The 52,658-nt window shown below is 70.4% G+C and carries 41 protein-coding genes (1 of these 41 cut by a window edge); 27 read left to right on the top strand and 14 right to left on the bottom strand.

The annotated features are described in order from the left end of the window. Positions 1-36: 36 nt before the first annotated feature. Positions 37-294 (bottom strand): hypothetical protein, encoded by a 258-nt coding sequence (locus ACFV0T_RS24805; RefSeq protein ID WP_385783045.1) that lies wholly within the window; start codon positions 292-294, stop codon positions 37-39. A 168-nt stretch (positions 295-462) separates the two neighbouring features. On the opposite strand from ACFV0T_RS24805, the gene ACFV0T_RS24800 reads away from it, so the two are divergent. The 3 genes from ACFV0T_RS24800 (at position 463) to secY (ending at position 3,857) form a co-directional block, all read left to right on the top strand. Further along, positions 463-1,635 carry a sensor histidine kinase gene (locus tag ACFV0T_RS24800; protein WP_385783042.1) on the top strand — a complete coding sequence of 391 codons (1,173 nt, stop codon included), beginning with the start codon at positions 463-465 and terminating at the stop codon, positions 1,633-1,635. After that, on the top strand, positions 1,623-2,300 hold the full coding sequence (locus ACFV0T_RS24795) for a response regulator (RefSeq protein ID WP_385783039.1): 678 nt from the start codon (positions 1,623-1,625) through the stop codon (positions 2,298-2,300). The genes ACFV0T_RS24800 and ACFV0T_RS24795 overlap by 13 nt, the downstream gene beginning before the upstream one ends. 246 nt (positions 2,301-2,546) lie before the next feature. Further along, positions 2,547-3,857 (top strand): preprotein translocase subunit SecY, encoded by a 1,311-nt coding sequence (secY, locus tag ACFV0T_RS24790; protein ID WP_385783036.1) that lies wholly within the window; start codon positions 2,547-2,549, stop codon positions 3,855-3,857. Positions 3,858-3,955: 98 nt separating this feature from the next. On the opposite strand, the gene ACFV0T_RS24785 is transcribed toward secY, so the two are convergent. Beyond that, positions 3,956-5,038 (bottom strand): MerR family transcriptional regulator, encoded by a 1,083-nt coding sequence (locus ACFV0T_RS24785; RefSeq protein WP_385783033.1) that lies wholly within the window; start codon positions 5,036-5,038, stop codon positions 3,956-3,958. Positions 5,039-5,712: 674 nt separating this feature from the next. Here ACFV0T_RS24785 and ACFV0T_RS24780 point away from each other — a divergent pair. Both ACFV0T_RS24780 and ACFV0T_RS24775 read left to right on the top strand, forming a co-directional pair. Further along, a complete protein-coding gene (locus ACFV0T_RS24780) occupies positions 5,713-6,459 on the top strand; it encodes an SDR family NAD(P)-dependent oxidoreductase (protein ID WP_385783030.1) in 747 nt (248 codons plus the stop codon). Positions 6,460-6,702: 243 nt separating this feature from the next. Beyond that, entirely contained in the window at positions 6,703-7,857 is a 1,155-nt protein-coding gene (locus ACFV0T_RS24775) for an alpha/beta hydrolase (RefSeq protein WP_385783027.1), read from the top strand. A gap of 302 nt (positions 7,858-8,159) precedes the next feature. On the opposite strand, the gene ACFV0T_RS24770 is transcribed toward ACFV0T_RS24775, so the two are convergent. Beyond that, positions 8,160-9,845 carry an FAD-dependent oxidoreductase gene (locus ACFV0T_RS24770; protein WP_385783024.1) on the bottom strand — a complete coding sequence of 562 codons (1,686 nt, stop codon included), beginning with the start codon at positions 9,843-9,845 and terminating at the stop codon, positions 8,160-8,162. 383 nt (positions 9,846-10,228) lie between these two features. Between ACFV0T_RS24770 and ACFV0T_RS24765 the strand changes: the two genes are divergently transcribed. Beyond that, positions 10,229-10,531 carry a hypothetical protein gene (locus ACFV0T_RS24765; protein WP_385783022.1) on the top strand — a complete coding sequence of 101 codons (303 nt, stop codon included), beginning with the start codon at positions 10,229-10,231 and terminating at the stop codon, positions 10,529-10,531. A gap of 228 nt (positions 10,532-10,759) precedes the next feature. Here the strand turns inward: ACFV0T_RS24765 and ACFV0T_RS24760 are convergent, their stop codons facing one another. After that, on the bottom strand, positions 10,760-12,205 hold the full coding sequence (locus ACFV0T_RS24760) for a hypothetical protein (protein WP_385783019.1): 1,446 nt from the start codon (positions 12,203-12,205) through the stop codon (positions 10,760-10,762). A 527-nt stretch (positions 12,206-12,732) separates the two neighbouring features. Here ACFV0T_RS24760 and ACFV0T_RS24755 point away from each other — a divergent pair. The 3 genes from ACFV0T_RS24755 (at position 12,733) to ACFV0T_RS24745 (ending at position 15,071) form a co-directional block, all read left to right on the top strand. Further along, positions 12,733-13,452 (top strand): DinB family protein, encoded by a 720-nt coding sequence (locus tag ACFV0T_RS24755; protein ID WP_385783017.1) that lies wholly within the window; start codon positions 12,733-12,735, stop codon positions 13,450-13,452. A 322-nt stretch (positions 13,453-13,774) separates the two neighbouring features. Next, on the top strand, positions 13,775-14,446 hold the full coding sequence (locus tag ACFV0T_RS24750) for a beta-glucanase (RefSeq protein WP_385783014.1): 672 nt from the start codon (positions 13,775-13,777) through the stop codon (positions 14,444-14,446). A gap of 22 nt (positions 14,447-14,468) precedes the next feature. Then, positions 14,469-15,071 (top strand): DinB family protein, encoded by a 603-nt coding sequence (locus ACFV0T_RS24745; RefSeq protein ID WP_385783011.1) that lies wholly within the window; start codon positions 14,469-14,471, stop codon positions 15,069-15,071. A 95-nt stretch (positions 15,072-15,166) separates the two neighbouring features. Here ACFV0T_RS24745 and ACFV0T_RS24740 read toward each other — a convergent pair whose 3' ends face one another. The 4 genes from ACFV0T_RS24740 to ACFV0T_RS24725 all read right to left on the bottom strand — a co-directional run bounded on the left by ACFV0T_RS24740 (position 15,167) and on the right by ACFV0T_RS24725 (position 23,700). Then, positions 15,167-18,325 carry a tetratricopeptide repeat protein gene (locus tag ACFV0T_RS24740; RefSeq protein WP_385783008.1) on the bottom strand — a complete coding sequence of 1,053 codons (3,159 nt, stop codon included), beginning with the start codon at positions 18,323-18,325 and terminating at the stop codon, positions 15,167-15,169. A gap of 15 nt (positions 18,326-18,340) precedes the next feature. Next, the gene (locus tag ACFV0T_RS24735) at positions 18,341-18,679 is read right to left on the bottom strand and encodes a trypco2 family protein (protein ID WP_385783005.1); all 339 of its coding nucleotides are present in this window, start codon (positions 18,677-18,679) and stop codon (positions 18,341-18,343) included. A gap of 244 nt (positions 18,680-18,923) precedes the next feature. After that, entirely contained in the window at positions 18,924-19,928 is a 1,005-nt protein-coding gene (locus tag ACFV0T_RS24730; protein WP_385783002.1) for a helix-turn-helix domain-containing protein, read from the bottom strand. Positions 19,929-20,103: 175 nt separating this feature from the next. Continuing rightward, positions 20,104-23,700, bottom strand: a complete 3,597-nt coding sequence (locus ACFV0T_RS24725; RefSeq protein ID WP_385783000.1) for a S8 family serine peptidase — start codon at positions 23,698-23,700, stop codon at positions 20,104-20,106. Positions 23,701-23,843: 143 nt separating this feature from the next. Between ACFV0T_RS24725 and ACFV0T_RS24720 the strand changes: the two genes are divergently transcribed. Then, positions 23,844-24,029, top strand: coding sequence for a hypothetical protein (locus ACFV0T_RS24720; protein WP_385782998.1), 186 nt, complete (start codon positions 23,844-23,846; stop codon positions 24,027-24,029). A 265-nt stretch (positions 24,030-24,294) separates the two neighbouring features. Here the strand turns inward: ACFV0T_RS24720 and ACFV0T_RS24715 are convergent, their stop codons facing one another. Beyond that, positions 24,295-25,050: an esterase/lipase family protein gene (locus tag ACFV0T_RS24715; protein WP_385782995.1), complete on the bottom strand. Its 756-nt coding sequence runs from the start codon at positions 25,048-25,050 to the stop codon at positions 24,295-24,297. Between the two features lie 215 nt (positions 25,051-25,265). Here ACFV0T_RS24715 and ACFV0T_RS24710 point away from each other — a divergent pair, with 215 nt between their 5' ends. Next, entirely contained in the window at positions 25,266-26,336 is a 1,071-nt protein-coding gene (locus ACFV0T_RS24710; protein ID WP_385783060.1) for an ABC transporter permease, read from the top strand. A gap of 283 nt (positions 26,337-26,619) precedes the next feature. Here the strand turns inward: ACFV0T_RS24710 and ACFV0T_RS24705 are convergent, their stop codons facing one another. The 3 genes from ACFV0T_RS24705 to ACFV0T_RS24695 all read right to left on the bottom strand — a co-directional run bounded on the left by ACFV0T_RS24705 (position 26,620) and on the right by ACFV0T_RS24695 (position 29,021). After that, positions 26,620-27,516: an RNA polymerase sigma-70 factor gene (locus ACFV0T_RS24705; RefSeq protein WP_385782992.1), complete on the bottom strand. Its 897-nt coding sequence runs from the start codon at positions 27,514-27,516 to the stop codon at positions 26,620-26,622. Between the two features lie 199 nt (positions 27,517-27,715). Further along, positions 27,716-28,480 carry an SDR family NAD(P)-dependent oxidoreductase gene (locus tag ACFV0T_RS24700; protein ID WP_385782989.1) on the bottom strand — a complete coding sequence of 255 codons (765 nt, stop codon included), beginning with the start codon at positions 28,478-28,480 and terminating at the stop codon, positions 27,716-27,718. Positions 28,481-28,547: 67 nt separating this feature from the next. Then, positions 28,548-29,021, bottom strand: coding sequence for a carboxymuconolactone decarboxylase family protein (locus ACFV0T_RS24695; RefSeq protein ID WP_385782987.1), 474 nt, complete (start codon positions 29,019-29,021; stop codon positions 28,548-28,550). A gap of 322 nt (positions 29,022-29,343) precedes the next feature. Between ACFV0T_RS24695 and ACFV0T_RS24690 the strand changes: the two genes are divergently transcribed. The 5 genes from ACFV0T_RS24690 to ACFV0T_RS24670 all read left to right on the top strand — a co-directional run bounded on the left by ACFV0T_RS24690 (position 29,344) and on the right by ACFV0T_RS24670 (position 35,983). Then, the gene (locus ACFV0T_RS24690) at positions 29,344-31,884 is read left to right on the top strand and encodes a SpoIIE family protein phosphatase (RefSeq protein ID WP_385782984.1); all 2,541 of its coding nucleotides are present in this window, start codon (positions 29,344-29,346) and stop codon (positions 31,882-31,884) included. Positions 31,885-32,730: 846 nt separating this feature from the next. Continuing rightward, complete coding sequence (locus ACFV0T_RS24685) at positions 32,731-33,288, top strand: hypothetical protein (protein ID WP_385782981.1); 558 nt, start codon at positions 32,731-32,733, stop codon at positions 33,286-33,288. A gap of 33 nt (positions 33,289-33,321) precedes the next feature. Further along, on the top strand, positions 33,322-33,954 hold the full coding sequence (locus tag ACFV0T_RS24680; RefSeq protein WP_385782978.1) for a hypothetical protein: 633 nt from the start codon (positions 33,322-33,324) through the stop codon (positions 33,952-33,954). A 467-nt stretch (positions 33,955-34,421) separates the two neighbouring features. Then, positions 34,422-34,829, top strand: coding sequence for a YciI family protein (locus ACFV0T_RS24675; RefSeq protein WP_385782975.1), 408 nt, complete (start codon positions 34,422-34,424; stop codon positions 34,827-34,829). 8 nt (positions 34,830-34,837) lie between these two features. Further along, entirely contained in the window at positions 34,838-35,983 is a 1,146-nt protein-coding gene (locus ACFV0T_RS24670) for an RNA polymerase sigma factor (protein WP_385783057.1), read from the top strand. Between the two features lie 197 nt (positions 35,984-36,180). On the opposite strand, the gene ACFV0T_RS24665 is transcribed toward ACFV0T_RS24670, so the two are convergent. Further along, positions 36,181-36,882, bottom strand: coding sequence for a TetR/AcrR family transcriptional regulator (locus ACFV0T_RS24665; protein WP_385782972.1), 702 nt, complete (start codon positions 36,880-36,882; stop codon positions 36,181-36,183). A 338-nt stretch (positions 36,883-37,220) separates the two neighbouring features. On the opposite strand from ACFV0T_RS24665, the gene ACFV0T_RS24660 reads away from it, so the two are divergent. Further along, the gene (locus ACFV0T_RS24660; protein ID WP_385782970.1) at positions 37,221-38,657 is read left to right on the top strand and encodes an aldehyde dehydrogenase; all 1,437 of its coding nucleotides are present in this window, start codon (positions 37,221-37,223) and stop codon (positions 38,655-38,657) included. Between the two features lie 123 nt (positions 38,658-38,780). Here ACFV0T_RS24660 and ACFV0T_RS24655 read toward each other — a convergent pair whose 3' ends face one another. After that, entirely contained in the window at positions 38,781-42,863 is a 4,083-nt protein-coding gene (locus tag ACFV0T_RS24655; protein ID WP_385782968.1) for a discoidin domain-containing protein, read from the bottom strand. 546 nt (positions 42,864-43,409) lie between these two features. On the opposite strand from ACFV0T_RS24655, the gene ACFV0T_RS24650 reads away from it, so the two are divergent. The 10 genes from ACFV0T_RS24650 to ACFV0T_RS24605 all read left to right on the top strand — a co-directional run. Further along, positions 43,410-43,613 (top strand): hypothetical protein, encoded by a 204-nt coding sequence (locus ACFV0T_RS24650; RefSeq protein WP_385782966.1) that lies wholly within the window; start codon positions 43,410-43,412, stop codon positions 43,611-43,613. A 37-nt stretch (positions 43,614-43,650) separates the two neighbouring features. Beyond that, positions 43,651-44,937, top strand: a complete 1,287-nt coding sequence (locus ACFV0T_RS24645; RefSeq protein WP_385782963.1) for an ABC transporter substrate-binding protein — start codon at positions 43,651-43,653, stop codon at positions 44,935-44,937. 1 nt (position 44,938) lies between these two features. Further along, entirely contained in the window at positions 44,939-45,877 is a 939-nt protein-coding gene (locus tag ACFV0T_RS24640) for a carbohydrate ABC transporter permease (RefSeq protein ID WP_385782961.1), read from the top strand. Further along, positions 45,877-46,815 (top strand): carbohydrate ABC transporter permease, encoded by a 939-nt coding sequence (locus ACFV0T_RS24635; RefSeq protein ID WP_385782959.1) that lies wholly within the window; start codon positions 45,877-45,879, stop codon positions 46,813-46,815. Before ACFV0T_RS24640 ends, ACFV0T_RS24635 begins: the two co-directional genes overlap by 1 nt. Then, positions 46,812-48,917, top strand: a complete 2,106-nt coding sequence (locus tag ACFV0T_RS24630; RefSeq protein WP_385782956.1) for an alpha-galactosidase — start codon at positions 46,812-46,814, stop codon at positions 48,915-48,917. Before ACFV0T_RS24635 ends, ACFV0T_RS24630 begins: the two co-directional genes overlap by 4 nt. A gap of 65 nt (positions 48,918-48,982) precedes the next feature. Then, the gene (locus tag ACFV0T_RS24625; protein WP_385782954.1) at positions 48,983-49,756 is read left to right on the top strand and encodes an SDR family NAD(P)-dependent oxidoreductase; all 774 of its coding nucleotides are present in this window, start codon (positions 48,983-48,985) and stop codon (positions 49,754-49,756) included. Positions 49,757-49,787: 31 nt separating this feature from the next. Then, the gene (locus tag ACFV0T_RS24620; protein ID WP_385782951.1) at positions 49,788-50,525 is read left to right on the top strand and encodes a FadR/GntR family transcriptional regulator; all 738 of its coding nucleotides are present in this window, start codon (positions 49,788-49,790) and stop codon (positions 50,523-50,525) included. Further along, complete coding sequence (gene dgoD, locus ACFV0T_RS24615) at positions 50,522-51,667, top strand: galactonate dehydratase (RefSeq protein WP_385782948.1); 1,146 nt, start codon at positions 50,522-50,524, stop codon at positions 51,665-51,667. Before ACFV0T_RS24620 ends, dgoD begins: the two co-directional genes overlap by 4 nt. Positions 51,668-51,669: 2 nt before the next feature. After that, positions 51,670-52,482 carry a hypothetical protein gene (locus ACFV0T_RS24610; protein ID WP_385782946.1) on the top strand — a complete coding sequence of 271 codons (813 nt, stop codon included), beginning with the start codon at positions 51,670-51,672 and terminating at the stop codon, positions 52,480-52,482. Positions 52,483-52,548: 66 nt separating this feature from the next. Then, positions 52,549-52,658, top strand: partial view of a bifunctional 4-hydroxy-2-oxoglutarate aldolase/2-dehydro-3-deoxy-phosphogluconate aldolase gene (locus ACFV0T_RS24605; RefSeq protein WP_385782944.1) — the 5' portion only. It continues 523 nt past the right edge of the window; the window shows 110 of its 633 coding nt (coding positions 1-110); it begins with the start codon at positions 52,549-52,551; its stop codon lies off the right edge, out of view.

Below are 52,658 nucleotides of genomic sequence, written 5' to 3'. Positions count from 1 at the left end.
GGGCGACACCCGCCCGGGCCCGCGGCCGTCGCCGCCCTACCGGCTCTCGTCGGGGCGCGAGGCCGAGGTGTGCCGCTGGACGACCGCGTAGATCCCGAGCAGGGCGACGCCCGCGACCAGCGCCCACACCGGGCCGAGTCCGGGACCGTGCAGCACCCCCGCTTCCACATGTGCCCACACGCGATCGAGAATCCGTACCGCCGCGAATATCGTGACGAGTGCCCCCGCGACGGCGCACAGTGCCGCCGGAATTCCGGCCCGCAGGAAATCGTGAGAAATCTTCTTGAGGTTCATGACGGCAACGCTATGCACCGTCGAAGCCCGTCGATTCGGTTACAGGTAGGCGAGATTCTCCTACCGAGGAACGATGCGTCCCGCGCCTCCCTATACCTTGGTATAGAAGTCTGCGAGGGTTCTTCGGACGCTTTGAGGCGACCTTGTGCATCGCTTACGGTTGCGCCCGTGATCGATGTGAGACGGGCCCTGCACGAGCATCCGCGCATCGCGGACGCGGCCCTGGTGTTCGTGGCCGTCGGCCTGACGGTGCTCGTCCTGCGGGCCCAACTGTCGGATCTCTCCGTCTACCCGCAGCTGACCAGCGGCACCGGCCTCATCCGGATGCTGCCGGCCCACTGGCTGATCGGCGGCGACGCGGTTCCGCTGCTGGCCTGCCTGTCGCTCTTCTGGCGCAGGCGTCACCCTGTCGCGCTGGCACTGGCCCTCGTGGCCGCGGCAGTCGTCTGGCCGGTGGTCGTACCGCTGCTGATCGCACTGTTCACCGTGGCCGCCACCTGCCCGGGCCGGACCACGCTGCGGGTCACCGGGGTGGCCCTGCTGCCCGTGCCGGCGCATCTCGTCCTCGCCCCGTACACCGGGCCCCTGAGCGCGGCGACGGCCGTGTCCGCCGTGGCCCTCGTCGGGGCAGCGGTCGGGTGGGGGCTGAACGTCGCGGGGATACGGGAAAGGGCGCTGCGGGCGGAAGCGGACGCGGACCTGCGCGCCGCGCGAGCCCGACAACACGCCCGTGAGGAGATCGCCCGGGAGATGCACGACGTGCTCGCCCACCGCCTGACCCTGCTCAGCGTGCACGCCGGGGCCCTGGAATTCCACCGCACCGCCTCGCCTGCGGAGGTCGCCGAGGCCGTCGGCGTGATCCGGCAGAGCGCCGGGCAGGCACTGGAGGATCTCCAGGACGTGCTGCGCGTGCTGCGCACCCCGCAAGTCGACGCGCACGCCGAGCCCCCACAGCCCACCTTGGCCGACCTGGATCGGCTGATCGAGGAGGCGCGTGCCGCCGGTGCCGCCCTGGAGGTGCGCCGGGACGTGGAGGACCCGGCCACCATGGACCCGGCCACGAGCCGCGCCGCGTACCGCATCCTCCAGGAAGCCCTCACCAACCACCGCAAGCACGCGCCCCGCGGCCCCATGCGTCTGTCCCTGACCGGCGGGGCACAGGAAGGACTCACCATCACGGCCCGCAACCCGGTGCGGTCGCGGCCCACCACGCGGCCGACCGGGGCCGGCCAGGGCCTCATCGGGATGAACGAGCGAGCGGCCCTGGCCGGCGGCAGCATGCGCCGCGTGCTGACCGCCACCGACTTCTCCCTCGAGATCTGGCTACCGTGGACCAGGTGACCCGCGTTCTCCTCGTGGACGACGACCCGCTGGTGCGCTCCGGCCTGCGCCTGATGCTCTCCGGCGCACCGGACATCGAGGTGGTCGCCGAAGCCGCGGACGGAACGGACGTCCTGCCGCTCGTCGACGAGCACCACCCGGACCTGGTCCTCATGGACATCCGGATGCCACAGATGGACGGTCTGGCGGCCACCGCCGCACTGCGCCACAGGCCGCACGCGCCCGAGGTGCTGATCCTGACCACGTTCACCACCGACGGCTACGTCCTGGAGGCGTTGCGAGCCGGTGCGGCGGGATACGTCCTCAAGCACACACCGCCCGCCCAGATCGTCGCGGCGGTGCGGAATGTCGCGGCCGGTGAACCGGTCCTCTCACCGACAGCCGTCAAGCAACTGGTCGACGCCGTCACCTCCGCCGAGCACGAGGCCGCCGCCACGCAGCGCGACAGGCAGTCCGAGGCCGTACGACTCCTCGGACAGCTGGGGGAGAGGGAGCGGGAGGTGGCGCTCGCCGTGGGGCACGGCAGGACCAACGCCGAGATCGCCGCGTCGCTCTACATGAGCGTCCCCACGGTCAAGGCCCATGTGTCCCACATCCTCACCAAGCTCGATCTGAACAACCGGGTCCAGATCGCCTTGGTGGTGTATCGGGCGGGCCTCGTCTGACGTCGCCCGGCGCACCGCGCGGCGACCGCCACGGCCCGCTCCGGTTGCTGGACCGGCGAGCCCATTCGAAGATGGTGCCTGTCGCAGGCCGTTGAGTGATATCGCCTGTTCAGAGCACGCGTGCCGCGCGTGCCGGCCGGTGTCCGCCGGTGTCTGTGGCGCCGTGAACGATCTGCGTTGACTTCTCGCGCTCTGGTCGACGGACTGTCACCTTTGCGTACCGGCGCAGGGGCGAAGGAGGAACCCTTGCACAGCGCGTTCGCCCGGGTGTTCAAGACCCCTGACCTGCGTAAGAAGCTCTTGTTCACGCTCAGCATCATCGTGCTGTACCGGATCGGGGCGCACGTCCCCATCCCAGGCGTCAACTACAGAAGTGTCCAGGCCTGCGTGGATGCGGCGGCCTCGGGCAACAGCGGCCTGCTGGGCCTGGTGAACGCGTTCAGCGGCGGGGCCCTGCTGCAGATCACCGTCTTCGCGCTGGGCATCCTGCCCTACATCACGGCGAGCATCATTCTTCAGCTGCTGACCGTGGTCATTCCGAGGCTGGAGTCCCTGAAGAAGGAGGGCGCGGCCGGGCAGGGGAAGATCACCCAGTACACCCGCTATCTGACGGTCGCGCTGGCGGTCCTGCAAGGCACGGGCCTGGTCGCCACCGCTCGTACCGGTGCGCTGTTCCCCGGTTGTCCGTCGGCGGCGGGCATCGTGCCGGACACCTCGGTCCTCATCGCCGTGGTGATGGTGCTCTCGATCACCGCGGGAACGGCCTGCGTGATGTGGTTCGGCGAGCTGATCACCGACCGGGGCATCGGCAACGGAATGTCGCTCCTCATTTTCATCTCCATCGCCTCCACCCTCCCGGCCGCGCTGTGGGCCGTGAAGCTGCAGGGCAAGATCGCCGACGGGTGGCTCAGCTTCGGCATCGTCCTTCTCGTCGGATTCGCCATGGTCGGCCTGGTCGTATTCGTGGAACAGGCCCAGCGTCGTATCCCGGTCCAGTACGCGAAACGGATGGTCGGCCGCAAGTCGTACGGCGGAACGGCAACCTATATTCCGCTGAAGGTCAACCAGGCCGGTGTGGTGCCCGTGATCTTCGCGTCCTCCATCCTCTATCTCCCCGCGCTGATCGCACAGTTCTCGCACTCGAAGTCCGGCTGGGCGACCTGGATCACGAACAACCTGGTCCGGGGAGACCATCCGTTCTATGTGGCGGCGTACTTCCTGCTGATCGTGTTCTTCGCCTTCTTCTATGTGTCGATCACCTTCAACCCGGAGGAAGTGGCGGGGAACGTCAGACAGGCCGGCGGTTTCATCCCGGGTATCCGTGCGGGCCGCCCCACGGCCGAGTACCTGGCCTACGTCCTCAACAGACTGACCTGGCCGGGGTCGCTCTATCTGGGGTTGATCGCGCTGGTGCCCACCGTGGCGTTCGCCAGCTTCGGCGGCGCCAACCAGCTCACCGGAACGAGCATCCTGATCATCGTGAGTGTCGGCCTGGAGACGGTCAAACAGATCAACAGCCAGATCGAGCAGCACAACTATGAGGGCTTCCTGCGCTGAGCGGGGCAGGCAGGACAGCGGCTGTGCCCCAGTGGTCAGCCCGGCAGCGGTGTCCACGTGGTGGCGCCCGGCGTCCGGCCCGCCCGGGGGCAGTCGCTCTACTGCTGCCGCAGCTCCACCACGTCGGCGATCACGCAGCTCACGTTGTCGGGGCCGCCGGACCCGTTGGCGAGGGCGACAAGGTCGCGTACGGCCTGCTCGGGCTCGCCGACCTCTGAGAGCACCCGGCGGACTTCGGCGGTCGGGACGACGGTCGACAGGCCGTCGGAGCAGAGCAGGTACCGATCTCCCTGCCGGGCGTCGTGCAGGCGCATGTCGGCGGTGGAGTCGGCTCCTTGTCCCAGCGCACGCACCAACAGCGACCGCTGCGGATGGGAGGCGGCCTCCTCCGGACTGAGGCGTCCCTCGTCGACCATCGACTGCACCATGGTGTGGTCGTGCGTGATCTGGAACAGCTCTCCGTCGCGCAGGAGGTGGACGCGGGAGTCGCCGATGTGGACGAGGGCGAGCTGCGACCCGGTCCAGAGCATCGCGGTCAGCGTCGTGCCGGCCTCCTCGGGTGCGGCGCTGCTCCGGGCGACCCCGCGCACGGCCCGCTCGGCCTGTTCGACGGCGTCTGCGAGGACGTCGAGGAGGCTGCCGGCCGGGATGGCGTCGGTTTCGAGGTGCTTGAGCGCGTCGACGGCGGCGGCGCTCGCGGGAGCTCCCGCGGTGCCGTAGCCGTCGGCGACGGCGAGCAGCCGGGACCCGGCGTAGGCGGTGTCCTGGTTGCCGGCGCGGACATGCCCCGGGTCGGAGAGCGCGGCGTAGCGGATGCCGAGGGGCTTGGCTGTTGCGGACATGGCAGGGTCCTTCCAGGACAGGTGGTCGATGAGGAAGGTGGCCAGGTCCCGCCGTGCGGCGGTGTCGGCCTCGACCTGGGACCAGAACGCGCGGATCTCCTGAGCCGCCGGACCCGCCTCCAGCGTGCAGACGTGCTGGATGCGGGCCAGGGGCATCCCCAGGCGCCGGAGCCAGGCCACCAGTCGTGCCTGCTCCAGTTGGTCCGGTGCGTAGAGGCGGTAGCCGGTCACCGGGTCGACGCGGGCGGGGGGCAGCAGACCGAGTTCGTCGTAGAGACGCAGTGCCTTCGGCGACAGCCGGGACGCCTTCGCGAACGTCCCGATGGTCAGCAACCCCATGCTCGTTCCTCCTCATGCCGGGCACGTCGCCCGGCCCCACCGATGCTGTGGGCTTCCCCAAGGTGAAGGTCAACCGAGGTGTCGGTCGACGGATCGCGCCTCCGCCGCCGGGAGCCCGACGACAAGGATGCCCACCAGGCTCCCGGGAGTTGGATCACGCCAGCTCATGCCGGGTCGGCCGCCGTGCGTAGCTCACGCGCGGCGGCCCGGCCCACCTACGGCTCCGCCGATCACCGCGTGCGGAACGAGCCGTTCTCACGCATGATCACTCCAAGGCGCTGTCAGCGGTCGCGGCCTAGGTGTGCCGGCGGCGCGGCGGCACACCTACGAACGCCCGGATTCACCCTCCCACCCCGGCGGACGCCGAGCCCGCCCGCGCCCTGCAACCCGGGCCGGGCCGGCGCACCGCCGCGTGACATGGCCGGCGCCCGCCACACAGACTGCTCCGCCGGACCTCGTACGACGTCACGTTCATGCAGCTCAGAGGCGTGCGAGGGGTTCTTGTGGCGGCCAGGACCACTCCGAAACGGGAGGGCTGCCACGACCCCTCCGCACCGGGAAGGGGAAAACGCACGGCAGGTCTGCGGCTCGCACCACCTGACCGGCCGGTCCGTGCGGACCGCCGACAGTCCATCCGAAAGACGAAAGACGAACCAGTGGAACGGTGATCAACAGTGAGTGCAGAACTGTCGGGTACCACGGCCCTCGTGACGGGTGCCACCAGTGGCATCGGCCGCGCCGCGGCGATCGAGCTGGCCCGGCGCGGCGCCAAGGTCGTTGTCTCCGGACGCGACGAGGCCCGCGGACAGCAGGTCGTGGACGGCATCCGCGAGGCGGGCGGCGAGGCCCTGTTCCTGGCCGGCGACCTGAGCGACGCCGCCTCGGCGCGTTCCCTGGCCAACCGGGCCAAGGAGCAGGCCGGTCAGGTGGACGTGCTGGTGAACAACGCCGGCATCTTCCCCGTCGGTCCCACGCACGAGACCAGTGAGCAGGACTTCGAGTCGGTCTACGCCATCAACGTCAAGGCGCCGTTCTTCCTGGTGGCCGAGCTCGCTCCCGACATGGCGAGCCGCGGTCACGGCGCGATCGTCAACGTCACCACGATGGCTGCCGAGCTCGGTGCGTCCGGCGCGAGCCTGTACGGCTCCAGCAAGGCCGCTCTGACCCTGCTGACCAAGGCCTGGGCCGCCGAGTACGGCCCGTTCGGCGTCCGTGTCAACGCCGTCAGCCCCGGCCCGACGCGCACCGAGGGCACCTCCGGGATGGAGGAGAAGCTCAAGGCCATCGCCTCGGCGAGTCCGGCCGGTCGGGTGGGTACCGCGGAGGAGATCGCTTCGGCCATCGCCTATCTCGCCACGGACGCCGCCGGCTTCATCCATGGCGCGATCCTCGCCGTCGACGGCGGCCGCACGGCCGTCTGACCTTCCCCCCCCGGACCCGGCTGCGCATCGTGTCCCCGGCCGGGGGCGAACACTCCGGGCAACCGTTCCCGCCCATCACGAAGGCGGTCCGCCCGGCTCCCGCCCCTTCCCCGATCCACGGAGCACCGGCCCACTCCCGCCGCGGTGCCGCCCGGGTGGCCTAATCCGGCTGGTCGACTCATGGCGGCCCCGACAGGCTGACAGCGAGGAGGGGGCCGTTCTACGTTCAGGTTGGGAATCCGCATGAATTCGTCCCGAGCCGTGCCCAAGTACCGCCGCCTGCGCCGCGCCGCGGTGGCAGCACTCCTGGTGGCCGCCGCCACGACGCTCAGCGCCTGCGGTACCGAGCGGTCCGGCAGCGAAGCCGGCCAGGACCTGACCGGCGCGGCCAAGACCGAGGCCAAGTACGTGCCGTGCGGCGATCCGGCGCAGAAGCTGGAGACGATCGACCAGGACTTCCTCGACGGGCTCGCCGCCGCGGGAGGTCCGCCGCTGTACGACCTGTCGTACCCGGCCGCACGTGAGGTGCTGAACAAGCTTCAGGCCGGCCCCGTCGCGATGCTGCCCGCGCAGATCAGCGAGCGCAGTGTGCCCGGCGGTCCGACCGGCCCGGTGTCCGTGCACGTCGTCCGCCCCGACGGAGCCAAGGGTGACCTGCCCGGCATCGTCTACATCCACGGCGGTGGCTGGGTCCTGGGCAACTTCAAGACCCACGAGCGCCTGGTCAGGGAGATCGCCAACGGGGCCAAGGCCGCGGTCGTGTTCGTCGACTACACCCCGTCGCCCGAGGCCCAGTTCCCGGTCCCGATCGAGCAGGCGTACACCGTTGCCAAGTGGGTCGCCGACCATGGTGGCGAGATCGGTGTCGACTCCGACCGGCTGGCCGTGGCCGGTGACTCCGTCGGCGGTGACATGACCGCCGCCGTCACGATGATGGCCAAGCAGCGCGGAGGCCCGAACTTCCGGCAGCAGGTCCTGCTCTACCCCGTCACGGACGCGAACTTCGACACGCCGTCCTACCAGCGCTACGCCGAGAACTGCTGGCTCACCCGGCCTGCCATGAAGTGGTTCTGGGACGCCTACGCGCCCCGGGTCTCCGACCGCGCCAACCCGCTGGCGTCACCGTTGAAGGCAGACGTCTCCCAACTGCGCGACCTGCCGCCCGCCCTGGTGATCACTGACTCCGACGTGTTGGAGGACGCGGCCAAGGCCTACGCGGCCAAGTTGGGTCAAGCGGGGGTTCAGGTGACCTCGTCCCACTACAGCGGTGTCACCCACGACTTCATGATGCTCAACGCGCTCCGGGACACCCAGGCCAACAAGGACGCCGTCGCCGAGACCGCGGAAACCCTGCACGAGGCCCTCTACGCCCCGACCGCTCCGGCCGGCGGCAAGTAGCGGGGGCGCGCGGGCACGAACTCCACGCCCGTCGGGCACGCTTCCCGGTCGGCGCGGGGCGGTCGTCGCACCGCATGTCAGCGCAGGGCCGGTTCCCAGGACCAGCACTCAGGTCCTGGGAACCGGCGTCTGGCCGGGCACCCCGCCCCGAGACCCGTGGGCGTCACTGCCACTGCGACATGGCAGGCCGAGGGAACGGTGAGCAGGTACGGCACACGAACTCGGCGTCACTGTCGAACCTCCGCTGATCCGCCCCAGGACAACGTCCGGCAGGCGTGCACGGCGCCGCTCTGCCGCTCGGCTCACCGTCGGCCCTGCATGGCGGCGATGGCCTGGTGCACGGAAGAGATCACGACGGATCCTTCTCCCACGGCGGAGGCGACACGCTTCACCGAACCCGAACGCACGTCACCCACGGCGAAAACACCCGGGACGGACGACTCCATCCCCATGGGCCGGCGCCCACGGGAAAACGCGGACGTGTCGGTGACGTCGCTGCCGACGTGCACGAAGCCCTTGCCGTCGGTTTCCAGGAATCCGTCGAGCCATGTCGTGTTCGGTACGGCGCCGAGCATCAAGAAGGCACTGGACGCAGGGTGCACCGTTGATTCGCCGGTGACAGCGCTCCTCCACCGAACCGCCTCCAAGTGCTCCGCCCCTCGGAACTCGGCCACCTCGCTGCGTGTGTGTACGGAGATCTTGGGTGATGCCTCGATACGGGAGAGGAGGTACTGGGACATGGTGGTGGACAGGCCGGGGCGGCGCACCACCATGTGGACATGCGCGGCACTCTGCGACAGGAACACCGCTGCCTGCCCGGCGGAGTTGGCTCCGCCGACCACGAAGACATCCTCGTCCACACAGAAGGATCCCTCCAGGGCGGTTGCGGCGTAGTGCACGCCATTGCCCTCGAACCGGGGGAGTTCGGGCAGGTCGAGCCGCCTGTAGTGGGCGCCTGTGGCGACGACCACGGTCCGGGCCGAGAGCTGTTCGCCGTCGCTCAGGTGAAGGACGAAAGGTGCCTGGTCGCAGTCGAGCCTCACCACGGTGCGTGGAACCGCGATGCGTGCGCCGAACTTGCGTGCCTGGACCTGTGCGCGTGCGGCGAGCTCGTGACCGCTGATACCGAGCGGGAACCCGAGGTAGTTCTCGATCATCGAGGACGTGCCGGCCTGGCCTCCCGGCGCCGTGGCTTCGCACACGACGGTACTGAGTCCTTCGGAGGCCGCGTACACCGCCGCGGCCAGGCCTGCCGGTCCGGCGCCGACCACCACGACATCGACGGTACCGGTGTCGTCGATCGTCTCCCTGATGCCGAGGCACGCGGCAACCTGTGAGGTCGACGGGTTCTCCATATACACGCCTGGCCGGCATACGACCACCGGCCATTGAGTGACATTTTCCAGTGCGTAGTCACAGAGGGCGTCCTCGGCATCGGCGTTCTCGGTATCGATCTGGCGCACCGGATAATCGTTGCGTTCCAGGAAGCTGCGAATCCTCAGCATGTCGCCGGAGGTGCGAGGGCCCGCGAGCAAAACGGTTCCAAGCCCCAGGTGAATGTACCTGAGGCGCCTCAGGATGAAGGCTTGCAGGACGATGCGAGCAATATTGGGCTCGTTCGCGATCAAACGCCTCAATTGAGATGGCCGTAGCCGGACGACTGTGGACGCCTCGCGTGCCACCGCCTGTACGAGCGATTTCTGTCTGTTCAGCAGCGAGAGTTCTCCCGTGAACTCCCGGGCGCCATACACCGTGATAGTCCTTTGCTCGAGTGACTCGCCGGGCCTGCCTTGGTGATATATGTCGATTGTGCCGTCGAGGATCAAGTAGAAGTCGAAGTCCCGGGAGCCTCGATCGTAGAGAACCTGGCCAGGCTCCAGACGCTCTTCTGCTCCGTATGCCCGTACGCAGTCGATATGTCCATCCGTCAACTTCGGGAAGGCGGTTTCCGCATCCGCTCGGCTGAATACATCCTCGTCGTTCGTCATATGGCTCACCGCTTGCCTGTCCGTGATACCTCCAGATAGGCGGCCGGATCGGATCCATATCGCGCCTTGAAATGAGGTGTCCGACCGGCCGTGTGCGGGTCCGTGCGCCGTCAGCCGGAGGATGCGCCGCACCTCGCAGCCCACCAGTCTAGTTGCTGCTCAGGCGACCCGCATTACCTATAAGCGGCCTCACCGAGATGCGACGGGTCGGAAGACCCCATTCTATTTGTGCGACCGACGGAAGGGGTGTGCAATTTTCGAATAGCAGCGACAGAGCGCGCAGCGAGAAAGGTCATATTCTCTTCCCCACCGGCCATACTGGGACGCAGACTCGTCATGTCCACGACGGGCACAACACCTCCCGGGGTGGCGACGGTGGTCTGATGAACGGCCTTCGTGATCGTCTGTCACGCTCGGCCGCTCTCCTCGCCACTCGGGACGAGACAGGAGTTACCCCCTTCGCCGGCTATCGCGTCACTGGCTTCACGAATGACGAGGAAGCCGGCGTGGGCTTCGCCGACAAGGCGAAGTGGCTCCTTGAAGACGAACCCGAGAAGCTACCCACAGAATATTCGCCCGGTCCCGTATGGGAGCCCTGCACGGTAGTGGACCGCAATCTGTACACGGGTCAGAACCCGGCGTCGTCCGGTCCGTTGGCGGAGAAGTTCCTGCCGTTGCTCTCCTGAGGCTCCACCGGACCCCGGGGCCTGCAGAGCGAGGAAGCCGCACGCGACGGAGTGGGAGAAGGGCCGCGCGCCGTGGTGGCGCAGCACGGTCCGCAGAACCCGGCCGGGCGGTCCTCACCCGGCCGGGCTTTCGGCCACCGCCCTCCTCCGAAGGCGCTGACCTCGTTCAGCCTCCGCATGGCGTCCGGCGACAGTTCGGTGCGGGCCGCCGCCTCACCCGGCCGGTCCTCACCGACGCCGTTCGTACACCGTCACCCGCCGGCCGCGGATCCGCTCGTCCGCCACCACGGTGAAGAGCCGCTCCAACCCGGCGGACTTCGCCTTGTCCCGCTCCGTCAACACCGACCGTGCCGCCCCTGCCGTATCGGTGACCACGAGAATGCGTCGCTCTGCCGCCATGGCGGTCCGTATCCGGTTCGGGCCGGCCTCCTTGCCCTTCAAGGTGCCGGACTCCAGGGGGCTTTCGGCCAGTGCGATGTCCCGCAGTCCGGCGAAGTCGCCGGGGGAGACCAGCGCGGTGTCGCGCCGGTCCGCCGGTATGAAGAGCACCGCGTCCCCGGGTCTCTTCAACTGCCGCACTTCTTCGGCCACCGCCAGGACGTCGTCCACGCGACTGGCCGGAGACCGCTTGGCGAGCGACTGGGGCAGCAACGCCGCCACCGCCACCACGAGCACGGTCGGTACGAGCCACACAGTCGCTCTCGGGAACCGCGGCGCGGCCGAGCGAACTGCCGCATTCAGCGCCGCGCCGACCAGCAGGGCCAGACCCAGCATGCTGAACAGTACGTACCGGTCCAGGAACAGGGGCTGGACCAAGGCGATTCCGATGAGGCCGAGTTGCGGTACCGCGAGCAGCGGCAGCCCGACAGCGGCCGGTGACAGCCGGCCTGCCCGCGGCCGGTCCAGCAGCGCGCACAGACCGCCGATCGCCAGCAGGACCGCCGGGCCGATCAGCATCTGCCATGTCAGCGGCGGGATCCAGGCCACCTGACGGGCCTGCCCCCGGCTGAACAGAATCAGCGGCAGCGCGGCGACGACCGCGGCCGTCGCGCACATCGCCCATCGCGTCCACACGCCGCGCCGGGCCCTTGTCCAGAGCAGAGTCGCCATGTGCGCCGGCAGGATCAGCAGTGACAGCCAGTTCAGCAGGGCGCAGACGAGGACCGTGCCGCCGTACGCGGCCCAACGCGGCGCTCGGTGGCGCTTTTCGAGCAGCGTCACCAGCAGCAGTGTCGAGATCCCCGCTCCTGCCGCGATCAGCGCGTACGAGCGGCCTTCCTGGAGATGGAACTGCACGGCCGGAATCAGCCCGAACGTCAGTCCTCCCCCCACGCCCGCCCAGACCCCGGCCAGCCGATGGCCGACGGCGGCCACACAGCACGCCGCGACCGACATGGCCAGTACCGAGGGCAGCCGCAGAGTGGTGGTGCTCGGGCCGAAGCAGGCGAAGAGCCCGTGCATCAGCAGGTAGTAGAGGCCGTGTACGGCGTCGATGTGCCCCAACAGCCGCCAGGTGTCGGGGAGAGACCGTGAGGCGACGACCCAGGTCGCGGCTTCGTCCCGCCACAGACTGTGCTGCCGCGAGAGCCCCCACAGGCCGAGGGCGACGGTCCATGGCAGCGGGATCAGCCACACGTGAACGTGGCGCCGGAAGGCGGATAAGGCGAACTTCATGAAGAGGCTTTGTTCCTTGCAGGAGATGTACGCGCGCAAGCCGGCCGCGGACTTTCCCCAGGGACTCTCGCTCGGCGAGTGATCGGGTACGGGAAATTCACCGAGGCGGCGGGTCAGCGCAATGGCCGTGCCGCGGAGGACTGGCCGTCAACGCCGCGCTCGGGCACTTCTCGCGCCCTGCCCGCAACGCCGGGCGTCGTCTCGACCGCACAAGGCCGCGACGACACCTGGATGTTGGACAACTACCCCCGTGGCGCCACCCGTTGTCGGAGGTCAGCCGAGGGGGTGGACGTGCCGAGAAGTTATCGGACGAGAACCGTCGCCGACCAGTGATCGACTCCGTGATCACCATCACCGCTCAGGTGAGGAACCTCGACGCCGATCGGGTGGTCCCTGGAGGGATGCGGTGATGTGGGCGCTGCCGCACCGCGTCGCGGGCGAGGAATTCGGTCGCGTGCCGCGAAGTGATCCGTTAACTTGCGCCTGAGCGCAGTCAGGACGAGACGCGACCGTCAGGGGAGTCAGGCATGGGGACCGAAAGCATGCGAACCGACCGTCTGGGCCTACTGCTCGACCAGTTCGACAAGGCCAGGGAGATGGCCCAGGTGCGGCTGACGGGGCTCGGTGACGAGGAGTATCTGTGGGAGCCGGTGCCCGACTGCTGGTCGATCCGGCGCCGGGGTGAGGCGGCGACCCCCAGGGCGTTCGGGCCGGGCGAGTGGGTGCTGGATCTGGGCGCCGCGGACATCCCTGCGAGCGAATACGCCGAGGTCTCCCGGCAGGCCGCCGGCGGCATGACCGTTGCCAAGATCGCCGATGACTGGAGCGTGAGTGTCGAGCGGGTCGAGGAGATCCTCGCCCACACCGGTACGCCGGAGCCTGACCGGACGCAGGTCTCGACCATCGCGTGGCGGCTGGGGCACCTGCACTTCTGTTTCGCGGGCGGATGGGAGTGGGCCTTCGGGGAACGGCGGCATGAGCCGAAGACGCTGGTCGACTTCACCCCCTCCGCCGCCCTGGCGCTCGATCGGTTCTGGGCGCTGATCGACCGCTGGCGCGACAGCGTCGCCGCCGTCACCGACGAGCAGCTCGACACCGTCGGCTTCTCCCAGTACCCGTACGGTTCCGACCCCGACGACCCCTACGTCTCCGTGCTGGCGGGTTCCAACCTCGAATTCATCCACCACATGGCCGAGATCGCGTTGCTCCGCGACCTGTGGCAGTCCAGCGTCACCACTCAGGGGTAGGCCAGGGTGCGCCGCGAGGGTGGGCCACGGCGTTCCCGATCCACACGCCACGCGCGTGCACGCGGCCGCCCACTGCGGTGAAGGGCGTTGTGATCGCCACGGGCGGGAGCGACCCTCGGGCCACCGGCGAACCGGAGACCACGAGCCGGCGCAACACGGTGTGACGGCGCGTTCCTTCACTCACCCGGGTGAAACACGGACTGCACAGTGGGGTAAGGGGCATGGCCGGTGTGCCTCGGGGGAGAACTCCGGCGTGTGATGCCGTCGTCGGCATGTCGCGGACATGTCGCCGGTATGCCGCCGGTACAGAGGGGGTCTGCGCGTGAGCGTCGTCGTATTCACAGCGGACTTCGCCTCCGAGCACCAATGGGTGGCGGGGCGCTCCTGGGCCTATCCCGACGGTGGCCCCACCAACCCGGGAGACAACAAGCTGGACCACCTCACCGCTGATCCAGGACATTCTCGTACGGGCACGTTCCGCGCCACGCGCAGAGCCGACGGTCTGTGGGACACCGGCCTGCTGACCACCGAGGGCAGCGCGGACGGATTCATGGTGCGTACCGGGGACAGCCTGGACGCCAGGGTGCACTTGCCGATCGGGTCGGGTGCCTGGCCCGCGATCTGGACCTGGAGGGACGGGGGCAACGAGGTGGACGTGTTCGAGTACCACCCGGACAACCCCGACCTGCTGGAACTCAGCAACCACGTACGTGAGGGCCACCGATACGTGCGTGACGATGCCGTACGCCCGGGTGGTGTCGTCTCTCTGAGCGTGACGTTCGGCAGGCGCAGCGTCGTCTGGTCGCTCAACGGCAAGCGGGTCTTCGCCGACGGGGTGGGCGTCGGCCCCGACTGGCATGCCTATCTCATCGTCAACCTCTCGGTCTGCGCGGGCCGTTATCACCCGCCGCCCGACCCCGCGGTCACTGAGCTGTCCTACCAGGTGGAGAGCCTGGTCGTGCACCGCGCCGCGGTCCGGCCGTCGGTCGGCTGACGCGCACGGCAGACTGGCCCCCATGACCGCATCGGACCTCCCGGATTTCAAGGCTGACCTTCACCGCTACCTCCAGTCCGCCCGCGATGCCTTGCTGTGGAAGCTCGAAGGGCTCTCGGAGTACGACGTCCGCCGACCGCTCACGCAGACCGGCACCAACCTGCTGGGTCTGGTGAAACACGCGGGCGGCGTGGAACTGGGTTACCTCGGCGACACCTTCGGGCGGCCCTCCGGCGAACCGCTGCCCTGGCTCGAGAACGGTGCCGAGCCCAACGCGGACATGTGGGCCACCGCCGACGAGTCGCGCGAGCGGATCGTGGAGCTCTACCACCGGGCATGGGCGCACGCGGACGCGACGATCGACGCGCTGCCGCTCGACACGATCGGCAGGGTGCCTTGGTGGCCCAGCGGCAGGGACGAGGTGACGTTGCATCATGCCGTGGTACGCGTGGTCGCCGATACGCACCGGCACGCCGGGCACGCCGACATCGTCCGGGAACTCATCGACGGGGCCGTGGGGATGAACGAGGGCGACGACAGCGTGGCGCCTGGCGATGCGGCCTGGTGGGAGAGCTATCGCGACCGCCTGGAGAGTGCCGCGAAGCAAGCTGACCGACGCGCGTAGCCGGTGCACTACGAGAATGTCGTAGCGGCCGTCGCCACTCAGCGGACCAGGGCCGCCACAGGACCGACCTCCCACGAGGATGGCGGCTGACACTGTCACTCGTCGTCTGGTGGCTGCTGTGCGGCCTGGTCATGTGGCTGGTGGGCCAGGTCGCCCACCAGCCCGCCTCCCTCACCGCCTGCGCCGCCTCCGCGGCGGCCCTGGTCGACACGGGCAGCTTCCGCCGTCGCCGCCCGTGCTTCTTCGTCCCGCCCGAGTCCGTTCAGGCACAGCGCGTACTTGCGCAGGCTGTGGGCGAGCGCGTGGTTGTAGGCGTCCGGCCGTGCGGCGGCGAGTCCGCGTCGGACGGTCACGGCCTCGGCGATGGCCGTGAGTGCCTCGTCGTGGCGGTCCAGTGCGGCCAGCCGGGTGGAGCGGTTGCTCAGGCAGGTGGCGAGGTGGGGTTCGTGGACGGCCGGGCGAGCGGTGGCGAGGCGACGACGGATCGTGACCGCCTCACCGATGGCCGTGAGCGCCTCTTCACGACGGTTCAACGCTCCGAGGCGGACGGCGAGGTTGTTGAGGCTGAGCGCCAGCGGGGGAAGGAAGGCGTCCGGCAGGGTGTCTGCGAGTCGGCGGCGTAGCGCCACGGCTTCCTCCACCGCGGTGAGGGCCTCTTCGTGCCGGCCCACTGCCGCTAGGCGTGCCGAGAGATTGTGTACGTTGTTGGCGAGGTCGGGCAGGTATGCCTCCGGCCGATCGGCAGCCAGTTCGCGGCGGATCGCGACCGCCTCGGCGATGGCGTCGAGGGCCTCTTGTCCGTGCTGCAACTTCCCCAGCCTGACGGAGAGGTTGTTGAGACTCTTCGCCAGGTTGTCGAGGTGGACTTCCGCGCGTTCGGCGGCCAGTTCGCGGCGGATCGCCACGGCCTCCTCGATCGTGGCCAGGGCTTCCTGCTGCTGTCCCAGCGCCGCCAGCCGCAGCGCCAGGCCGTTGACGCCTTCGGCGAGGTGGGCACGGTGAACTGAGGGCTGCTCCTGGCACAGTCGCCTCCAGATGGCCACCGCCTCCGTGCTGGCGGCCAGCCCCTCCTCGTACCGGCGCAGCACCCCGAGCCGGTAGGAGAAGCGGTCCAGTCCGTGAGCCAGATCGGGTAGTCGGGCAGGGTCGGCGGCGCGGTCGCGGTACAGCTGTACAAGGCGCTGGAGGAGGTGCGCGGCGAGGTCGGCGAGGTTGTGGCTGGTGCGCGGCAACTGGTCGGCCAGGTGTTCCAGGAGCGCGGTGGGGGTGGAGGGGTCGTCGGTGATGCGGTGGAGGCCGTCGATGAGCGGTCGCGGATCCTCCGTCCGGGTGGCGACCTCGATGGCCGGTGCGGCGAGGGGGCCTGGATGTTCGGCGCACAGCGTGGTGAGAGCGGTGCTGAGGTGATCGCTCAGGGAGGGCTGGGTGGCCGCACGGGCGTAGACGGTGAGCAGCCGGGTGGCCTGGCCGGTGGTGGCGCCGGGCAGGAGGCGGCCGGGCAGGTGCGGATGGCGGTGCAGATGACGGCCGAGGAAGCGTTCGGCGAGCCGGTCGGGTTGCAGGCCGTCCCACGGGCGGGCGTCACCGGGTGGGTACAGGGCGCGGATCCAGGTACGCACGGCACTGCGACGGTCCCGGGGCTGGTCGGACAGATCCGGTACCCGGGCCAGCAGCGCGTCAGCCTGGTCCCTGTCGTCGGCGCCGAGCAGGAAGGCGGCGGCCAGGGCGTCGGTGAGTGTGTCCATGGTGAGGTCGGGGTGCAGGTGGCGGGCAGTCGCGGTGGCCCGCCAGTACCGGTGTTCGTGCAGCAGCAGCCGGTCTTCGACGGTTTCGGGGCGTGGGACCTGCGGGCCGGTGACCGCACCGGTCCCGGTGGCCGCGTCGAGGAGGTCGGCCAGGACGGTCATGTGCAGGGTCAGGGCCGTGGCCAGGCCGACGTCCTCCAGCGTCGGTAAGGCGAGGTCCGCGGCCAGCGCGGGCCAGGGGTGGTGCTGCCATCCGCGCACCTGCCGTAGCACGGCGGCGAAACTGTCCGCGGCCTGCCGGTAGGCCCCGGCCCGGTCCCCGCTGTCGGGCTCCAGGGGGTCGAGAGCGCTCACCGGGGCGCCGTCGAGGAGCTGTTCGGCCACGGATGTACCGGTCTGAAGGTTCTCCCACCAGTCCTCGGCGGTACGCGCCAGCAAGAGCACCTTCATCGGCGCACCGCCGTCGTGACGGGCCAGGGCCCGCAGCAGGTCGGCGAGTTGGGCGAGGCGTGTCTCGGCGTAATCGACCACCACCAGTGCGGGGACAGCGGCCTCCGCCAGCACCGTCAGCTCCGCGGCCGGGGCGTCGGCGCGCAGCCAGAGGGTGGCCCATCGGTCAGTGGCCCGTTCGGCGGTGAGGTGATGGGCCAGGCGGGTCTTGCCCTGCCCGGCGGGGCCGTGCACGAGCCAGGCACCGAAGCCGGGTTCCGCGCACCAGGCGCGTAGCTGCCCCAGAAGGTCGGCGCGGCCCCGGAACGGGACTACGGCCCGCCGGGCCCGCAACAGCACCGCGGGTGAGGACAGCAGTCCCGGGGCGGGACGTGTGTCGACGGTGTCTGCCAGTTGCTGCCACTCCACCGGCTCCGGCGTACCGCCGTCGTCCGGGCCGGCGCCGTGCGCCGCCAGGGTGGACCGGAAGGCCGGATCGTGGTGCAGGACATAGGCGGGTACGACATCGAGGCCGGAGTGCGCGAGTCCGGCGAGGTCGGAGGCGACCACCCCGGTGAGCAGACCGTCGCAGAACACCGCCGCCCCCGACAGGCCGCCCCAGGGCGAGGTACCCGCACCGGTCGGTTCGGGCGCCGTCCCGTTCAGGCTGAGCACATGGCGGTTGCCTGCACGCCCGGTGAGGGGGTTGATGGTGCCGGTGGCGTGCCACAGTTCGGCTGGGCGGTCCGGGCGCTGGATCAGGTCCGGCCCTCCTGCGACGTCGCACGGCGTACCGGGCCGGTCGGTGACCAGCCGCCCCCAGCCGGGTCCGGCACCGTCCGGTGGAACCCACGCCGGGTCGTCCACGGACAGCAGGGCGGCATCGTCGCGGCCTCCCGGAGTGCCGCGCCAGACCACTCGTGCCTGCCACCGCGACTGCTCTCCGGGACGGAACAGGCGCACGGTGGCCGCCTCGGGCGGGACCACATGGGCGGAGGTCAGTACCAGCTCGGGCGCGATCACATACCCGGAGCCCGGGCCGTGCGGCCCTTCCACGGTCACCACCCGTCGGCGCTGCACCGGATCGCCCGCCTGTCAGTCGGGGAGGCGATCCGAGACGTCGCCTGGGCCCGCCTTCCGGTGCGGGCTCCCGTGCACGAGCAGGTCGCCGCCGCCAGGTTGTTTCGGCGTCAGCGTGAGCTTGACCCGGTGAGTGCGGCCTTGGCTCACTCCCGCCTCCCCGTCGGCGGTCACCACCCATGCCTTGAAGCCGGCCCTCACTTTGGCATCCCGCCGCAGCTCGACGGTGAACTCCAGCTCGATGGGGCCCACTTCGAACGACAGGCCCGATCCCGCACCCCGGGCCGCGGCATCCAGCAGTTCGTCACGCAGCACGGCCACCGCCTCGGCCAGCTCAAGGTCCTTGTTCCGCATGCCTCCACCGCCCCCCTACAGCTCCGCGCGTCTCCGGAACACCTTCCAGAACGGGTCATCACCGTAAACCAACCGCCGGCGAAGCATGAGCCCTTTGCCCGCTTTCAGTGCTCGAACCCCGCGTCCTCCTAGCAGTTGAGGGAGCGTCACTCAGCGACAGCGACAGCGACAGCGACAGCGGCAGCGGCAGCGGCAGTGACGACGGATCGTGGATCGTGTCGGCTGCCGTGGTGGCGACGTCGGCTCACAGCCATCCTCGGCGGGCCGCCTGCCAGGCGAGTTGCATGCGGGTGGAGGCGTCGGCGCGTTCCATCATGCTCTGGATGCGGCGCTGGACGGTCCGTCGGCTCAGTCCCATCTGGGAAGCGATGGCCTTGTCGGTCACTCCCGCGACCAGCAGGGACAGCAGCTTACGGTCGGCCGAGGCGAGTGAGTCGGGCGAGCCGGCCGCGTCGGTGCCCGAGATGGCGCCGGTGTCGTCGACCTCCAGGGGGACGGCGGTCTCCCAGTAGCGTTCGAACAGGGCGACCAGGGCGGCGAGCAGGTTGCTGTCCCGGACGAGCGCTGTGGTGGGCTCTTCGGGGCTGCCGTCAGGTCCGCCGGCGACCAAGGGGAAGATGGCGACGGAACGGTCGACGATGGCCAGGCGCAGCGGGAGTTGCGGTACGGCTCTGGCCATCTCGCCGGCGCGTACGCCGGTCACCACGTTGTCGACCGCGCCCTCGTCGTCGAAGAAGGCCTTCTCGTACAGCACCCGGTAGCGGACGCCCCGGGCGAGCGCTTCGTACTCCTCGGCGTTGCTGCCCGAGGGCATCGCGACGTACTGGGCCCGGCAGAACCACAGGACCTCCTCCCGGGCGCTGCTCTGGATCTGCCGAAGGTGCTGGCGCAGGGCCTCCGCGCCGGTGATCACCTCTACCAGCTGGCCCGCGTCGTGTCTGCGCATCGTGTCCCGGTGGGCCTCGATCAGCGCGGCGGCCTCGTGCCGGGCCAGGTCGAGGACGTCGGCGCTGTGCCTCAGCCGGGGCAGCAGCGCCACCTCCGGGGGCGTGGCCTGGTACACCGGGGGAGTTCTGGCGGTATGGCTGACCATCGCCTTGGCTGCCAGCGAATCGAGGATGTGCTGGGCCCGCGTCGGCGTCAGGCCGGAGCGCAGGGCGACGCCTGCGGCCGTGGACGGGCCGGACGTCACGAGCGACCGGTAGACGGACTCCTCCTCGGGGCTGACCCCGGCGACTTCCAGTGCCACGGATGCCCCTCCCTGAGCCCTGGCCCACAGCGGTTGGACATCGTATTACAAGGGAGGGAGGGGTGGGGACGCACGGGTGACCGTACGCCCCCGGTCGCGAAGGTGCCCTCGGTGATACGCGAGTGGGCGGGGCCGCCGGCTGCGGTCCCGCCCACCTGGTGTTTCATCGGTGACGTCAGCGCAGGCCGAAGGCCCGGGTGATCGTCTGGGACACGGTGTTGCCGGCCTCGTCGCGGGCCGTGACCCGCAGGGTGGCGAAGCGCGCCGACTTCGGGGCGTTCAGCGACGACCGCCATCCGTCACGGGTCAGGGTCAGACCGCCGGTGTGCCAGACCTTGCCGTCGTCGTAGGAGACCTCCAAGGTGGGCTTCTTGATGGCGGCGGTGGTTCCGGGCAGGTGGGATGCGCTCACCGTCAGCGTGGCGTGCCGGCCGGCCCGTCCGGCGGTGTCGGTGTCCACGCCGTAGTCGAGCTGGATCAGCGGCAGGGAGGCGGCCGCCTCGGCCCCGGTCGCCGCGGAGGTGAAGTCCCACTCGGTCAGGGTGTGGGTCGAGTACGGGGCGGCCCAGGTTCCCCGGTCGTTGTCGATCACCAGCCGGTAGGGAAGCGTCTCGGGCGCCAGCGCGGGGACCTGGAGCCATTCGGCGTTGCCCCAGTCGAGCTGCTGGTCGCCCTGGTAGAGCGCCATCCAGTCCTTGACGGCGAAGTTGGCTCCCGCCTCGCCCACGTGGCCGGCACCGGAGTCACCCCAGCCGGGCGCGGTGATGTACATCGCGTCCAGGTACCGCAGCGGCTGGTAGCCCATCGGGCCCATCCGGGGGCGTTGGATCGGCCCGAACCAGCTGACCTTGCCCGTGTGCCGGGCCGGGTAGCGCAGCACACCGATCGCGTGCTGCCCGGTCTCGCCCTGGATGAAGGCGTCGTCGAGCCAGGTGGCGCCGGAGGTGACCCAGTCGGTCCGCTCGCCCTGAGCGGGCGCGGTCAGCTGATTGCCGACGGCCCAGCCCCGCCAGACGTCGGGCCGGAACTCCATCGCCTTGCCCTGCCGGTAGTTGCGGAACGACACGTCCACCTTGCCCAGGTCCTTCGCCTGCTCCCGCCAGGTGGGGTCCGCCGGGACCGCGCCGGACCAGTGGTGCACCACGTCGTACAGGTAGTCGGTGGTGGGGTGGGAGGTGACCTCGAGCTTGACCGGTCCGTGGCGCAACGCGTCCGTCAGGTCGGCGCCCTGGTCGGCGTTGAGGGTCGCCACGGTCAGGGGCGCCGGGCTCTGCGGGCTCCAGGGCGTCTCGTCCCACGGTTGCAGGCGGCCGGTGCCCTCGTTGACGACCACGAGCAGCGACGCGCCCGCGGCCGCGGCGGCCTGTGCCTGTGCCGTGATGCCGGCCGGGTTGCTGCCGCGGACCACCACGGCCTTGCCCCGCACCGTCTGCCGGCCCAGCTCGTTCGCCGTGCCCGTGCCGGCGTCCACCGCCGTGAGCGTCCGCGTGCCGGCCGGCAGCGGCTCGGCCGCCCGCTTGACCAGCGGATCGACGTAGTCCGTCGACCTCGTGCCCATGGTCAGCGCCGGCTGCTCCATGCGGAAGCGTGCACCGAACTCGAACTCACCGGTGGTCACCTTCCGGCCCGTGGGCAGTGCCCAGATGCTGTCGTAGGCGGCGTTGGGCAGCATGGACGACTCGACCAGGCTGTCGGTGAACGACCGGTGGATGTCCAGGCGCGGTGCGACGGGCGTGGTCTGCTGGGGCACGCGGACCCGGATCTGGCGGGCCTTGCGGGCGTCCAGGGTGACGGTGCGGTCCTGGTCCAGCCGCACGTCGTTGAAGGGGAGCATCGCCATGCCCAGCGAGTGCGGGCCGTTGGCGCCCCGGACGTCGGCGGTGAGCCATCCGCTGTAGGTGCCGACCGGCAGCCGGGTCGTGCCCGTGCCGGACTCGTCGAGGTCCAGCACCGTGAACAGGTGCTCCGCGGTGAGGACGACCCGGCCCGCCAGCGGCTTGCCCGAGCGGTCCTTGGCGGTGACCGTCAGCTGCTGCCGCTGCCCCTCCCGGGCCGCGCCGACCAGGGTCCGGGCCCGCACCTCACCGGCGCTGTCCGTACCGGTGAGCTGCGCGCTGACCGACTGGTCGGGCGTGACCCGGTCCAGGTGCGCGGTCAGTTCCACCGAAGCGGTGCCCTGCGCGGGAACGGTGATCTGGTCCTGCGAGAGGGTGAGCATTCCCGCCGGCACGGTGCCGTCGATCGCCAGGTCGAGCTTGACCGGGGCGCCACCGGTATTCGTGTACGTCACGTGCCGCACGTCGGTCGCGTTCGGCGGCAACGGCCAGCTGTGGGAGCCGGAGTAGGCGCTGGAGGTGGCGAAGACGGAGGTGTGCACCGCCGCCAGCGCGTCGAGCCGGCCGGCGCCCGCCTGGTAGGGCGTGTACGACGGGGTCGCGTGGACGCTGCTGACCAGCGCCTCCTTGAGCCGGGAGCCACTCCAGTCGGGGTGCTCGGCGGCCAGCAGCGCGGCAGCTCCGGCGACGTGCGGGGTCGCCATCGACGTCCCGCTCATCGACGTGTAGTAGCCCGAACCCCGCTTGTAGTGCGAGCGCGCCGCCACGATGTCGACGCCGGGCGCGGTGAGTTCGGGCTTCAGCCCGCTGTCACCGTCACGCGGGCCCTGGCTGGAGAAGTCGGCCAGATGGTCCGCCGAGTCCACGGCTCCGACCGTCAGCGCGGCGTCCGCGGCACCGGGGCTGCTGATCGCGTGAGGGCCCCCGTTGCCCGCCGCGATGACGAACAGCGCGCCCGTCTCGCTGCTGAGCCGGTCGACCGTCTGGCTCATGGGGTCGGTGGCGTCACCGCCACCGCCCAGGCTCATGCTGATGACCTTCGCCTTCTGGTCGCGGGCGGCCCACTCCATACCCGCGATGATCCAGGACTCCTGGCCCCTGCCCTCGCTGTCCAGCACCTTGCCGACGGCCAGCCGGACACCGGGCGCGACACCCTGCTCCTTGCCGTCGGAGGCCTTGCCGGTGCCGGCGATGGTCGAGGCGACATGGGTGCCGTGACCGTTGTAGTCGGCGACGTCCTCCTCGTACGGGACGAAGCTGGCACTGGTGTCGACCTGCCCGGTCAGGTCCGGGTGCTCACCGTCCACGCCGCTGTCGAGCACCGCCACCTTCACACCCGTGCCGGTGTTCCCCTCCGCCCAGACCTGCTGCGCGCCGATCTGCGCGGTCGAGTCGGCCAGGTCGGACTTCACCTTGCCGTCGAGCCAGATCTTGGCGATGCCACCCGCGAAGGCGGGCTTCGCGGAGCGGGCCTTCGCATCGTCACCGCCGGTGAGCGCGGACCAGAACACGTCGGCCTGCTTGCGGTTCTCGGCGAGGGACGCGCCCTGGATGCTCTCCAGCCGGCGCACGACGGCCGATCCGGCCACCTTCGGCTGGACGCGGGACCTGGCGGCGGCGTCGGTGTAGCTCACGATCAGCGGCAGCCGGGAGGTGCGCGCGTCGTCGTAACCGTCGGCGATCAGCCGGGTCACGTTGAACAGCTGCTTGTCCAGCTTTCCGGCGCTCACATACGGCAGGACGGCGTCGGGATAGACGTACGTCGCCCCGTCGATCACGGCACGGTGGAAGCCCGCGGTGGCACCGCCCGCGGCTTCGAAGGACCGCACCTCGCTGCCGTCGGCGGCGGTGCCGATCGTGACCCGGTCACCGGTGATCAGGGTGACGGTGTGGCTGCCGCCGCTCCCGGGGGACGGCTGTGCGGTGTGGGAGGACACGGAAGCGAGTGGGTCCGTGGGTACAGCGGCGGTGGCCGGTATGACCCCGAGCGCCAGGGAGGCGACCACGCCGAGCGCGGTCAACCCTGGTCCTGCAACAGGCAATCTGAGCACGGACAACCCCTAGTCGGAAGGGAACGCGATTGGTCTGGATCATCGGGGCGTCCCTGTTCCCCAGCAAGGAATTCCACTGGCGCAGCTGCGCCATGGCACAACTGCGCTACGGCCCTCACCGGCTCATGACACGGCGGGAACTCGTCTGCCGGATCGGCCGATTCACCACCGGCGGCTGTCCGAGGAGTCTCGACCGCCGTTCCGACTACCCCTAGGAGAAGTCGACTTGGGGGGCGGTCGTCCGGCGGGGGCGACCGGTCGGCCTCGGCGCCAACGCCTCGTCCCCGACATCGCGGATGCCGGGGACGGAGCGTGCTCGGTCGGAGTGGCCCCGCTCATGCGCGGCCACGCTCACGGTCGGCCGTCGTGTGCCGGCCGCTGGTGCCGTACGGATGGTGTCGTACGTGTGGTGCCGTACGGATGGAGTCGCACAGCCCCGGTGGCACTCGGCGGCGGGGCGAGGCCGCCGGGTGTCCGTTCTCAGGAAGCGACGAAGCGGGCGATCTGACCCAGTACGACCGTGTCCGTCAGGTAACCGATGTGGGTCTGACAGGCCACGTTGTTGTTCGTCGCGCCGTCCAGTCGGGTACTGGTGTAGGGCAGGATGATGCCGTCGCACGCCGAGTACCAGGTGGCGTACCTGGTACTGCCCGGCGTCTCGTCGCCCGCGGAGATCTGGGCGATGAACGAGGAGCCCGGGTACATCTGCTGGCAGGTCGTGTAGATCAGGCAGGCGCCGGCGTACGTGGTTCCGTGGTTCGCGCCGGCGATCGAGGCGAGGTGGCTGACGCTGGTGTTGCCGCCCAGCACCTTCAGGTAGTACTGGCTGACGAGGCCGCCCATCGAGTGGTTGACGATCGCGACCTTGCTCGCGCCGGTCCGCGCCTTCACGTTGTTGACGAAGGTGGCCAGGCCCTGAGCGTTGGTGATGTTGTTGCCGTAGGAGTTGTACTCGTAGGCGAAGAGGTTCGAGCTCGACCAGCCGTTGGTCCGGAACACGCTCATGGCGGTGACCCAGTTGGACGCGTTGCCGGTGTAGCCGTGGACGAAGACGACCGGCGTGCTGGTCGCCAGCGGCTGAGCGGCCGCGTCGGCCGCCCGTACGGCGGAGGCGGTCGAGGCGGCCGTGGCCGAGGAGTCGGCCGCGCCGGCCGTCGACGCGGAGAAGAACAGGGTGGACGCGACCGTGGCGGCCGCGAGAACGCCGAGAAGCCGGCGCGGGGTACGACGACGCATGGAGCCCTCCTGACGAGGATGCGGGGATGCGGGTGCCTGACCCGACCAGAGTCGTGGGGCGCGGCACGGGCGCCATCGGCGAAATCACCAGTGCCCGTCGTGACGGCGGACGTTCCAGCATGCGGGGCGGTCGAGCGAGGCGACTGCCCCCGGGCCCCTGCCGTACGGGCGTATCCCAGGTGCGCACCATGATCGGCCGACCTAGCGTCGACGCCATGGCCGAGCCGAACGAGCAGGGCGGACCTGTCCAAGAGGCTGCCCGGAAGTCTCCGCGGCACAGGGAGTTCTGGGACGCCTTCAGGCAGTCCCATTTCCTGCCGGCGACGATTCTGGTGATCCTCGTCTCCGCGGCGGCCGGTGTTTTCGCCTGGTCCTACACGTACGCGTTCGCCAACCCCTCCCCGCACCGTGTTCCGATCGCCGTGGTGGGCTCGGCCAGGCCCGAGCACGGTGTCTTCCTGGCCGGGATGGACAAGGCGCTGGACGCCGCGTTGGTCCCCCACCGGTACTCCGGCTACCCGCAGGCCAGGAAGGCGATCCAGGAGCAGACGTCGTTCGCGATCGTCGACGTACGGCAGGCGCGCAGGGTGACCATGGACGTGTCGTCCGCTTCGGGCGCGTCCGTGGCCGAGCTCTTGGAGCAGGCGGCGCCGGCCGTCGGGAAGGCCGTCGGGGTGGACGTCGTGGTGCGGGACGTCAACCCGAACCAGAAGGGTGATCCAAGAGGCCTCGCGATCTTCTACATCACGCTGGCGGCCGTGGTGGTCGGCTTCGTCGGCGCCATCCAGCTCAACGTGCATGTGAGCTCGCTCGGCTCCGCCACGCGCATCGCTTTCATCGTCGCCTACTGCCTCCTGGGCACGTTCGCCATCGCGGCGGTCGTGGACTGGCTCCTCGGCGCGCTCGACCTGCCCTTCGTGCAGGTGTGGCTGACACTGGCCCTGGCCATGTACGTCGCGAGCACCCTGTTCCTCATGTTCATGGTCCTGATCGGACGATGGGCCATCCTTCCCACCTGGGCCATCATCGTCCTGATCGGAAACCCGGCTTCAGGCGGCGCGGTCTCCTGGCCGTTGCTCCCCTCGTTCCTGCGGATCATCGGCCCCTGGCTGCCGTCGGGGGCCGCGATCGGCGCGATTCACACCGAGGTCTACTTCCCGGGGCACCTGCACATCCTGCCGTTCCTGGTCCTCGCCGGATGGGCGCTGCTGTCGACCTGTGTCTTCTGCGTCGTGAGACACCGGCAACCCAGAGCGGAGCGGGGGTCCGCGGCGCACGAGGCATGACCCGTCCGACGACCGGCGGGCGGGTGTCCGCGGCGCACGAGGCATGCCCCGTCCGACGACCGGCGCCCGCTCAGGACCCCGCGACCGCCGCCGCACCGGTCGCTCACCGGTCCGGACCTCGGCGAAGGATCTGGGTACCGACGCTGCCCGACATCGCGATGCCGGCGGACGTGCTCTCCCGCGAGCAGCGACCGCGCGACGCCCCGCGGGTCTGCGGGGCGCCATCGCCGAGCGCCATGTCCGGTCCTGGACCGGCTGGTCGGTGACCTCCCGGACGTGAACCTCAGCTGGTCAAAGAGGCCACGTAGGGCGCCAGTTTGGACGGGTTGAGGATCCACAGGATGCGGTCGATCCCCTCCGGGGACACATCGACGGACAGCAGGGCCACGGCCTGGCCCGCGGAGGTGACGAGTACGGCCGGACGGCCGTTGGCCTCGACCCATCGGGTGTCCGCCTGGGGCCAGAACCGAGGTGCGAAGGCGGTCAGGTACTTCGACACATGGGAGCGCCCGATGACCGGGATCTTCGTCGCGCCGCGCATTCCTCCGCCGTCCGAGTAGCTGACGACATCCGCGGCGAGCACGTTCTCGAGCACCGCCAGATCGCCCGTCCGGGCAGCGGTGAGAAACACCTCCAGCAGACGCCGGTGTTCAGCCGGTTCGACCCGCTCCTTGCGTTCGGCGGCCAGGTGCCTGCGCGCACGGCTCACCAACTGGCGGGCGTTGGTCTCGCTCGTCTCCAGCATGTCGGCGATCTGCTTGTAGGGGTAGTCGAAGGCTTCCCTCAGGACATAGGCCGTGCGTTCCACCGGGTTCAGTTTCTCGAGGAGGAAGAGCACGGCCAGTTCGATCGCCTCCGCGCGTTCGGCGCCCACCTGTGGATCGGCCCTGGTGTCGACCGGTTCGGGAAGCCAGGGCCCCACGTAGGACTCCCGCCGCATCCTGGCGGACTGAGCGTGGTTGATGGCCAGACGGGCGGTGACCGTGGTCAGGAAGGCCGTCGGCTCGACGACGCGCGTGCGGTCGGTGTCCTGCCACCGCAGCCATGCCTCCTGAAGGATGTCCTCGGCCTCCACCGCGCTGCCGAGCACGCGGTACGCGATCCCGAAAAGCCGCGGCCGGGCCGCGAGGAAGTCCTTCGTCGCCTGGTCGAGGGAGTCAGTGTTGTCACCAGCGTGCATGGTCCGTGGTCCTGCCTTCCAGCCTCGGACATCCACGCTACAAGCCGTCGCGGTGGTGTCCACCGCTGAGGGCCGCCTGCGCGGCGGCCTCACCGGATCTTGCGTACGGCGGCGGCAGCTGGTGCGGCACTCACGGACCGCGGAGGGGCGGCGATGCCGCACACCGGTGCGGGAGCCGAAGCGCCCCCGACACGGTCGGTCAGGCGAGTTCGAGCCCTCCGTCGATCGTCAGTACCTGCCCGGTGACGTGCGGCCCCTGCGGGTCGGCGATGCGCACGATCCAGTCCGCGATGTCCCGGGGGTCGCCGAGCCGGCCGGTGGGGATGCGCGCGCGCTCGGAGGCGCGCAGCTCCCTGATGGCGTCCTCGGGAAGGCCCGCCGCGGCCAGCACGTCGGTCTCCGTGGGGCCTGGGGCGACGGCGTTGACACGGACACCCTCGGAGGCGAGTTCGAGTGCCCAGCTCCGTGTCAGTTGCTCCAGGGCGCTCTTGGTGGCTGCGTAGTGCGCCGCACCGGCCAGGGGCCGGTGGCCGTAGGTGCTGGACACGTTGACGATGGAGCCGGACGACTCGCGCAGATGCGGCAGGGCCGCGTGGGCGAGCAGGCTCGGCGCCGTCACGTTGAGTTCGAACAGATAGCTGATCACCGAGCGATCCGTCTCCGCCAGCGGCATGACGGCGGTGGTGCCTGCGTTGTTCACGAGCAGGTCGAGCCGCCCCCACCGCTCCACCGCGGTGCTGACGACGGTGTCGGCGGCGTGGTCCGCGCAGATGTCGAGCGGCAGTACCGCGATGTGGGGGTGCTCGCGGGCGGTCGCCTCCAGGGCGCCCTTTCGGCGGCCGACACCGAGAACGCGAGCCCCCGACTTCGCCAGGGCTATCGCCGTAGCTCGGCCGATGCCTGAACCCGCGCCGGTGACGATGGCGACACGGTCCGCGAAGGGCTGGGCTGTAGGGCTGGACATTTGATCACCTTGATCGATGTGCGAGGGTCGGAGATGTCGATGTCGGGCGCCGGGTGAGGTGGCTCGCTCAGCCGAACTGACCGGGCTGGTAGCTGCCGGCGGGCTGCTGGTTGATGACGTTGATGCGGTTGTAGGCGTTGATGACGGCGATGAGTGAGATGAGCGCGGCGAGCTGGTCCTCGTCGTAGTGCTTGGCGGCGTTCTGCCAGGCCTCGTCGCTCACGCCGCCGGCCGCGTCCGCGATGCGGGTGCCCTGCTCCGCCAGTTCCAGGGCGGCACGCTCCGCGTCGGTGAACATGGTGGCCTCTCGCCAGGTGGCGACGAGGTTGAGCCGCTGGGCGGTCTCACCGGCTTCTGCGGCGTCCTTGGTGTGCATGTCGGTGCAGAAACCGCAGCCGTTGATCTGGCTGGCGCGGATCTTCACCAACTCCTGGGTGGTGATCGGCAGGCCGGACTCCGACACCACCTTGCTCGCGGAGTTGATGTGCTTCAGCACCTTGCCGGCGAAGGCGTTGGCGAAGTAGTTGATGCGCGATTCCATGGTGAACTCCCTGGTGGGGTGTGGATACGCACTACTGACCGGACACCGAGACCGAATGTGACAGGGGCGTGGGTGTGACGGCGGACACTCCACAGACCGGGCGTGGCGAGGGCGGAGAGGTCCGAGGGTCGGGGCGTGAGGGCGGCGAGGCCCGACGTTCGGGGCGTTGAGAGTGGCGAGGGTCACTCGTACCGACTGTGCGTGGCATCGCTGGCCGTGCTGTCACAAAGCAGAGGCCTGTCGGGTCAATGGGGCAAAAGGGGCGAATCGCCTTAGAGCTCCTACGCTACCCACCCCCCGTGCCATCGAGGACGGCGATCCCATGACCATGACCATGACCAAGACCAGGACAAGCCCCTCCGTGATGACGCTCGGTAAGCAGCTGAGTGCGTCCGACGTGTCCGACACGGCCATCGCGCTGCTGGACCAGCACGGCACGGTGGTCGGATGGACGCGGGCCGCCGAGCAGCTCGTCCAGTACTCCGCGAGGGCCGCGGTGGGCCGGTTCGCCGCATTTCTCCTCCCGTCCTTCGGGGCGGCATCGACGACATCGGCATTCGTCGACCAGTGCCGCGCCCAGAACGGCTGGCCGGGCACGACGGGGGTGCGCCACCGGGACGGCCACATGCTCGACGTCAGCCTGCGCATGTCGATGCTGCGGGGGCGGGACGGAGAAGCGCGGTGGCTCCTTTCCTTGGTCGACACCGGGGCGCTGTCGGGGGAAGGGATGAACGGAGCCGTGTGGGGGCGGCTGCTCTCCCGCGCGCCGATCGGCGTCGTCATCCGTGACCAGCAGCTGCGGTGCGTCTTCACCAACGACGCCATGGAGAGGCACGACGGCATCTCCCCCGACCGGCGGCTGGGGCGCCGGTTCACCGACGTGCTGCCCGGCGACAACGCCGCAGTGCTCGAGGCGATGATGCGGCAGGTGTTCCAGAGCGGTGCCCCCCTGGTCCACGAGTACCGGAAGTGGCTGCCGGAGAGCCTGGGCCGCAATCGCCCGGCCGCGGTGTCGTGCCACTGCCTCCTGGGCGCCGACGGCCGGCCGCTGGGAGTGTGCGTCATCAGCGTGGATGGCGCCGAGAGCCGGCAGACACGTGAACGCCTCGCCGTCCTCAGCCAGGCCAGTGCACGCCTGGGCAGCACCCTGGATGTGATGCAGGCAGGCCAGGAGCTGGCCGACCTCGCCGTGCCCCTGCTCGCCGACTACGTCGCCGTCGACCTGGAGGAGTCCGTCCCGTTCGGTGAGGGCCCTCCGGTCCGCATCGGCCCGCTGGGGGACCGTTTTCCCGTGTTCCGGCGGGCCGGTCTCGCGTCGATCCGCCAAGGGGTCCCGGAGTCCCCATGGGTACGCGGTGAGCCGGTCCAAGTGCCTGACATCGAGCCCGCCGTCGATGTCCTGCGCACCGGCAGGTCCCACCTGGAGCCGGTCCTGGACGCCGCCCCGGGGACGTGGCTCGAACGGAGTCCGGCACTGGCGGAGAGGGTCCGTCGGCACGGCGTGCACTCACTGATGGTGGTACCCATCCGTACCCGGCGCGCCCTGCTGGGCATGGTGTTCTTCATGCGGACCGAGGACCCGGTGCCGTTCCAGGACGTCGACCTGTTGCTGGCCGAGGAACTCGTCGGACGTGCCGCGCTGTCGCTGGACAACGCCCGTCGGTACGCCCGTGAGCACACCGCCGCCCTCGCGCTCCAGCGCAATCTGCTGCCCCACCGCCTGGCGGGCGGTACGGCGGTCGAGGCGGCCTCACGCTACCTGCCGGCCGATGTGGACCACGGCGTCGGCGGCGACTGGTTCGACGTGATCCCGTTGTCCGGCGCCCGGGTGGCCCTCGTCGTCGGCGATGTGGTCGGACACGGCGTGCACGCCGCCGCGATCATGGGCCGGCTCCGCGCTGCCGTCGGCACGCTCGCCGATATGGACCTGCCCCCCGATGAACTGCTGGCCTGCCTCGACGACACCGTCCACCGGCTGGCCGAAGAAGACGTCGACTCCCCGTCCCAGGCCCCCGCCTCCGCGGGCGCGACCTGCCTGTACGCCGTCTACGACCCGGCCACCCGCCGGTGCACCATGGCCCGCGCGGGGCATCCTCCGCCCGCGATCGTCGACCCGCACGGCCAGGTGACGTTCGTGGACCTTCCCGCCGGAAATCCGCTGGGCACCGGGATGGGAGACCCCTTCGAGGCAGTGGAGCTGGAACTGCCCGAGGGAAGCCTGCTGGCCCTCTACACCGACGGTCTGATCGAGACCCCCGACCATGACATCGAGGAGGGAATGCGCCGCCTGGGCACCGCACTCGCGCAGCCCGGCCGGTCCCTGGACGACCTCTGCGACATCGCGACGGAGACCCGCCCGGGCCAGGAGGTGTCCGACGACGCCACGCTGCTCCTCGTGCGGCCCCGTTCGCTCGGCCCGGCCAGGGTCGCCTCGTGGACGCTCCCCGGCGACGAGAGTGCCGCCCGCCGCGCCCGTAACCTGGCAGCTCTCCAGCTGGCCGAATGGGGCCTGGAAGGTCTCGAGGACTCCACCCGGCTGATCGTCAGCGAACTGGTCACCAACGCGGTCCGCCACAGCGACGGCCCGATCGGTCTGCGGTTGCTCAGGCACCAAGTCCTGACCTGCGAAGTGTTCGACACCGGCGTCTGCTCCCCGCGTCTGCGTCGCGCACGCACCACGGACGAGCACGGCCGCGGCCTCTTCCTGGTCGCGCAGATGTCCCGCAGGTGGGGTGCCCGATCGGTGGCGGGCGGCAAAGTCGTCTGGGTCGAAATGGACCCACCGGCGGGGGCGACCGACGCTCTCGACACCAGCCCGCGGGTCGCTTTGCAGGGAACGCCCACCTCAGTACGGAGTGCCTAAGGGCTGTCCCGTAATCCCCGGCGGGCGCACGACGACAGCTACGGCACCTCGCCGCGTTGTCGGATCGCCCGCATACGCCCAGTATGCGGACGACCCTCCGCCTTGCGATGCACCGCATCTGACGCCGCGCGCTGATCCACCAGGGATTACGGGACAGCCCTTAGTGCCGCGACAGGCAACGGCCTGCACGCCAAGGCGCCCCACCGATCCCGCGGTCACCCGCTCGACCCGCGCACGTTCACACGAGGCAGCAACGATCGGGTTCGCGAACCACTTGATCCGCTCGGCCGGGGGCCCACCTCGGTCGAAGCGCCCGAGAACTCACCCACCGGGCCCTGGGTTCGGGACCGGACTTCCTCAACAGGCCCCCTCCTGCGTGACATTCGCAGAGGGGGCCTGAGCGTGCCGGGGGAGGAGCGCGCCAGCGCGTTCCGGGTCGGTCGGTCGCCCCCCTGTCCGCGCTCCGTGACGGCGCCCGGCCTTCCGGCGGACCGCGATCCGAGGACGCGGCCGCTGCCGCGGCCGGGCGCAGTGATCACGGGTCGAGCGGACGTGCGCCTCGGAGGCTTCGCCTGGTACGCGGTTGTGGAGTGTCGCGCGGTGCGATCGGTCCGGGACGTACGGCGCCGGCATGGTCGGCGACGGGGTCTGCACGCGCGCTTCGCGGTGTGGGGGTTCGCCGAATCGAAGCAGCGGCCCGGGCTGGAGTGGGTGGGACCGTCGCAGCGGTCCGGGCGGTGTCGACCCGGGACGGGTCTGCCGCCTCAGGGGTGGCGAGTGTGTACAAATGGTGCATCAGGGAAGTCGTTGGATGTATGTCACTACTCGTTGAGGAGCGTGCGCCTCATGTCTACGGGAACGCTTCTGGCCATCATCATCCCGATCGTGGTGGTGATAGCCCTGGCCATCGTGGCGGTCGCACTGCTGATGCGTCGCCGCCACCTCCGTGAACGCTTCGGACCCGAATACGAGCGGACGGTCGAGGGGTCCGGCAGCCGGATCGCCGCCGACCGCGAGCTCAGGGAGCGCGAGAAGCGCCATGACTCGCTGGAGATCAAGCCGCTGCCCGCTGGATCGAAAGACCGCTACACGCAGGAGTGGGGCAGTGTGCAGGAGGAGTTCGTCGACCGGCCGGTGGACGCTGTGCATGACGCGGACCAGCTGGTGACCTCGCTCATGCATGAGCGGGGATATCCGACCGAGGGGTTCGAGCAGCAGATGAAGGACCTGTCGGTGGAGCACGGCCGCACGCTGGAGCACTACCGTGCCGCGCACGACGTGGAATCCATCAGTACGAGCAGCCAGGCGACGACGGAGCAGCTGCGGGGTGCCATGGTGCACTACCGCGCTCTGTTCGAGGAGTTGCTCTCCGACGGCGGCCGCGCACAGCCCGCCCGGTCCTGACATTGATATCGATCCGCATGGAGGGACGACGCCATGCACAGCCATGAGGACAAGAATCGCTCGAGGACTGCCCTGACCACCGAGGACCTGGTCCGGCCGACCGGTACCGAAGAGATGCCGGGCGAGGCGAAGAAGGCTTCCACACGGCCCCCGGTCTTCCCGGGAGAGGCAGCCAGGTCGGCCGAGAAGGAGCGGCGGGGCGGTTCTCCCGCCACGGGTGCGCCCGAGGGTGAGGCCGCAACCTCTGCCCCGGGTACATCGGACGCCACGGCCGGGTCGGACGCCCCCGGTACCTCGGACATGACCGGAGCGCGGGACGCCACGGGTACATCGGATGCCCCTGGCTCGGAGCGTCAACGGGGCGCGGGAAGTGAGTCGGGGACCGCGGAGGACGAGGCTCCCCAACTGCTGACGGACGACGAGGGACGAGCGTTTCGTGATCGTTGGCAAGAGATCCAGAGCAAGTTCGTGGACGACCCACGCGATGCTGTGCACGACGCGGATGCTCTGGTGGCGGAAGTCATGCAGACCCTCGCGGCCACATTCTCGCAACACAAGAAGGACCTCGAAGGCCAGTGGGGCGAGGGTGAGCAGGTGAGTACTGAGGAGCTGCGCGGGGCCCTTCGTCGCTACCGGTCGTTCTTCAGGAGGCTGCTCACCACGTGAGGCTCCTCCGGCGCCGGTTCCGGCAGGGTGCGCCGCCCTCCGCTGTGAATCGACTGTGAACCGATCGCGCTCCCTGAAAGAGAGGGAAGGGGTCTTTTGCCCGACTCGTCCAGGGGTGGTCGTCCAGGGACGGCACTCGTCTGATCGTCACGGTGCGTGGTCTGCGTCGTGGCGATCAGTGCGTGACACCGTCGTGGCGATCAGTGCGTGACACCGGCAGCCGCACGTGAACTGTGCGAGGCCGGATCCCGGGTCGTCCGGCCTCCTCCCCCCGCCCTGGGTCGTACGGCTCCCGTCGGCCATCGCGCATGAGATCGCGGGTGATGCCGAAGAAGCGCATGCCCTCCACGCCGAACAGATCAGCGGCCGAAAAATCTTGGACGGCGATGTCGAGAACCCGCGCGTGGCTTCGTCCCCGGGGTGAACGCGACCAGAATGGGGTCGCACCAGCACCGAGGAGAACCACGATGGCCAAGTACTTGCTGCTCAAGCACTACCGGGGCGCACCGGCCGCGGTCAACGACGTGCCCATGGACCAGTGGACGCCGGAGGAGATCTCCGCGCACGTGCAGTACATGCACGAGTTCGCGGCCCGGCTCGAGAAGACCGGTGAGTTCGTCGATGGTCAGGCGCTTGCCCCCGAGGGCACGTTCGTCCGGTACGACGGGGAGGGGCGCCCGCCGGTCACCGACGGCCCGTTCGCCGAGACCAAGGACCTCATCGCCGGCTGGATGGTGATCGACGTCGACAGCTACGAGCGCGCCGTCGAGCTGGCCGGGGAACTGTCGGCCGCCCCTGGGAAGGGTGGGGAGCCGATCCACGAGTGGCTCGAACTGCGCCCGTTCCTGACCGAGCCGCCCACCATCACGGAGTGACCTCAACGATGAACGGGGCCCTGCTCCGGAGTCTCACACCGAGCGTGCTCGGGATCCTCGTCCGCCGCGGAGCCGACTTCGCGGCGGCCGAGGACGCCGTGCAGGACGCGCTGGTCGAGGCGGTTCGCGTGTGGCCGGCCGACCCGCCGCGGGACGCGAAGGGCTGGCTGATCGCCGTGGCGTGGCGCCGGTTCCTCGACGCTACCCGGGCGGACGCCGCCCGTCGTCGGCGTGAGGACCGCGCCGACGAGGAGCCGGCGCCCGGGCCCGCGCCCGCCGTGGACGACACGCTCCAGCTCTATTTCCTGTGCGCCCACCCGTCCCTGACGCCGTCGTCCGCGGTCGCGCTCACCCTGCGCGCCGTGGGCGGGCTGACCACCCGCCAGATCGCGCGGGCCTACCTGGTGCCCGAGGCGACCATGGCCCAGCGCATCAGCCGTGCCAAGCGCACGGTCTCCGGCGTGCGGTTCGACCAGCCCGGCGACGTCGCCACCGTGCTGCGCGTCCTCTACCTGGTCTTCAACGAGGGCTACTCCGGCGACGTCGACCTCGCCGCCGAGGCCATCCGGCTCACCCGGCAGCTCGCGGCCGCCATCGAGCACCCCGAAGTGGCGGGGCTGCTCGCCCTCATGCTGCTCCATCATGCCCGGCGTGCCAGCCGGACCGCGGCCGACGGCAGCCTGGTGCCGCTCGCCGAGCAGGACCGTGGCCGGTGGGACACCGAGTCGATCGCGGAAGGCGTCCGGATCCTCCAGGCGGCCCTCGCCCGGGACCGGTTGGGCGAGTTCCAGGCCCAGGCCGCCATCGCGGCGCTCCACGCCGACGCGCCCAGCGCCCAGGAGACCGACTGGGTGCAGATCGTCGAGTGGTACGACGAGCTCGCGCGCCTGACCGACAGCCCGATCGTCCGGCTCAACCGCGCGGTGGCCGTCGGCGAGGCCGACGGACCGCGCGCCGGCCTCGCGGCCCTCGCGGCGCTGAACGACTCACTACCCCGCCACACCGCAGTGGCGGCGTACCTCCACGAGCGCGACGGCGACCTGGCGACGGCGGCACGGCTGTACGTCGAGGCGGCCCTGCGGGCACCCAACCTCGCCGAGCGCGATTACCTCACACGGCAGGCCGCCCGTCTCAACGCCCGCCGGAGCGGCTGACGGGTCGCGCTCTGTACGTCCGCACCAGTGCCTGATGGCGGTCTGACCGAGCGAGGGGTTCCCCCGGGCGCGGCGGCTCGCGTGCGGACGGGCGTACAGCGGCAGAGGGAATCGAGGCGGCCTGTCTGGACCAAGGCGGCTCAGGTCCCGCTGAGCGTCATTCGCGTACGCCTTACGTCATTCGCGTACGCCGTGCGTCACGCGGTCGGTTCCGGTGGCGCGAGCACTGTCGGCCTGCCCTGGGGGTGATGCCTTCCTCGCGAAGGGTCCTGCCTTCCCGTCCGCGGGGCCGTCCCCGTGCCGAGATCCACCACGGCATCGAACGCGTGCAACACCTGCTCCACGACGTCCTCGCGCGAGGAGCCGGCGAAGATGCCGTCGATCCAGTTGAGCAGAATCTGGTTCACGCCACCGACCAGCATCATGGCCATGACTGCCGGCTGGACCGCGGGATCGCGCCAGCCCGCGGTCAGCAAGGATTCCACCAGTCCTGCCATGCCCAACAGTCCCCGTCGTCGCTCCTGCGCTGTCAGAGGGCCGGCCGCCAGTGACTCGACCAGCTTGATGCGACCCTTCCTCGGGTCGTCGATCAGTCCATGGGTCAGCACGTCGAGCATGCGCTGTGCCCGGTCGCGGCGCTGCCCGCCGGATTCGACGGCGGCCCGGCAGCGCGTGGTCTCATCGGCGTAGATTTCCTTGACGATGCCGGCCATCAAGTCGTCCAGCGACGAGAAGCTCTCCGTGAAGTAGCGGTCCTGCAACTTGCTGTGGCGCAGCACCGCGCGGATGGACGTCCGCGAGTACCCAAGGGTGCAGAACAGTTCCAGACCGGATTCCATGATGCGCTGTCGCCGCGCGGCGACGCGCTCCTCGGCGGTCCTTCCGTCGTACGTCCTCATGTCGAAACCGCCTCGCTTCGCAACGCAGACACCGTCTGACGGACTGCCGCCCGAGGGCAATTGCGTACATTCTCACGGCCGTCTCCCCGCAGGCGCGTGGCTGTGCGGTCCTCTGCGGGATCCTTGTTCGGTCGTCGGACCGTCGAGGGACCTGCGCCTTGCTGTCATAGTAGGCCGATTTTTCCCATCTGTGGGCACTTGCCCTCAGATGGTGTAATCTGGGACATATTCTTGGACGCGGCCCGTGCGGCCCCGCGCCCTCGCCACCGCCTCGCCGAGAACTTCCGGCGGGCGGGCGGGCGCCCAGAATCGCCACAGCCGAGAGAAGTGAACGTGCCATGGACGTGACTCGCCTGTTCATCGGGGGGAAATGGTCGGCACCCGCCGGGAGTGATGCCATCACGGTCACCTCGGCAAGTACCGGTGAGCGCTTGGGATCAGTGCCTGAAGGGGTGGGTCTCGATATCGAGAACGCCGTCCGAGCGGCCAGAACGGCATTCGACGCCGCTGAGGGATGGCCGAGGTGGGAACCGGAGCGCCGTGCGGCGGCCATGATCAGGCTGGCCGAAGAACTGGACGCCAGAGGTGTCCAGTTGGCTTCCCTCGGCAGCGCGCAGAACGGTTGCCCGATCTCCGTCAACGGGCACTTCGACGGGGCGGTGCCGGCTGCTCTGCTGCGCTACTACGCCGCCCTGGCCGGTGATGCCTCGCGGGAGGAGAGCCGCCCGGGCCTGGCGGGCGGCTCCGCGTCGGTACGGCGTGAACCTGTCGGTGTGGTGGCGGCCATCGTGCCGTGGAACTTCCCGCAGACCCTCGCCTTCTTCAAGATCGCGCCGGCCCTGGCGGCAGGCTGCACGGTCGTCCTCAAACCGGCACGGCAGACCGTGCTCGACTCGGTGTTGCTGGCGGAGGCGATCGAGGCGGCGGACCTTCCCCCCGGCGTGATCAACATCGTGCCCGGTGGCCCGGAACTCGGGGCGCACCTGGTCTCCGAACCCGGGGTGGACAAGGTCTCCTTCACCGGCTCGGTGCCGGCGGGCCGTGCGGTCGCCGCGGCGTGTGCCCGGTCGGTGCGGCCGGTCACGTTGGAGCTGGGTGGCAAGTCGGCGGCGGTGATCCTCGACGACGCCGACCTCGCCGCCCACGCCGAGCAGCTCTTCCTGGCCAGTCTGGTCAACAACGGCCAGTGCTGCTACGCGAGTACGAGGATCCTGGCTCCCGTGAGCCGGTACGCCGAGGTGGTGGACTTCTACACCCAACTGGCCCGGGGCGCGGTCGTGGGGAACGCGCTCTCCCCCTCGACGCAGATCGGCCCCCTCGTCAGCGAACGGCAGCGGGACCGCGTGGAGGGCTACATCGACAAAGGCAGGATCGAGGGTGCCCGGCTGACCACCGGGGGAGGCCGGCCGCCGGGACTGGAGGCGGGCTGGTTCGTGGAGCCCACGATCTTCGCCGATGTGAAGAGCACGTCCACCATCTGGCAGGAGGAGATCTTCGGACCCGTCCTGACGATCACGCTCTATGACGGTGAGGACGACGCGGTCTCCCTCGCCAACGACTCCGTCTACGGGCTCGCGGGGTCCGTCTGGACCGATGACGTGGAACGCGGCGCCCGACTGGCCCGCCGTATGGACACCGGCACCGTGGGCATCAACCACTATCTTCCCGAGCCCGCGGCCCCGTTCGGAGGGTGGAAGTCCAGCGGCCTCGGAACGGAACTGGGACCAGAGGGGATCAGCCCGTATCAGAAGTTCCAGTCGGTCTACCTCCCCTGACGGCCTCGGTGGGGGAGGCGGGCGGTCACCGCGTCCCGGGGACCGGGGGCCGTGTCGTCCCCGGGACTGCGTGACCGCCCGCCCGACGTGCACCGGCCCGCGGGTCAGGCGCGGGCCGGCGGCTCAGTGCTGCGCCGTCGCGGTCACCGCCGGCGCGTTGTACGCCTCCACCCGCAGCTTCGGCTTGCCCGAGCGCAGCGCCTGCGCCGGCCAGGACAGCGTGAGCGTGCGGGACTCACCGGGAAGCAGCCACAGGTAGTTGTCGCTGTACAGGGTCGGCAGCACCCGCTCGCCGGTCGTGGAGTCGACGAGCGAGACGCGTACCATCGCCGCGACCGACCCGCCCTTGTTGCGCACACCCGCGGTGAGCCCGCCGCGCCCGCCCGTCCGGTCCGTTTCGGTGACCTCGACGGACAGCCGGGTCCGGGCGGCGCGGTTCAGCGCCTGCATGGCCGGTGCGTCCCGGTGGCGCCAGTAGGTGTTCTCCGCCAGCAGCCCACCCCGCGAGTCCTCCAGGCGCAGCCGCAGCAGGTGGAGGTCCGGCAGGGCGTCTGTCCAGCCCGCGGTGAACGCCTCCGCCGTGGCGGACGCGGCGATGTCGACCGACTTCCGCTGCCGCGCGGCGACCTCGCGCCCCGACAGGTCGAAGAACGTCGCGGTCACCGTGGCGCGATCGACACGGTCCGGGGTGTGGTTGACCGCGATGACCCGGCCGTCCCGCGGATCTGCCTGGACGTGCAGGGCCTCGTTGGCCTTGCGGGCGCCGTAATAGGCGCCGTTCACGTCGAAGTCGTAGTCGTACGTCTGCCAGACGGTGCTGTACCAGGCGGGGTGCGACATCCACAGCATCAGACCCGTCGCGTTGTCCCACAGATTCGCGTTCCAGGCCTCGAACATGGCACGGAAGTTCTCGTAGTTGACGAACTGCGCCTTACGGCAGAAATCGTCGAGGTCCCTCACGGTGCCGAGCCGCGCCTCGACGGCCGCCAGATAGTTCTGCGGGGCCTGGTTGCCGCGGGTGCTCCAGTCGTGGTGGTACCAGGCGCCGCCCACCGGCCACTCGGGCTCGTCGCCGACGAGCCGGCGCATGGTCTGCGCCGTCGGGACGACGGGCATGCCTATCTCCGTGTGGAAGCCGAAGTCGCCACTGCCGTAGGTCCCCGGCGAGAAGTAGCGCTCGGGTTCCACCCAGCCGTAGGGACCGCCACCCGTGACGATGCCGCCGGCCGAGTTGTTCTGGTACAGCACGTCCGGCGCCGCGTCCTGCACCGCCCTGCGCATGCCCTCGTCGACCGGGCCGGGAGGGTTGCCCTCGTTGGCGCCGCACCACACCACCACACTGGGGTGGATGCGGTACCGCCGCACCGTGTCCCGCGCGGCGTCGAGGAACAGCCGGTGGTCGGGCGGGTCCATGCCCCAGGCGTTGGGGAAGTCGTTCCATACGAGCAGGCCGTGCTCGTCGCAACTCGCGAAGAACTCCTCACGGTTGCTGCACCCGACCCAGTTGCGGATCATGGTGAAGTTCATGTCGCGGTGCATCCGGACGGCCGCGTCCATACGTTCGGCGGGCATCCGGCGCAGCAGTTCGTCCCAGCCCCAGTTGCCGCCGCGGCAGAAGACGCGGACGCCGTTGACGCTGATCCTGAGCGGCTCGACGGAGTTGTCGACGGAGGTGACATCCGTCCATTTCTCGCCGTCGTCCGACACCTGGACGGTGTACGTCCTCGCGTACGCCTGCTCCCAGGTGATCGCCACCCGGTCGAACCGGACCGGAGCGCCGAGGTCGACCTGGATCCACTGCTCGTCCTCGTAGGCCGAGGCCCAGCGGGTGTCGGGGTTGCCGTCGACGGCGTTCCCCGGCCCGTTGGAGTCCTGCTCGACCGACGAGGAGGTGGCCCTCTTGCGCAGGGCGAGGTCGGTGTCGGCGGCGCTGCTGTCCACCACGGACAGCCCCCACATCGACGAGCCCCAGCTGGTGGCCCGTCGGTGACAGAGGATCCGCACATGGCGTGCGGTCCGCGCGGCGAAGTCCACGTTCTGCAGGCTCGCCGAGCCCGAGGTGTGGAACGGCAGCGGTACCGCCGAGTTGTCCACGGCCTTCGCGTCGGTCCACCTCTCGCCGTCGTCCGACACCTGGACGGTGTACGTCTTCGCGTAGGCCTGCTCCCAGGTGAGGACCACGTGATCGAAGGAGAGGGAGGAGCCCAGGTCGACCTGGACCCACTGCTCGTCCTCGAAGGCGGAGGACCACCGTGTACCGGCGTCGCCGTCCGTGACGTTCCCGGCGCCGTTGGAGTCGGTGTCGACCGTCGAGGCGGTGGCCGGCCTGTGCAGGGCGAGGTCGGTGTCCGGTGCCGCGCTGTCGGCGACGCTCAGGCTCCACAGGGAGGAACCCCAGTCCGTGGCCCGGGTGTGGCACGCGACGCGCACGTAACGCGCCTTCTGCCGGACGAAGTCCACTCTCTGCGCGTACGCGTCGCTGCCGGTCTGGAAGACCAGCGGCACCTGGTACTCGTAGCCGAACTGGCGGATGCCGAACCGGGTGGTGCGCCGGTCGCTCTCCTGGCCGTCGACCGTGGCGGCCAGCGTCAGCCCGTGCAGCGCCGCCTCGCCGTAGCCGTTGGGCCACCACAGCTTCGGGTCGCGCAGCCTGAGCCGGGGGTGGTCGGCCGGGCTGAACACGACGTCGGCGCTCGCGCCGCCGGCCACCGTGACCGTCCGGGTGACGCGTACGTCGTCGAAAGCGGCGGAGACGGTGATCCGCCTGCTCCCGGTGTCGGCGTTGCGCACCGGCACGGTGACCGTCAGCTCGGCCGTCCGCGTGTCCGGCAGATCGGGCAGCCGCGACTCCACCCGCGGGTCGCCGATGACGGCCGCACCGGTGGAGCGCAGCCGTACGTGGTTCCAGATGCCGGCCGCCCGGTCCCGTACGGCGGGCATCCAGTCCCAGCCCGAAGAGGCCAGGTACGTGGGTGAGTTGCGGTTCATGATGTTCGCGCCCGCGTCGACGAAGGCAAGACCCTGCGGACCCTTGTCACCGGGGCTGCCGGGCACCGGCATCGGGCTGATCCGCACGGCGAGGGCCTGCTCGCCGTCCTGGAGGAGCTTCGTCACGTCGAAGGCACCGCGGGCGAACGGGCTCGTGACGGTGCCCACCGCGAAGCCGTTGAGCCAGACCTCGGCCTCGTGGTTGATGCCGTCGAACTCCAGCCAGACGTGCCGGCCGGTCCCCGTGCGCAGCCCCTTGGGCAGCCTGAACTCGCGGCGGTACCACCAGGAGTGGCGGGAGAGGGCCTCGGGGATGTGCAGGTTGTTGAGCCCGGCGACCGGATCGGGCAGATGACCGCGGTCCACGAGGGAGGCCAGGACCGTGCCGGGGACGGTCGCGGGCAGCCAACGGCTGGTGTCCACGAAGGGCTTGGACAGCTCCGCGCCGCCCTCGGCCGCCCAGTCGTCCATCGTCAGGTCCCAGCCGGACTCCAGCGGCACGGTTCCGTCCGCGCCGGTCTTCAAGGCCGGAGGCGTGCCGTGGTGCGTGCCCCAGTCGGTCCAGCCGGCGGCGGCCGGCCGCGCGGTGCGGCAGGTGCCGTACACCTGGAGGCCGTTGAGGCCGACGGGGTTGGTGTTGGACCGCTTGTTCACGGTCATCCGCACCCAGCGGGCGGTGACGGGCTTCGGGAACGGGATGTCCATCACCCCGCCCTTGCCCGCATCGGTGCGGAACGCCACCGTCCAGGTCTGGTGGTCGCGGGAGGTCTCGATGGCGAAGTCGGTCGCGCAGCTGGACAGGATCTCCTGGCCGGTGGTGTCCAGACGCGGGTTACCGCTCGGGGAGTCGACGTACGGGGGATCGTCGAGCGTGGCCTCGAAGGTGAGCCGCACCGACTCCACCTCGGACAGCGCCTGGAGGTCGACGGCGATCCACTGAGGGTCACCGGCCGCGGCGCGCCAGCCCGAGTTCTTCACGCCGACGCCGGTCAGGCCGTCGACGGCGAACTCGGCCGGAGTGGGAGCGTAGTCGGTGGAGGAGACGGTCACCGGTCGGTTCGCGGCGAGTTCACCCCGGCCGGAATCCGTGCCCGGCCGATCGGTTCCGGCCGCCGCGGCGGCCGCCGGCAGGGTCATGCCGACGCCGAATCCGGCGAGCAGGGTGGAACCGGCGGAGAGTACGGCACGCCGAGAGGGAGGGGAGGACTGATTCGACACGAAGCTTGGCTCCGATCAGGGATGTCGAAAGAACGAGGCGCTCGACCCGATGAGGCATGACAACGTTGCCAACGTTCATGACAACGTTGCCAAACACTGCCCCTGCGGGTGCACCCTGTCAAGGTTTCCGGCGGATGACGGCTCCAGCTTCTATTAAATTAGGAATTAATATTGACAAGGTTTCGGCCTGGGGCCAGAGTCGACGCCGTGACACCGAGGCCCTTGATCCCTTGCGGCCCGCGCCACGCCTCTACTGCTTCCCAATCCCCCGGGAGTGGCACGTGACTTCGCAAGCACCCGCACCGAGGCCCGGACTCCGCCGCCTCACCGGCCGTACCGTCGCCGCCGCCGTCATGGTGGTGGTCGCGGCGACCACGGCACCCTCCGCATCGGCCACTGCGCAGGCCCACGGCGCTGGCCTTCCACGACAGCGGACCCGCCCCGGCCCCCGCCCTCACCCGGGACACCTCGGGCCAGTGGTCGGGGTGGAGCGCGCTCGGCGGCACGGTCAGCGCCGGCCCCACCCCCGTCACCGTCGGCGACCAGGTGCTCCTGTACGCGCGGGCCGGTGACTTCGCCCTCCGGCAGCAGCGCTACGAGGCGGGCGCCCTGCCGGGCTGGTCGAAGCGGCGGGAGTTGCCCAGCGCCGCGTTCGACGGAGAGCTCGGAGCAGTAGCGGGTGCGAACGGAACGGTCGACGCGGTCTACCGCGGAGTCGACGGCACCGTGCACCGCACCGCGTTCAAGTAGATCAGTCCCAACCGTCCTGACCTTGCGGGAGCCTTCCATGACCCCTTCACAGACCAGCCGCCGGCGCTTCCTCGCCGGAGCAGGCGCCGCCGGAACCGCGGCGTTGCTCAGCGGTTGCGTGACCTCCAGCCCGTCCTCGTCCAAGACCTCCTCCGAGGGCGCGGTCTCCCTCCAGTCCAACCTCTCCGCGCCGCAGGCCAAGGCCGCGATGGAGGACCTGGTCGCCGCCTACAAGAAGAAGGGCGGCGGCCTCGACCTCAACACCGTCGCCGCCGAGACGTTCCGCACCCAGCTGCCGACGTACCTCACCTCTGCCAACCCGCCGGACGTCTACACCTGGTACCCCGGATCGGTGGCGGAGGCGTACGCCGGCAAGGACCTGCTGCTCGACCTGGACGAGGTGTGGGCCTCGCCCGACCTCCAGAAATACTCCAAGGCCCTGCAGACGCTGTGCACCTCCGGCAGCGGCAAGAAGGTCTTCGTGCCGACCACGTACTACTGGTGGGGCATGTTCTACCGCAAGTCGAACTTCGCGAAGTGGGGCGTGAGTCCGCCCACCGACTGGGACGGCTTCCTCGACCTGTGCGACAAGCTCAAGTCCAAGGGTGTCGCACCGATCGGCCTCGGCGCCGGCGGCAACACCGCCTGGGTCGCCTCCGCCTGGTTCGACTACCTCGACATCCGCATCAACGGCGCCGAGTACCACCGTCAACTCCTGGCGGGCAAGCACCGCTTCGACGACCCCGAGGTCCACCGGGTCTTCGACCGCTGGAAGGAGGTGCTGCCGTACTTCGACCCCAGCGGCACCGCCGTCGCGTTCCAGGACGCCACCACCGCGCTGCTCAACGGGCGCTCGGGCATGATGCTGATCGGCACGTTCTTCGCCGACGCGGCCCCCAAGGACGCCCTGGACGACATCGACTTCTTCCGCTTCCCCGTCATCGACCCCAAGATCCCGCTCGCCGAAGAGGCCCCCACCGACGGGTACTTCGCCAGCGCCCGCACCGGTCACCGCGACCAGGTCGTCGACCTGCTGCGCTATCTGGCCGGCGTCGAGGCCCAGGAGATCTACCTCAAGGGTTCCTCCGGCACCGCGCTGCCGTGCCACCCCGACGCCAAGGACACCGGTACGCCGCTGGTGACCAAGGGTCGCAAGCACATCGCGGAGGCCGCCGAGATCACCCAGTTCTTCAACCGTGACTCCAGCGACGCCCTCCAGCCCACCGCGGACGCCGCCCTGACCAAGTTCATCGCCAAGCCCAAGGAGATCAACAGCATCCTGACGGACTGGCAGCGCGATGCCCAGAAGATCTGGGGAGCGTGACGTGGCCGTCCTCACCACGGCCGCCCGCAAGAAGACCCCGGTCCCGACGCCGCCCCGCGGCCGAGGGGCCGGGGGCCCGCGTCGCACCCCGCCCATGGTCCTCGCGTTCGTCCTCGTTCCTCTGCTGGTCGAGGCGATCTGGGTGTTCTGGCCGGCCCTCCAGGGCTTCTACCTGTCCCTCACCGACTGGGACGGGGTCTCCGCACCGAGCTTCGTCGGACTCGGCAACTTCCGGGAGATGCTGCACGACGACATCTTCCGCACCGCGGCCATCGACACCGTGCTGTGGCTGGTCCTGTTCGGTGGACTGTCCGCGCTGCTCGGCCTCGCCACCGCCCTGCTGCTCCAGCAGGAACGCCGCGGCGTCGGCTTCTACCGTGCCGCCCTGTTCCTGCCGGTGGTGTTCTCCCTGGTCGCCACCGCCCTCGTCTGGCAGGCGATCTACCAGCCCGACGGAGTCCTCAACCAGCTCCTCCAGTCGGTCGGCCTCGGCAGCCTGCGGCACGCCTGGCTCGCCGACCAGGACACCGCCCTGTACGCCGTCATCGTGCCCGCCCTGTGGCGGCAGATCGGCTACGTCATGGTGCTCTACCTGGCCGGCCTCAAGGGTATCGACCCCGCCCTGTACGAAGCCGCCAAGGTCGACGGCGCCGGACGCTGGCAGGCCTTCCGCCATGTGACGCTCCCTCAACTGCGCGGCGTCAACGCGGTCGTCCTGTCCGTCATCGTCATCGACTCGCTGCGCTCCTTCGACGTGGTGTGGTCCCTCACCCGCGGCGGCCCCTACCACTCCTCGGAACTGCTGAGCACCTATATGTACTCCACCGCCTTCCAGTCACTGCGGCTCGGCTACGGCTCCGCCCTGGCGGTCGTCATCTTCCTGCTGGCCTTCGGAGTCATCGCCTCCTACCTGGTGCGTGCCTTCCGGGAGGCGGACTGATGACGACTTCGCACAGCTCCGCCGCCACCCGGACTCCGCACGACGCCGACCCCACCCGGACTCGGCACGACGCCGACGCGACCCGGACTCGGCACAACTCCGCCACCGCCCTGCGCAGGCGCCGCCTGACGACCGCCGGCTTCCACGCCGGCGCCGGCACCCTGTCCCTGCTGTGGCTGCTGCCGATCATCCTGGTCCTGGTCACCAGCCTGCGGACGTTCGACGACATCGCCGCGCACGGGCTGGGCAGTTGGCCCCGGTCCTTCACCCTCGGCAACTTCACCCAGGCCTGGGTCGACGGCGGCCAGCAGCGCGCCCTCATCAACAGCCTGCTGGTGACGATCCCCTGTGTCGTGGTGACGCTCGCCCTGGCCGCGATGGCCGCGTTCGGGCTCAGCCGCTACGAGATGCCGTTGCGCCGTTCGCTGCTCCTGCTCATGCTCGGCGGCAACCTGCTGCCCCCGCAGATCCTGCTCATCCCGGTGTCCAAACTCAGCGAACTCATGGGTCTGTACGACACCCTGCCCGCGCTGATCGGCGTGCAGATCGGCTTCGGCGTGGGCTTCTACGTCTTCGTGCTGCACGGCTTCATGCGGTCCATACCGGTCGAGATCCAGCAGGCGGCGGTGGTCGACGGAGCCGGGCCCTGGCAGATCTTCTGGCGGATCATCCTCCCGCTCACCCGGCCCGCCCTGGCCGCGCTCAGCGCCCTGTCCTTCACCTGGATCTTCAACGACCTGCTGTGGGCGATCACCGTCCTGCGCAGCGACACCCGCATGCCCATCACCGCGGCCCTCATCGGACTCCAGGGACAATACGTGTCCATGTGGAACGTGATCGCCGCCGGATCCGTCATCGCCGCCGCCCCGACCGTGGCCGTCTTCCTCCGTTTCCAGCGCCACTTCGTGGCCGGACTCAACCTCGGAGCAGTGAAGTGACCCCGCACGACCGCTGGACCCTGCACACCGACCACACCAGCTACACCGTACGGCTGTCCCCGGACGGACCCTGGGCCGAACTGGACGCCTGGGGCCCGCACGGAGTCGAGGACGGACCCTCGGCCCTCGACTGGTCGCACCGCACCCACTTCATCACCCCCGCCGACGCGGCTCCCGCCGAGTACCTGCCGCACGGGCAGCGGCCCTTCAACGACGCCGACCTGATCGCCGCCCGCCCCGGACGGCAACGCGACGTGCGGTGGGAGTTCGCCGGGGCGCAGGAGGAGCCCGGCCGACTGCGGCTGACCTTCACCGACGACCAGCTCGGCCTGCGCACCACCCTGTGCTACGCCGTCGTCCCGGGCACCGACGTCCTGCACCGCTGGACCGAACTCACCTGCACGGGCCCGGAGGAACTGCGCCTGGAGCGGTTCGACTCCGGGGCCGTCAACGTGCCGGTCACCGCCGGCGCCCGGCTCACCTACCTCGCCGGACAGTGGTCGCAGGAGTTCCAGCACACCCAACTGGCCCTCACACGGGGCACTTTCACCATGGGCAGCACCCAGGGCGCCCCCGGACACGCCTACGCGCCCTGGCTCGCCGTCCAGGACCTCGCCGGGGACGACGCCCCCGCCTACGGCATCGCCCTGGAGTGGCCCGGCAACTGGCACATCACCGCGCAGGCCGAACCCGGTGGCGCCGTCCGTGTCCGCGCCGGGCGGGTACCCCACGAGGGCGCCGTCCTTCTCGCACCTGGCGAGACCCTCACCACCCCACGGCTCGCCTGCGCGATGAGCGCGGACGGACTCGACGGCCTGTCCCGCGTCTGGCACCGCTACGAACGCCGGCTCGCCGGAGAGCGACTGCACCGCCCCCGCAAGGTGCTCTACAACTCCTGGGAGGCGACCGGCTTCGACGTCGACGCGGCCGGACAGCTCGAACTCGCCAAGTCCGCCGCCGACATCGGTGTCGAGCTGTTCGTCGTGGACGACGGCTGGTTCACGGGCCGCGTGGACGACACCGCCGGCCTCGGCGACTGGCACCCCGATCCGGCCGCCTTCCCGCAGGGCTTCGGCCGGTTCGTCGAGGACGTCCGCGCCCTCGGCATGGACTTCGGGCTGTGGATCGAACCCGAGGCCGTGAGCCCCGGCAGCCGGCTGCTGGCCGAACACCCCGACTGGGCCTACCGGATCGACGGCCGCCCGGCCCGCCTGGTCCGCAACCAACTCCTGCTCGACCTCGGCCGCCCGGACGTCCAGGACTTCGTCATCGCCACCCTCGACCGGCTGCTCACCGAGTACCGCATCGACTACCTCAAGTGGGACATGAACCGGCCCCCCACCGAACGCGGCCGGCCCGGCGCCGTTTCCGCCGAACGCCTCGACCTCGACGCCGCCCACGTCCACGGATACCTGCGCGTCCTCGACCACCTGCGCGCCACCCACCCCCAGGTGACCGTCGAGGGCTGCGCCGGCGGCGGCGGCCGCATCGAGCACGCCACCCTCGCCCGTACCGATGTCGTCTGGCCCAGTGACAACACCGCGCCCCTGGACCGGCTCGCGACCCAGTACGGCTTCCTGCACGCCCACGCCCCCCACGTGATGAGCTCCTGGGTCACCGACGCCCCCGGAGTCTTCGACCCCCGCCCGCGCAGCCTCGCCTTCCGCTTCGTCACCGCGATGTGCGGAGTCCTGGGCATCGGCGCCGACCTGCGCACCTGGTCCCCGCGGCAGCGGACCGAGGCAGGCGAGTGGATCGCCCGCTACAAGGACGTACGGGACGTGATCCACCACGGCGAGGCCCACCTGCTCGGCAGCCCGGTCGACGACACCTGCGGAGTGCAGTACGACGGCACGGACGGCCGGACCGTCGTCGCCGCCCTGAACACCGGACGCCTGGACGGCGCGCCCCTCATGCCCGGCCGTCCCGCCCGGCTGCGACTGCGCGGCCTCGACCCTCGCAGCCGCTACCGCGACGAAGCCACCGGCACCACCTACGGCGGCGCCCACCTCCTGCACTACGGTCTGCCGTTCGCGTGGAGCGCCGATCATGACGCCGAACTGGTCGTCCTGACCCGCCGATCGGACCCGCGACCAGCGTAGGTTCGACCCACCCAGCCCCTGGGCACGCACTCCGTGCCCGACCCGCGAAGGAGCCCAGAGCCACGATGGATCAGCCCGCACGACACGGCGGTGCCCGCTTCACCGGCCGTACGGCCGTGGTCACCGGAGCCGCCTCCGGCATCGGAGCCGCCACCGCCGCCCGCCTCGCTCAGGAGGGAGCCGCCGTCGTGCTCGCCGACATCGACGAGAAACGGGGACGCGGCGAGGCGGAACGGATCACCGCCGACGGCGGCCGGGCCCGCTTCGTCACGGCCGACGTCGCCGCCGAGGACGACTGGAGGCACGTCATCGACGCCGCCCACTCCTTCGGGCCGGTCGACCTCCTGGTCAGCAACGCCTACACCGTCGACGTCCGGCCCGCCCACGAACTCTCCCTGGACTCCTGGCGCCGCCAGGTCGACGTCAACCTCACCGGCGGCTTCCTCGGCGTCCGCGCCGTCCTGCCGGACCTGCGCACCCGGGGCGGCGCGGTCGTGCTCACCTCGTCCGTCCACGCCCACAAGGGCATCCCCGGACATCCCGCCTACGCCGCGTCCAAGGGTGCCCTGCTGTCCCTGTGCGGCCAACTCGCCGTCGAGTACGGGCCCGAGGTCCGCGTCAACGCCGTGCTGCCGGGACCGATCCTCACCGCGGCCTGGGACCGCGTACCGCCCGAGGACCGGGAGCGCAGCGTCGCCGAGACGGCGGCACGCCGCTTCGGCACCCCCGACGAAGTGGCCGCGGCCATCGCGTTCCTCGGCTCCGACGAGGCCTCCTACATCACCGGCTCGCACCTGCTCGTCGACGGCGGCTGGAGCGTCCTGAAGGCTTCGGCATGACCGTGTCCCGATCACCGAAAGGCTGTACGACATGACGCCCTACGCCCGCCGCGGCGTGCACGGTCAGACCGTGGAGTTCCTCGCCCGCCGTATCCTCGGCGGCGAGATCCCCGAGGGGGCCACGCTCGACCTCGTGGCGCTGCAGCGCGAGCTGGACGTCAGCCTCACCGCGCTGCGCGAGTCCCTCAAGGTTCTCGCCGCCAAGGGCATGGTCGACGCCCGTCAGAAAAGGGGCACGTTCGTGCGCGCCCGCGCCGACTGGAACCTGCTCGACGCGGACGTGCTGCGCTGGCAGATCCAGGGCGCCGGTTCCGCCGAGGCCGACCGTCACCTGCTGCGCAACCTCGCCGAAGTCCGCGCCATCGTCGAACCGGCCGCGGTCCGGCTGGCCGCCGAACGCCGTACCGACGCCGATCTCGTGGCCCTGGAGGACGCCCTGACGTCGATGGGGGAGCACGGCACCGGCGCCACCCACGCCGTCGAGTCCGACCTCGCCTTCCACCGTGCCCTGCTCGCCGCCACCCACAACGAACTCCTCGAACGCATGGAGGTGGTGATCGAGTCGGGTCTCGCCCACCGCGACCACATCGTGCACAGCGCCCCGCACAGCGAGGACCCCGTACCCGCCCACCGCGCCGTCCTGGACGCCGTACGCGACCGGGACCCGCGGGCCGCCGAGGCGGCCATGCGCGCCCTGCTGGATCAGGCCGGGCGCGACCTGGACCGGCTCGACGGGCCCGACGACACGAAAGGCACCGGTGGCCGGTGAAGATCACACGCGTCGAAACCTTCCTCGTACCGCCGCGCTGGCTGTTCTGCCGCGTGGAGACCGACGAGGGCGTGGCCGGCTGGGGCGAACCCGTCGTCGAGGGCCGCGCCGAACTGGTCAGGACCGCCGTCGACGTCCTCGCCGAATACCTCCTCGGCCAGGACCCGCTGCGGATCCAGGACCACTGGCAGGTTCTCACCAAGGGCGGCTTCTACCGCGGCGGCCCGGTCCTCTCCAGCGCGGTAGCAGGACTCGACCAGGCCCTGTGGGACATCGCGGGCAAGACCTACGGCGCCCCCGTGCACGCCCTGCTCGGCGGTCCCGTGCGTGAGCGGGTCCGGGTCTACGCCTGGGTCGGCGGCGACGAACCCGCCGAGCTCACCGAGCAGATCGCCGAGCAGGTGGAAGCGGGCTTCACCGCGGTGAAGATGAACGGAGCCGGCCGCGTCGGGCCGCTCGCCACCATGGCCGAGACCGCGGCGGTCGTCGCCCGCGTGGCGGCCGCCCGCGAGGCGCTCGGTCCCGACCGTGACGTCGCCGTCGACTTCCACGGCCGGTTCACCGCCGCCAACGCCCGCCGCGTACTGAACGAACTCGCGCCCCTGCACCCGCTGTTCGTCGAGGAACCGGTCCTGCCCGAGCAGAACCACCTGCTGCCCGGCCTCGTCGCGGCGAGCCCGGTGCCGCTGGCCACCGGCGAACGCCTCTACTCCCGCGCCGAGTTCCTCGCCCCGCTCACCGCCGGCATCGCCGTCGCGCAGCCCGATCTGTCCCACGCGGGAGGCATCTCCGAGGTCCACCGCATCGCCTCCCTCGCCGAGACCTACGGCGCCCACCTCGCCCCGCACTGCCCACTCGGCCCGATCGCCCTCGCCGCCAGCCTTCAAGTCGCCTTCGCCACACCCAACTTCCTCATCCAGGAGCAGAGCCGGGGCATCCACTACAACAAGGACGCCGACCTGCTCTCGTACGTCGTCGACCCCGAGCCCTTCCGGTTCGTCGACGGGCATGCGCCGCTCGGGACCGCGCCCGGGCTCGGCGTCACCGTCGACGAGGCCGCCGTCCGCGCCGCGGACCGCGCCGGGCACGCCTGGCGCAACCCCGTGTGGCGGCACCCCGACGGCTCCTTCGCGGAGTGGTGAGCATGCCCCTGGACATCGTCACCGACCCCCGCCACGGCGGCCGTTGGACCTCCCTCGCGGCCCCCGGCCGCGAGTGGCTGTGGCACCGCCCGGACCCGGAACGCCAACGGGTCCTTCCCGGCGCCGCGTTCGTGGATGCGGGGGGCCTGGAGGAGTGCGTGCCCACCGTCCGCGGTACCCCGGACCACGGTGACGTCTGGTCCCGGTCGTGGACCCGGGACGGCGCCACCGAGTCCGTACGCGGCGCGGACTTCATCCTCAGCCGTACGATCCGCGCGACGGCCGACGGAGCCGAGGCCGACTACGTCCTCGCCGCCGAGCCGGGCTTCCGCTTCGTCTGGGCGGCGCACGCCCTGCTCGACCTGTCCGCCGACGCCACCCTGCACCTGCCCGACGGCGCGCCCACCCGCCTGTACCCCGAAGCCGCCCCACTCGTCGACCGGCCCTGGCCCGATGGCGCCCCCTGGATCAGCGGCGCCTGGCCCGCCCCCTGCGGAGTGCCGCTGGACCGGCTCGGACCCGACGACGGCACCGCGGTGGGAGCCGTCGTCGACGCCCGGCAGGCCTGCGTGCACGACGGCCCCGACCGCCTGAACCTCGCCGTGCACGCCGAAGGGCAGCCGCTCTCGGTCGCCCTGTGGCGCAACCTCGGCGGCTTCCCCGAGGCCGGCCCCTACCGCAGCACCGGCGTCGAACCGATGCTCGGCCGCGTCTTCGATCTGGCCGAGGCGGGCCCCGACGACGCGGCCCGCGTCCCCGCCTCCGGCGAGGTGCGCTGGCGCCTCACCCTCACCTCCGCCTGCCGCTGCCGGTGAACACGCCTTGGCGCACACCGGCCGCTGCCCGCTGATCGACCCTGCTGAGAAAAGGAGCTCCCTTCCGTGGATCTGCAAGCCGCCCTGGCCGCCCGCCGATTGCTCGCCATCGTGCGCGGCCGCGACGCGGACGCCGCGCTGCGCACGGTGGTGACCCTCGCCGAAGAGGGCGTCGA

The sequence above is a fragment of the Streptomyces sp. NPDC059582 genome (genome assembly GCF_042735715.1).
Lineage (GTDB): Bacteria > Actinomycetota > Actinomycetes > Streptomycetales > Streptomycetaceae > Streptomyces.
Note: the sequence above shows the minus strand (reverse complement) of the source record. Positions and strands in the feature narration are given on the sequence as shown.

Excerpts from the sequence above, each read along its gene's own strand:
- ACFV0T_RS24710 (WP_385783060.1), top strand. The coding sequence starts at position 25,266 with ATGGCCGAGCCGAACGAGCAGGGCGGACCTGTCCAAGAGGCTGCCCGG.
- ACFV0T_RS24765 (WP_385783022.1), top strand. The coding sequence starts at position 10,229 with ATGAACGGCCTTCGTGATCGTCTGTCACGCTCGGCCGCTCTCCTCGCC.
- ACFV0T_RS24770 (WP_385783024.1), bottom strand. The coding sequence starts at position 9,845 with ATGACGAACGACGAGGATGTATTCAGCCGAGCGGATGCGGAAACCGCC.
- ACFV0T_RS24680 (WP_385782978.1), top strand. The coding sequence starts at position 33,322 with ATGCACAGCCATGAGGACAAGAATCGCTCGAGGACTGCCCTGACCACC.
- ACFV0T_RS24755 (WP_385783017.1), top strand. The coding sequence starts at position 12,733 with ATGGGGACCGAAAGCATGCGAACCGACCGTCTGGGCCTACTGCTCGAC.
- ACFV0T_RS24745 (WP_385783011.1), top strand. The coding sequence starts at position 14,469 with ATGACCGCATCGGACCTCCCGGATTTCAAGGCTGACCTTCACCGCTAC.
- ACFV0T_RS24685 (WP_385782981.1), top strand. The coding sequence starts at position 32,731 with ATGTCTACGGGAACGCTTCTGGCCATCATCATCCCGATCGTGGTGGTG.
- ACFV0T_RS24690 (WP_385782984.1), top strand. The coding sequence starts at position 29,344 with ATGACCATGACCATGACCAAGACCAGGACAAGCCCCTCCGTGATGACG.
- ACFV0T_RS24695 (WP_385782987.1), bottom strand. The coding sequence starts at position 29,021 with ATGGAATCGCGCATCAACTACTTCGCCAACGCCTTCGCCGGCAAGGTG.
- ACFV0T_RS24645 (WP_385782963.1), top strand. The coding sequence starts at position 43,651 with ATGACCCCTTCACAGACCAGCCGCCGGCGCTTCCTCGCCGGAGCAGGC.
- ACFV0T_RS24785 (WP_385783033.1), bottom strand. The coding sequence starts at position 5,038 with ATGGGGTTGCTGACCATCGGGACGTTCGCGAAGGCGTCCCGGCTGTCG.
- ACFV0T_RS24805 (WP_385783045.1), bottom strand. The coding sequence starts at position 294 with ATGAACCTCAAGAAGATTTCTCACGATTTCCTGCGGGCCGGAATTCCG.
- ACFV0T_RS24675 (WP_385782975.1), top strand. The coding sequence starts at position 34,422 with ATGGCCAAGTACTTGCTGCTCAAGCACTACCGGGGCGCACCGGCCGCG.
- ACFV0T_RS24775 (WP_385783027.1), top strand. The coding sequence starts at position 6,703 with ATGAATTCGTCCCGAGCCGTGCCCAAGTACCGCCGCCTGCGCCGCGCC.
- ACFV0T_RS24610 (WP_385782946.1), top strand. The coding sequence starts at position 51,670 with ATGCCCCTGGACATCGTCACCGACCCCCGCCACGGCGGCCGTTGGACC.
- ACFV0T_RS24660 (WP_385782970.1), top strand. The coding sequence starts at position 37,221 with ATGGACGTGACTCGCCTGTTCATCGGGGGGAAATGGTCGGCACCCGCC.
- ACFV0T_RS24700 (WP_385782989.1), bottom strand. The coding sequence starts at position 28,480 with ATGTCCAGCCCTACAGCCCAGCCCTTCGCGGACCGTGTCGCCATCGTC.
- ACFV0T_RS24735 (WP_385783005.1), bottom strand. The coding sequence starts at position 18,679 with ATGCGGAACAAGGACCTTGAGCTGGCCGAGGCGGTGGCCGTGCTGCGT.
- ACFV0T_RS24760 (WP_385783019.1), bottom strand. The coding sequence starts at position 12,205 with ATGAAGTTCGCCTTATCCGCCTTCCGGCGCCACGTTCACGTGTGGCTG.
- ACFV0T_RS24665 (WP_385782972.1), bottom strand. The coding sequence starts at position 36,882 with ATGAGGACGTACGACGGAAGGACCGCCGAGGAGCGCGTCGCCGCGCGG.
- ACFV0T_RS24635 (WP_385782959.1), top strand. The coding sequence starts at position 45,877 with ATGACGACTTCGCACAGCTCCGCCGCCACCCGGACTCCGCACGACGCC.
- ACFV0T_RS24625 (WP_385782954.1), top strand. The coding sequence starts at position 48,983 with ATGGATCAGCCCGCACGACACGGCGGTGCCCGCTTCACCGGCCGTACG.
- ACFV0T_RS24715 (WP_385782995.1), bottom strand. The coding sequence starts at position 25,050 with ATGCGTCGTCGTACCCCGCGCCGGCTTCTCGGCGTTCTCGCGGCCGCC.
- ACFV0T_RS24670 (WP_385783057.1), top strand. The coding sequence starts at position 34,838 with ATGAACGGGGCCCTGCTCCGGAGTCTCACACCGAGCGTGCTCGGGATC.
- ACFV0T_RS24705 (WP_385782992.1), bottom strand. The coding sequence starts at position 27,516 with ATGCACGCTGGTGACAACACTGACTCCCTCGACCAGGCGACGAAGGAC.
- ACFV0T_RS24620 (WP_385782951.1), top strand. The coding sequence starts at position 49,788 with ATGACGCCCTACGCCCGCCGCGGCGTGCACGGTCAGACCGTGGAGTTC.